Source organism: Streptomyces prunicolor NBRC 13075, from assembly GCF_000367365.1.
GTDB classification, from domain to species: Bacteria; Actinomycetota; Actinomycetes; order Streptomycetales; family Streptomycetaceae; genus Streptomyces; species Streptomyces prunicolor.
In genome coordinates this window covers 284117-341787 of the sequence record NZ_BARF01000025.1, presented here as the reverse complement: position 1 = coordinate 341787, position 57671 = coordinate 284117, and the positions used below count along the sequence as shown (strand labels likewise).

Here is a 57671-nt window from a genome sequence, read left to right as displayed (position 1 = left end):
GGGCACGACTGCGCCGCACGGCCGTACTCCTCCTGCTCGCCGCCGCCTTCCAGGCCGGACCCGCACACGCGCAATCCCAGGCACCGACACAGGTGAAGGCATTGAACAACCCGAAAGACGTCATCACCTGGGGAGCGAGCGCCGACCACCTGGGCGACGGCGTCGCCGACCGCAGCTACCGCCTGATCGTGCACACCAGTGTCGCGGGCGGCGATCTGCGGATCCGGCTCTCGAACGCCTTCGGTGACCGGCCGCTGACCTTCGACGACGTCTACGCCGGTGTGCAGCGGACGGGCGCCGCGCTCGTCCCCGGCTCCAACCGGCGGCTCACCTTCGACGGCGCGAAGTCGGTCACGATCCCCGCCGGCGCGGTCGCCTACAGCGACCCGCTCCCCGGCAAGGTGCCCGCCGCGACCAACCTGGTGGTCAGCATCCACTCCCCGGACGCGGCGGGCCCGGCGACCGGCCACGGGATGGCCATGCAGACGTCGTACGCCACCCAGGGCGACCACACCGGCGAGGAGAGCGCCACCGCCTGGACCGACACCACCGGCTCCTGGTACTACCTCGACGCCGTCTCCGTACGGCCGAGCGCGGGCATCGGCGCGGTGGTCACGCTCGGGGATTCCATCACGGACGGCTGGGCGTCGACGTCGGACCTCAACCGGCGCTGGCCCGACTACCTGGCCCGGCGACTCCAGAAGTCCGACACGACCGTCAAGGGCGTGGCCAACGAAGGGATATCCGGCAACAAGGTCCTCGCCGACGGCGCCGGACAGAGCGCGCTCAACCGGCTCCAGCGTGACGTCCTGTCCCAGCCCGGCGTCCGCACGGTGTTCCTGTTCGAGGGCGTCAACGACCTCAAGGCCCACTCCGGCGTCACCGCCCAGGACCTGATCGCCGGCTACCGCGAGATCATCGACCGGGCGCACGCGGCCGGGAAGTGTGTCGTCGGCGCCACGGTCGGCCCGTTCAAGGGCTGGCCCGAATGGGACCCGGCGGCCGAGGCGGTACGCCAGGAGGTCAACCAATTCATCAGGAGCAGCGGGGAGTTGGACGCCGTCACCGACTTCGACCACATCCTCCGCAGCCCCTACGACCAGGAGAGGATGCTTCCCTTCTTCGACGGCGGCGACCATATCCACCCCAACGACAAGGGGATGGCGGCCATGGCCGACGCGGTCGACCTGAAGAGCCTCGACTGCGCGAAGTGAGTTTCAGTGAAGTGAGGTTCAGTGACGTGAGGTTCAGCCGGACGCCGTGGCCTCCGGGGTGATCAGCCCCTGCCGGTAGGCGATCGCCACCGCCTCCGTACGACTCGCGGCGCCCAGCTTCGCGAGGATGTTGGAGACGTGGACGCTCGCCGTCTTGCCGGTGATGAACAGCTCCTCGCCGATCTGGCGGTTGCTGCGCCCGAGGGCGAGCAGCCGCAGGACCTCCCGCTCGCGGGCCGTCAGCGGCGAGGGGCGGTCCCCGGCGTCCCGCGCCTGCTCGCCCAGGCGGCCACGGCGGATCAGCGCGTCCAGCCGCGCGAGCAGGGGAGCGGCACCCAGCCGGGCGGCCGTCTCCCGTGCCGCGCGGGCCTGGGCGGCCGCCTCCTCACGGCGGTCGGCCGCCAACAGGGCCTCGGCGAACCGGAATTGGCACCGCGCCCGTTCGTAGACATCGCCGTAGTCGAACGCGGTCACCGCCTTCTCCCAGGCTTCCGCGTCCGGTCCGGTGGTCGCCCTTGTCCACTCGGCCTCGGCGCGGGCCAACCAGGCCTGCCCTTCCGGCCCTTGAGGTCGGGCGTCGCCACCTGCGGCGGCCACGGACCGGGCCAGCTCGACGAGTTCCGTCGCGGTGTCCGTCCAGCGGCGCACCCCCGCCTCGTCACCGGTGAGCCGTAGCGCGGTGGCCTTGTCGGCGACCGCGGCCAGGGCGAGGGCGGCGAGCCGCACCGCGAGGTCGGGACGCCGGCCGGAGTCGTCGGTGAGTGCCGTGACCGCGGCACGCATTCGCTCCACGGCCGCCTCCGGGTCGCCCTCGAAGGTGGCGGCGTCGATGAGCGCGGTGCCCGCCACCATCGCGGCCATCCAGTCGAACGGCCCGTCCAGCAGGGCACGGGCCCGCCCTGCCGCCCCCAAGTCACCGCGCGCGAGCGCCACATACAGCGCCGGTCCCATGGTGAAACCGCCCGCGTGCGGCAGCACGTCCGCGTCGCTCTCGGCGGCCTTCACACACTCGTCCCAGCGGCCCAGCGTGTACAGAACCAGAAGCTGGAGATAGCGCATCTCCAGCGGATACGGCGACGACAGCAGCCCGGCGCGACGGGCCCGGTCCAACCCCTCGGCGAGCCAGGGCAGCGACTCCTCCAGGTCCCCGGACTCGAAACTGCCGATGGCGAGATGGAACAGAGCACGCATCTCCACGGGCGCGTGCCCGGCCTGCCGGGCCAGCTCGCGTGCCTGCGCGAGCCGCTCCCGGCCCTCCCGGGTGCGCCGGCCGCCCTTTTCGAGCGTGGCCAGCGAGATCAGCAGATCGGCCCGGGCGTCGGTCAGTTGGAGCTCCTCGGCGATACGCAGGGCCTGGCGGGCGACCCGCAGCGCGATCCCGTCCTCACCCACCTGACGTGCCGTCAGCACATGGGTGGCCGCCGCCCACACCCAGGTCCGCGAGGGCGGTTCGGCGGGGATCATCGCCAACGCCTCACTGCTGTACGCGAACGCCGCCGTGAGGCTGTCGACGCCCATGAGATTGCCGGCCAGCGTGTAGCGGACCCGGGCGGCCAGCTCGGAGTCCGTGTCCTGGCCGATCCCGGCGAGCGCGGACCGGGTGAGGGAGACCGCGCGGTGCGCGTCCCCGGCGTGCGCGGCGGCGGCCGAGGCGCGCAGGGTGAGGGTCACGCTGTCGATGCCCTCGCCCGCGGGCCGGGCGGCCGGGTCGACCGACGACCACAGATCGAGGACGGTCTCCAGCTGCCGTAGCTCCTCGGCGGGTGCGCCCACCCGCTGGGCGTGGTCGGCGGCCTCCAGGGAGGCGGCCAGCGCCTCGGCCAGGTCGTGGCTCTCGCGGTAGTGGTGGGCACGCTCCGCCGCGCTCTCGGCGGGGTGGCCGCGTGAGGCGAGGAGGCGGGCGAACGCGCCGTGCTGGCGGGAGCGCTCACCGGGGAGCAGGTCGGCGTAGACCGCCTCGCGGGCGAGGGCGTGCCGGAAGGAGTACGTGTCACCGTGCCCGGGGACCAGGAGCTGCCGCTCGACCGCCTCCCTCAGTGCCGACTCCAGCTCGTCCTCGGGGAGTCGGACCGCGTCCCGCAGCAGGTCGTACTCGACCCGGCGTCCGGCGACGGCGGCGGTGCGGAGCACCTGCTGGGCGGTGTCGGAGAGTTGCTCGAAACGGATCAGCAGGACGTCGGCCAGACCGCTCGGCACCCCGCCCGCCTCCATGTCGCTCGCCGCGAGCAACTCCTCGGCGTAGAAGGCGTTTCCCTCGGCGCGCTCGACAATCCGGCGGACCGTGCCGTCCGGCACCGGGCCCGTGCGCAGCGCGCGCACCAGCCGGGCGACCTCCGCGTCTCCCATGGGCCGCAGCTCCAGGCGCTCCACGGCGGGCAGCCGCACCAGCTCGGCCAGCAGGGGCCGTAGGGGATGGCGGCGGTGGAGGTCGTCCGCGCGGTACGACGCGAAGGCCGCGAGGCGGTGGGTGGGCGCGCCCCCCGCCGGGCGCTGGAGGATGCCGCGGCTGAGCAGGAAGCGGAGCAGGTCTCGGGAGGACTGGTCGGCCCAGTGCAGGTCCTCCAGGACCAGGAGCAGGGGCGCGATGTCGGAGAGGTCGGCGAGCAGTCCGGCGATGCCCTCGAAGAGCCGCAGCCTGCCGCCCGCGTCCCGGGCCGCGTCCGAACCGGCGCCCAGGAGACGGTCGACCGCCGGATGCGCGGCCAGCGCGGCGGCGAAGCGTTCGTCGTCGGCGAGGACACCGAGGATCTCGGTGAAGGGGAGATACGGCAGACCCACGTCACCCAGGTCGACGCAGTGCCCGGTGAGCACGGTCATCCCCGCGCCCGCCGCCCGGACCGCCACCTCGTCCAGGACCCGGGTCTTGCCGACGCCCGCGTCCCCGGCGATCAGCACCGCCCCGGCCGTACCCGCGCGGGCGCGCTCCAGCACACCGGCGAGGCGGGCGAGTTCCTCGTCCCGGCCGATGAGGGGCGCTGCTGCTACGGAGTGCGACACGTTCCCATCCTGGCACGCGCCACTGACAACGCACCTGGCCACCGGGCAGGAGACGGCTCCCGCCCGGTGGCCAGCCGGTTCAGCGCAGTGTCTCGGCCCAGTTCGCCGGCACCCGTCCCGCCGGGCCCGGCACCGGCTGGTCCTTCGGGTGGCTCACCGGGGCGGTGAGTTCGGGACCGGAGTCGTAGAGCTCGGAGGTGGTGAAGTTCCAGAACCAGTCCTCGCCGGGTTCGTAGCTCTGGATGAACGGGTGCCCCGTGGACTGGTAGTGGGCCGTGGCGTGCTTGGCGGGGGAGTCGTCGCAACAGCCCACGTGACCGCACTGCGCGCACCGCCGGAGATGGAACCACCAGCCGTCCGCCGCGTCGCACTCCACGCAACCGGCGCCGCTCGGCGGGACGTTGGGGTCGATTCCGGCGATGTCGCTCATGCGGACTCCTCGGGCGTCTCGTTGTCGGCGGCGGTGAGGGGGAGCAGGACCTGGAAGCGGGTGTCGCCCGGCACCGACTCCACCTGGAGGGTGCCGTGGTGCTTGTTGACGACGATCCGCCAGGAGATGTCCAGACCGAGCCCCGTGCCCTCGCCCACCGGCTTGGTGGTGAAGAACGGATCGAAGATACGGCTGCGGATCTCCTGCGGCACACCGGGCCCCGTGTCGCGGAACTCGACCATCAGCTGGTCGCGCACCAGCGCCGTCCGTACCGTCAACGTGCCTTCTCCGCCTGTGCTGTTGATGGCGGAGACCGCGTTGTCGATCAGGTTGGTCCACACCTGGTTGAGCTCCGCCGGGTAGGCCGGGATCCTCGGGAGCGTACGGTCGTAGTCCTTGACGACCTTGATCCGGTCGCCGGTCTTCCCGCCGAGCATCAGCAGGGTGCTGTCGAGGAGTTCGTGCACATCGGCGACCTGGTAGGGCGCACGGTCCAGCTGCGAGTACTGCTTGGCGGCGCCGACCAGGTTCGAGATCCGGGTGGTGGAGTCCTCGATCTCCGTCATCAGCAGCTCGGTCTCGACCGTGTAGCTCAGCCAGCCGACCGCCGCCTGGAGGACGTCCTCGTCCACAGCCGCCGCGACCTGGTCAAGCCAGTCGATGTCGAGACCTGCCTGCACGAACGTGGGCGCGATCTGCCAGGCCTGCATGATGCCGTGGTCGTCGAGCCAGTCCGTGAGCGCGTCCTCGCGGTCGGAGGCCTCCAGGGGGCTCAACGACGGGGCTTTGGCGACCCGTTCGGCCGTGCGCTCCTGAATGTCGATGAGGTTGGCGAGGTCCTCCCGCGAGTACGGGCCGGAGGAGATGACGCGCAGCTTGTGCCGCATCTTCGCCACCCGCTCGCGCAGCGTGGAGGTGGCCCGGACGGCAGCGGCTGCGGGGTTGTTGAGCTCGTGCGTCAGCCCGGCCGACAACGAGCCCAGCGCCAGCAGCCGTTCACGCTGGCTGATCGCCAACTGGGTGCTCTTCGAACCGAAGAAGAGACCCTCCAGGAGGTGCACCGCCATCGGGAACCACTCGCTCATGATGGCCGCGAACGTCTCGGCGGGCAGCACGAAGAACCGCGTCGGCTCCGTCACCCGCATCGAGTTGAGGTACACCTGCTGCACCCGGTCCCCGATGTAGGCCTGCATCGCGCCCGTGTACACACCGCGCTGCGAGGTCCGGGAGACCTCCACATCGTCGCCGCCGACCCGCCGCGACAGCACGACGGTGCCCTCGATCATGACGTAGAAGCAGGTGGCCGGGTCACCCTCGGTGTAGACGGGACCGGCCTCGAACTGCTCCACCTGCCCGTCGCAGCACAGCCTGCCGAGCTGCTCCGGCGTCAGCTTCTCGAACAGGAACAGCGTGCCGATCTCCTGCGGGCTGCACGGCAGCACCTGCCCGCTCATGACTGCTCCAGGTAGCGGTGGACGAGCATCACGGCCATGGCTCCCTCTCCGACGGCGGACGCGACGCGTTTCGCGGACTCGGCGCGCGCGTCGCCCGCCACGAACACGCCGGGAATGTTGGTCTCCAGGTGGTACGGCGCCCGGTCCAACTCCCAGCTCGCGGGCGGCTTTCCGTCCGCACTGAGGTCCGGCCCGGACAGGATGAACCCGCGCTCGTCCCGCAGCACCGACCCGTCCAGCCAGTCGGTCAGCGGGGCCGCGCCGATGAACACGAACATCCATTGCGCGTCGACGAGTTCGGTCGTCCCGCTCTCGGTGTCGCGCAGGGTCAGCTGCTCCAGATGGTCGCTGCCGTGCGCGGCGTCGACCACGGTGCCGGTGCGCACGGAGATGTTCTCGGCCTCGTTGATCTGCTGGATCAGGTAGTACGACATCGACGCGGCCAGCGAGGGCCCGCGCACCAGCAGCGTCACCGACTTGGCGCCCCGGGCCAGGTACATCGCCGCCTGGCCCGCGGAGTTGGCGCCGCCGACGATGTACACGTCGTGCCCCTGGCAGGAGGCCGCCTCGGTCAGCGCCGAGCCGTAGTAGACCCCGCACCCGGTCAGATCGGGCGTGCCGGGCGCCTGCAACTGCCGGTACGACACACCGGTCGCCAGGATCACGGCGTGCGCGGCGACCGTCGAGCCGTCCGCGAAATGCACCACCCGCGCCGACCCGTTGGCCTCAAGCCCCGTGACCTCGCGGGCGGTCAGGATCTCGGCGCCGAACTTTCCGGCCTGCCGCCTTGCCCTGTCCGTGAGTTGGGCTCCGGACACCCCGTCCGGGAACCCGAGGTAGTTCTCGATGCGCGAACTCTGCCCGGCCTGCCCACCGGTCGCCGACCGCTCGACGAGAACCGTCCGCAGCCCTTCCGACGCCCCGTACACGGCCGCGCCGAGTCCGGCCGGGCCGCCGCCGATGACGACGAGATCGTAGAAGTCGGCCGTCGGTGTGGTCGCGAGCCCGACCTCGGCGGCCAGTTCGGTCGCCTCCGGCTCGACCAGCACGTTCCCCTCGGCGGTGATGACGAGCGGCAGCCGCTGCCCGTCCTGCCCGGCGGCGGACAGCAGCCGCAGCCCCTCCGGGGTGTCCGCCGAGTACCAGCGGTACGGCACCTGGTTGCGGGCCAGGAACTCCCGCACGTCCGAGGAGCGCGCCGACCAGCGGTGCCCGACCACCTTCGTGGCGGGCACGGGCCGGTAGTCGCTGTTCCGCCAGGCCTCCAGGAGGTCGTCCAGGACCGGGTAGAGCTTCTCCTCCGGCGGGTCCCAGGGCTTCAGCAGATAGTGGTCGAGGTCGACGACGTTGATCGCGTCGATCGCCGCGTCCGTGTCCGCGTACGCGGTCAGCAGCACCCGGCGCGCACCGGGATAGACGTCGAGGGCCTGCTCCAGGAACTCGATGCCGTTCATCTGCGGCATGCGGTAGTCGGCGAGGATCACGGCCACGAGATCCCCGCGCAGCTTCAGCTCGCGCAACGCGTCCAGCGCGGACTCGCCGGACTCCGCGCGGACGATGCGGTACGACTCGCCGTAGCGCCGCCGCAGGTCACGGGCGACGGCACGGGAGACTCCCGGATCGTCGTCCACGGTCATGATGACGGTCCGCGCGGCTTCGGCGGCCTGTGCCATACGTCTCCCACCCCGAGTGGTCGGCTTCACGGCACGGCGGCGCCGTTGTCACCGCGCCGGCTCCCCACCATCGTATGGTCGATCGCCGCGCGGCGCTCCGCTACACCCGAGACGGGGGCCTCAGGGGCGCCGGGAGCGCAACACGCAGAACTCGTTCCCCTCCGGGTCCATCAGCACCACCCACGACTCCTCGCCCTGCCCGACATCCGCGGTCCGCGCGCCCAGGGCGAGCAGTCGGATCACCTCGGCCTCCTGGTCGTCGGGGCGGAAGTCCAGATGCAGCCGGTTCTTGACCGTCTTGCCCTCGGGCACCGGCACGAACAGCAGCCCCGGGAGCCGTTCCGGCTCCGGTCTGATCTCGAACTCGTCCGACTCCTCGCCCACCACCACCCACCCGAGCGCCTCGGCCCACCAGCGTCCCAGCGCGACGGGGTCGGCCGCGTCCACCACTACCTGCTCCCACTCCAAGGTCATGCGGGCACCGTAGTGAAGACTGGGCCCGACGCACGTGACCGCACCACCGGGAGGCCACCGCATGACACGACCGATCACCGCAGGCGTCGACGGATCGGCGGAGAGTCTCGCCGCACTCGCCTGGGCGGGCCGGGAGGCCGTACGGCGGGGGCTGGCGCTGCGTGTCGTGCATGTCTGGCGGTACGAGGAGCACCAGGCCCTCGACGCGGGGGACCGGGACACCCAGGACCGCTGGGTGCGGGACGCGGCCGACGAGGCCGCCCGGGAGGTCGCCGAACGCCACCCCGGTCTGGACGTCACCACCGACGTCCTGGAGGGCGACCCCGTCGACACGCTGACCGCCGCCGCTGCCGACGCCGAACTCCTGGTTCTCGGCTCACGCGGCCACGGGCCCGTCGTCGGCTTCCTGCTCGGTTCCGTCGGGCAGCAGGTGATCGCCGACTCCGTACGACCCGTCGTGCTCGTGCGCGCCGGGGACGAGGCCGCCGGGGAGGCCGCCGGGCGCGAGATCGTCGTGGGTCAGCACGGGGACCCCGAGGACAGCGCCGCCGCCCTGGGCTTCGCCTTCGAGACGGCGGCGGCGCGGGGAGCGACGGTCCGGGCCGTTCGGGCGTGGACCCTGCCGCCGGTGTTCGCCTACAGCCCCGCCTCCATGAAGCTCCTCGACGACGCCGGAGGCCTGGAACCGTACGAGAAGAAGGGCCTTGCCGAGGCGCTGGAACCGTGGCGGAAGCGCTTCCCCGATGTGCCGGTGGTCGAGCACGTGGAGATCGGCAGCGCGGGGCAGGTGCTGCTGTCGGTCGCGGGGCGCGCCCAGTTGATGGTCGTAGGGCGGCGCGCCCACCGTACGGCGGTGGGCGCGCGGATCGGTTCGGTCGCGCACGGGGTGCTGCACCACGCGGAGTGCCCGGTGGCCGTGGTGCCGTCGCCGGAGGCTTCCTGAGGGTCAGGCGGCCCCGGCCGGGGTGAACGCGCTGCGGAAGCGGTCCAGGGCGCGTTCGCTCTCGCTCTCCGAGGCCCAGGCCTCCATCGCGACCGTGCCGTCGTAGCCGATGTCGGCGAGGGCGCGGGCGATCGCCGGGTAGTTGATCTCGCCGGTGCCGGGCTCCTGGCGGCCGGGTACGTCGGCCACCTGGATCTCGCCGATCAGGTCCAACTCGTGGGCCTTGCGGACGAGTTCGATGAGGTTTCCCTCGCCGATCTGCGCGTGGTACAGGTCCAGGTTCATGCGCAGGCCGGGCCGGTCCACCGCCTTGACCAGGGCCAGGGTGTCGGCGGCCGTCGCGAACGGTACGCCCGGGTGGTCGACCGCGGCGTTGAGGTTCTCGAGCGTGAAGGTGACTCCGGCGCTCTCGCCCAGCTCGGCGAGGCGGGTCAGGGTGCGGTGGGCGGCGATCCACATCGCGCCGGTGGGCTCACCGGTCACCGGAACCACCGGCAGGCCCTCGGAGTCCAGGCCGGTGCCGTGCAAGTTGAGCCGGGGGCAGCCCAGTTGGTCGGCGGCCTTGACCGACTCCTCGGCGGTGCGCAGGAGTTCGGCGGCGCCCGCCTCGTCGGTGAGGCTGCCCCGGATGTAGCCCGTCATCGACGAGAACTCGGCCGGGGTCCGCGTGAGCGCGTCCAGGTCGTGCCGGGTCCAGTCCCAGATCTCGACCTGGAAGCCGGCCTCGTGGATGCGCCGGGCCCGCTCGTGGATCGGCAGATCCCGGAAGACCATCTCGGCACAGACCGCCAACGTGTACATGACTGCTCGCCCTCTTCTAGAACGTTCTAGACGGCAGTAGTACGCCACTGCTGGATTCCCGTGTCAAGGCTTCGCCGGGCATGTTTCTAGAACGTTGCAGTACCGTCGGACCAGCACCTTTGGAGCGACTACCATCCCCGAACGGAACGACACCTCGACCGGAAGGACCACCGTGCCGACCACCCCCGCGGTCCCCGACGGCAAGCGGCCCACCCTGGCCCATGTCGCGGCCCGGGCGGGCGTGTCCGTCGCGCTGGTCTCCATCGTGATGCGCGGGGCCTACGGCGCGAGCGCGACCACCCGCGAGCGGGTGCTCAAGGCCGCCGAGGAGATCGGGTACCGGCCCGACACCCGGGCCAGGGTGCTGCGCAGCAACCGCTCACGCCTGCTCGGCGTGCAGTTCGGGCTGCGGCACCCCTTCCACACCGACCTGGTGGAGGGCATCTACGCCGCCGCCGAGCCCGCCGGCTACCAGGTCGCCCTCAGCGCGGTCGCCCCGACGCGCGGTGAGCGGCAGGCCGTGGAGGCACTGCTCGCCGACCGGTGCGAGGCCCTCGTCCTGCTCGGCCCCGAGGTCCCGGCCGCCCGGCTGGCGCACCTCGCGACCCAGGTCCCGGTCGTCTCGGTGGCCCGGCGGCTGCGGCCCGCCCCACCTGCCGTGGACGTCGTCCGCACCGCCGACGACGAGGGCGCCCGCCAGGCCGTCGACCACCTGGTCGCACTCGGCCACCGCGCCATCGCCCACATCGACGGCGGCAAGGCGCCAGGTGCCGCCGACCGCCGCCGCGGCTACCGCACCGCGATGCACCGCCACGGCCTCGACGACGACATCCGTGTGCTGCCCGGCGGGCTCACCGAGGAGGACGGCGCGCGGGCCGCCCGCACCCTGCTCGGTGAGGCCTCAACTTCCCGGCCCAGTGCGGTACTTGCCTTCAACGACCGCTGCGCGACAGGCGTCCTCGACACCCTCCTGCGGGCCGGGGTGTCCGTCCCCGGGGAGATCTCCGTGGTCGGCTTCGACGACACCAGCCTGTCCCGGCTCGCCCACATCGACCTCACCACCGTCGCCCAGGACGTTCCGCGCCTGGCGGAACTCGCCGTCGGCCGCTCCATCGCCCGCCTGGACGGCGAGGCCGTACCGGACGGGGAGCAGGTCGTCCCGCCCCGCCTCGTCGTCCGCGGCACCACAGCCCCGCCTGCCACAGGCTGATCCGGGTCACTCCGGTGTCGTCGGCTCCAGGGTCTCGCGGGCCTTCGGCAGGATGTTCTTGAGATAGTCGTCGACCGCCGTGTCCAGGCCGATGTCGTGCTGGGCGTGCTCGGACATGTACCAGCGGTGTTCGAGCAGCTCGTGGTAGATCTCGGCCGGGTCCATCGCGCCGCGCAGTTCGAGCGGTACGGCACGCACGGTGGGCCGGAACACGTCCCGCACCCACCGGTGCGCGAGCACCTCGGGCCGGGCGGCGAGGGGATCGCCCGGGGCGTAGTCGTCCTGGGTGGCCATCCAGGACTCCAGGTCGTTGAGGAGTCGCCGGGCCTGGTTCTCCTCGGCGTCCAGGCCGGTGAGGCGCAGGAGTTGACGCTGGTGGTGGCCCGCGTCGACGACCTTGGGGACGAACGTGACCGTGTCGCCGTTGGAGGAGTGCTCGATCTGCATCTCGGCGACGTCGAAGCCGAGTTCGTTCAGGCGCCGGATCCGGCGTTCGATGAAGTGGTACTTGCCCGCTGGGTACACCGAGACCCGGGTCAGTTCCTCCCACAGGCTCTGGTAGCGGGCGCAGATCTCCATGCCGAACTCGATCGGGTCGACGGACGGGTGCAGCGCCCCGGACGCCTCCAGGTCGAGCAGCTCGCCGCTGATGTTCACGCGGGCGAGGTCGAGGTCGTAGTCCCGCTGTCCGTTGCTCAGCGTGGGGTGCAGATCGCCGGTCTCCGCGTCCACCAGATATGCGGCGTAGGCGCCCGCGTCCCGCCGGAACAGCGTGTTGGACAGCGAGCAGTCGCCCCACGCGAACCCGGCCAGGTGCAGCCGCACCAGCAGCACCGCGAGCGCGTCCATCAGCCGGTGCATGGTGGCGGGCCGCAGTGTCGTCTCGAACATCGAGCGGTACGGCATCGAGCCGCCCAGGTGCCGGGTGATCAGCACCGGCTCCAGCGGCTCGCCGGCGGTGTCGACGCGTCCGGTGACCACCGCGAGGGGGTCGACCGCCGGGATGCCGAGCCGGTCCAGGTCGCGCAGCAGCTCGTACTCGCGCAGCGCGGGCCGTTCCGCCAGCTCCTTGACGGCTATGACCTCGCTGCCGGCGCGGGCATAGCGCACGACGTGGCGGGAGATGCCGCGCGGCAGCGGCACCAGGTACTCGTCGGGCCACTCCTCCAGGGGAACATCCCAGGGCAGTTCCAGCAGGAGGACCGGATGCTCCGGATTGGTCGCGTTGATCTGCAGTGCCATGAGGTGACCCTAAAGCGCGTGTTCGCGGGCGCGCTGCGCCGCCTCACGGACCGGACCGGTGTGCAGGGGGCCGTGGCCGGGCAGCAGGGTGTCGGCGTCGAGCGCTTCGAGGGCGTCCAGCGAGGCCACGGCACGGTCGCGCTCGTGATGGAACATGCCGGGCAGCAGCTGCGGTCCCTTGATCCGCGAGGTGGGGTGGCCGCTCACCAGGGCGTCCCCGGAGATCACGATCCCGCTGTCCGGGAGATGGAAGACGCAGTGCCCGCTCGTGTGGCCGGGGGTGTGCACGGGGACGGGCCGGCCGGGCAGGTCGAGCGGGCCGTCCGCCGCCGGGAACGCCTCGGCGGCGGCGACGGGATGCTGTTCGGTGCCGCCGACGCGGATCGTGTGCACCAGCCACGGCAGCACTCCGGGACGCCAGATGTTCTTCAGCACGTCCCCGACGGTCACCTGCTGGAGGAACTCCCGCCGTGCGTGCGGCACTTCGGCCTCGTGCAGGTACACCGGTGTGCCGTGCGTGTCGCGCAGGTACTCCGCCGAACCGAGGTGGTCGTTGTGGGCGTGGGTGATCAGCACCGCCGTGACGGCCTTCGCTGAACTCCCCACCTGCTCAAGGGAGTCGAGCACCAGATGCCGGTCCCCGGGGTACCCGGTGTCCACCAGCGTGACCGCGTCGCCGTCCGTGAGGATCACCCAGTTGGTGTTGCTGCCGTGCACCAGGTAGGTGCCGTCGGCGACTTGGCGTACATCTGCCCGCATGATCGTCCCTCGTGAGGTGGTGCACCGTAGGGGGACAGCCAACCAGACGCCGACGGCCTGGGCTCGCGCGGGGGAAGCCGCCTCCGGCGCCGTCCGCCGGGGGCGGCCCCCGCGTGCGTCCGAAGCGGCCGCCTCTCCGCCTCAGTGCACGCCGTGCGGGCGGAACTGCACGCTGATGCGCGGTCCCGCGGCTCGGGTGGTCTTGGGGACGCAGTGCTCCCAGGTCCGCTGACAGGAGCCGCCCATCACGATCAGGTCGCCGTGCCCGAGCGGGCGCCGCACCGACTCGCCCCCGCGCACGGGACGCAGCAGCAGATCACGGGGTGCGCCCACGGAGAGGATCGCCACCATCGTGTCCTCGCGGGCACCCCGCCCGATCCGGTCGCCGTGCCAGGCGACACTGTCCCGGCCGTCCCGGTAGTAGCAGAGCCCGGAGGTGGAGAACGGCTCGCCCAACTCCCGTGCGTAGTAAGCCGAGAGCGCGTCCCGGGCCTCGGCCAGTACCGGGTGGGGGAGCGTGTCGTCGGCGCCGTAGTAGGCGAGCAGTCGCGGTACGGCCACGACCTGGTCGTACATCTGACGGCGCTCGGCGCGCCACGGCACCTCGGCGGCCAGCTCCTCGAACAGGGCGTCGGCGCCGCCGAGCCAGCCGGGCAGCACGTCGATCCAGGCGCCGAGCCCCAGTGTCGTACGGCGCATCCCGTGGAGGGGGCCGAGGCGGAGCTGGTCGGTCTGGTCGAAGAGGGAGCCCTGGAGGTGGTGCGTGGTCATGGGGCCAGCGTACTCCTTATTCGAATATCTGTTCCCATTTGAACTCCGCTCTTTCGATACATCGGTGTATCGGATACATTCGCGTATCGAACATCGGGACGCGGAGGTCCGGGCATGGTGGCGGAGGCGACGGCCAAGCGTGTGACCAGGCGCCGGGTGCGCACGCGCGCCAATCTGTTGGACGCCGCGTTCGCCGTGTTCGCGGCGAAAGGGTTCGGGCGGGTCTCCATCGAGGAAGTCTGCGAGGCCGCCGGATACAGCCGGGGCGCGTTCTATTCGAACTTCGGCAGCCTGGACGAGCTGTTCTTCGCCCTCTACCGGGACCGCGCCGAGCTGATCGCCGACCAGGTGGCCGGTGCGCTCGCGCTCGACGAGCCCGACCTCGATGTGCCCGCCGCAGTGGACCGGGTCACCGACGTGCTGCTCCTCGACCTGGACTGGCTCCTGGTGAAGACCGACTTCCTGGTGCACGCGGCTCGGGACCCGGCCGTCGCCCAGACCCTCCTCGATCACCGGGCACGGCTGCGCGGCGCGATCGCCGACCGGCTCACCCGGGCGCGCGGACACACGCAACTCCCCGCCGTACTGGGCGACATCGACAGCGTGGCGCACGCGGTGATCGCCGCGTACGACGGAGTCACCACCCAACTGCTGCTCGACAAGGACGCCGAGCGGGCGCGCTCCTGGCTCAAGCAGTTGCTCACCGCGCTGCTGACCGACGGCAGCAACACCCCTGAATGACAACTCACTTGAGAAGGGCAACGTCGCCATGGATGCGGACGTCATCGTCGTCGGAGCCGGGCTGGCCGGTCTGGTCGCGGCCCATGAACTGACCAGCCGGGGACGGCGGGTCGCGCTCGTCGACCAGGAGAACGCCAACAACCTCGGCGGGCAGGCGTTCTGGTCCTTCGGCGGGCTGTTCCTCGTCGACTCGCCGGAACAGCGCCGCCTCGGCATCAAGGACTCCTTCGACCTCGCCTGGAACGACTGGCAGGGCAGCGCCGGCTTCGACCGCGTCGACGACGAGGACTCGTGGGCGGTGCGCTGGGCGCGCGCCTACGTCGAGTTCGCGGCCGGCGAGAAGCGGACCTGGCTCGACGGGCACGGCATCAAGCTGCTGCCCACGGTCGGCTGGGCGGAACGCGGCGATCTGCGCGCCCACGGCCACGGCAACTCCGTGCCGCGCTTCCACGTCACCTGGGGCACCGGCACCGGAGTCGTCGAACCCTTCGTGGACTACGCCAGGCAGGCCGCCCGCGACGGACTGCTCACCTTCTACTACCGCCACCAGGTCGACGAGTTGGTGGTCGAGGAGGGTGAGGCGCGCGGCGTCCGCGGCACGGTCCTGGCCGAGGACAACGCGGCCCGCGGGGTCTCCTCCAGCCGCGAGGCCATCGGCGCGTTCGAACTCACCGCGCAGGCCGTCGTCGTCACCACCGGCGGCATCGGCGCCAACCACGACATCGTCCGCGAGTACTGGCCCGAGCGCCTCGGCACCCCGCCCGCCGAGATGATCACCGGCGTACCGGCCTACGTCGACGGCCGCATGCTCGACATCAGCGCCGAGGCGGGCGCACGACTGGTCAACCGCGACCGCATGTGGCACTACACCGAGGGCCTGCAGAACTGGAACCCGGTCTGGCCCGGCCACGGCATCCGCATCCTGCCCGGCCCGTCGTCCCTGTGGTTCGACGCCCTCGGCCGCCGCCTGCCCGACCCGTGCCTGCCGGGCTACGACACCCTCAGCACCCTCAAGTACCTGCGTACCACTGAGGACTTGGCGGACCACGACCACTCCTGGTTCATCCTCACGCAGAAGATCATCGAGAAGGAGTTCGCGCTGTCGGGCTCCGAGCAGAACCCCGACATCACCGCCAAGGACAAGAAGGCGGTGCTGCGCGACCGGCTGCTCGGCAAGGGCGCCCCCGGTCCGGTGGACGCGTTCCTGCGCAAGGGCGCCGACTTCGTGACCGCCGGGAACCTGGAGCAACTGGTGGAGAAAATGAACCAGTTGACCGACAAGCCGCTCCTGGACGCGGCCGTGGTGCGCCGTCAGATCGAGGCCCGCGACCTCCAGATGGCCAACCCCTACAGCAAGGACTCCCAGATCCAGGGCATCCGCAACGCCCGCCGCTACATCGGCGACCGCCTCGGCCGGGTCGCCACCCCGCACCGCATCCTGGACCCGGCGGCCGGCCCTCTGATCGGCGTCAAGCTGCACGTCCTGACCCGCAAGACCCTCGGCGGCATCCAGACGGACCTGGACTCACGGGCGTTGGCCGCCGACGGAAAGCCGATCGGCGGGTTGTACGCGGCGGGCGAGGTCGCCGGCTTCGGCGGCGGTGGCGTGCACGGCTACAACGCCCTCGAAGGCACGTTCCTGGGTGGCTGCCTCTTCTCGGGCCGTGCGGCGGGACGCGCGGCGGCCAAGCAGACGGCCTAGCGGTACGTGATCGGCCCTGCGGCCCGTCTCCTCACCCCTCAAGGAGGCGGGCCAGCACCGAGGCGTGACTCTGCTCCGGCGACCTGACCGCCGTCACCAGGGTCACCGGTCCCATCCGGACCAAGTTCCGCAAGGTGTGCAGGAGTTGAGCCGCCTCGGGTTCGGCGAGCTCGGCTTCGTAGCGGCTGCTGAACTCGTCGTAGGAGCCCTCGCCCGCGTGGTACCAGCGGCGCAGTTCGGTCGACGGGGTGAGGGCCTTGGGCCACTCGTCGACCCGGGCCGCGTCCTTGGACAGGCCGCGCGGCCACAGCCGGTCGACCAGGACGCGCACACCGTCCTGCGGCTCGGGCGGATCGTAGACACGGCGCACTCGGACGGTCACGGGCGGGGCTCCCTCGGGTGGCGGTGGTGCGGTGAGCCTACGTCCGGGTGGGGAGCGGGGGAGGGGTGACGCGGCGTGCCCCGGCCTGGACGAGGGTGTCGGGCGACGCGGCCCGCGGCGCCGGGGCGTGCCCCTGCGGGCGAGCGTGCCGGTGCCTGGGTAGTGGCCGGTGCATGGGTAGTGTCCGCCCCGATGCACCGGGCCCGCGGCATCGCGGTCCGCGAGGAGGAGGATCACCATGGCCGATGGTCGGGACGGGGCAGCGGCGGAGGGAGCAGCCGCGTCGGGGCCGCCGGAGGCCCGTTCCGCGAGCGCGCGGGACGCGGTACGGCTCGCGGTCGTCATCGGTGCGCTGGGCGTGGTCTTCGGTGACATCGGGACCAGCCCGATCTACACCCTCCAGACCGTGTTCAGCCCGAGCGATCCGCACCCGGTCCCGGTCAGCACGCAGAACGTGTACGGGGTGGTGTCGCTGGTCCTCTGGTCGGTGATGGTCATCGTCACGGTCACCTACGTGCTGCTGGCGATGCGTGCCGACAACGAGGGTGAGGGCGGCATCATGGCGCTGATCACCCTGGTGCGGCGGTGGAGTTCGCAGGGAGGTGGGCGGACGGCCGTCGTGCTGACCGCGCTGGGCATCTTCGGCGCGTCGCTGTTCTTCGGCGACAGCATGATCACCCCGGCGATCTCGGTGCTGTCCGCGGTCGAGGGGCTCAAGGTCGTCGAGCCGTCGCTGGACGACGCGGTCGTGCCCGTCACCGCGGTGATCATCGTGCTGCTGTTCCTGGTGCAGCGCAGGGGAACTGCGGCGGTGGGCCGGGTGTTCGGGCCGGTCATGATCCTCTGGTTCGTGTCCATCGGCACGTGCGGCGTCGTAGGGATCGCCGATCACCCGGCCATCCTCCGGGCGCTGTGGCCGAGTTACGCGCTGGGCTTCCTCTTCGGCCACTTCGGCACCGCCTTCTTCGCGCTCGCCGCGGTCGTGCTCGCGGTCACCGGCGCGGAGGCGCTCTACGCGGACATGGGGCACTTCGGCCGCCGGGCCATCACGCGCGGCTGGCTGTTCCTCGTCTTCCCCGCCTGCGTCCTGAGCTACTTCGGCCAGGGCGCGCTGATCCTCGACGACCCGGCCAACATCAGCAGCCCGTTCTTCCTGCTCGTGCCCCACTGGGGACGGTGGCCGATGGTCCTGCTGGCCACGGCCGCCACGGTGATCGCCTCGCAGGCGGTGATCACCGGCGCGTACTCGGTCGCCTCCCAGGCGGCCCAGCTCGGCTACCTCCCGAGGCTGCGGATCGCGCACACCTCCGAGTCCACCATCGGCCAGATCTACGTCCCCTGGATCAACTGGCTGCTGATGGTCTCGGTCCTCACCCTGGTCTTCGCGTTCCGCAGCTCCGCCGCGCTGGCCTTCGCGTTCGGCATGGCGGTCACCGGCACCATCACCATCACCACGCTGCTGTTCTTCTACGTCGCCCGCGCGAAATGGGCCACGCCGGTGTGGCTGATCGCGACCGGCGCGACGCTTCTGCTCGCTGTGGATCTGCTGTTCGTGGCGGCCAACCTGACCAAGCTCGTGCACGGCGCGTGGCTGCCCCTGCTGATCGGTCTCACCGCGTTCACCGTGATGACGACCTGGCAGCGCGGCCGTGAGGTCGTCACCGCCGAACGAGCGGACCACGAGGGCTCGTTGCGCGAGTTCGTCGACGAACTCCGCAGCGGGGAGCGGCCGGTGCTCCAGGTCCCCGGCACGGCGGTGTTCCTCAACCGGGGCAAGCAGACGGCGCCGCTCGCCATGCGGGCCAACGTGGAACACAACCATGTGCGGCACGAGCAGGTCGTGATCCTCTCCATCGAGACCGAGCCGGTGCCCCGCGTACCGGCCGACCGGCGGATCGTCGTCGACGGCCTCGGGTACGCCGACGACGGGATCGTCCACGTCACCGCGCGGTTCGGCTACATGGAGACACCGGACGTGCCCGGCACGCTGGCGATGCTCGACCCTGCCGACACCGAGGGCCCGTTGCTGCTCGACCAGGCGTCCTACTTCCTGTCGACGATCGAGCTACGGCGCGGCCCGGCACCGACGATGGCTCCCTGGCGGAAACGGCTGTTCATCGCCACCTCCCACATCACGGCCGACGCCGCCGAGCACTTCGGCCTGCCGCGCGACCGGACGATCATCATGGGGTGGCACATCGAGGTGTAGACCCACCTGATGCATGGTGTCGAGGCGGACGCGGTGCGGTCGCTTCGGCCGGACAGGTCACTCGTTCGGCCCCGCCCTGCTGCGGGCGAGGGGTTCGCGGCCAAGGCTGGGGAGGCCGACCGCACGCCGGTGAGGCGCCCGCGCTTCCGCTCGGGCTGCCCATGGCCGCGGCGTGAAGGCAAGTAGGCGAGTCGGCAAGCGGGCGAGTAGGCATCAAGGCATCAAGGAGGGACGGCGTTCATGGCGAAGGCTTACCTGGTGGGAAGTGGTGTCGCGGCCTTGTCGGCGGCGGCGTTCCTGATCCGTGAGGGCGGGTTCGCGGGGTCGGACATCCTGGTGCTTGAGGAGCAGGACCGGAAGGGCGGGAGCCTCGACGCGGCCGGTTCGCCCGAGACCGGGTACACGATGCGCGGCGGCCGGATGTTCGAGATCCACTTCGACTGCACATACGACCTGCTGGGCTCGATCCCGTCCCTGGACGACCCGTCGAAGTCGGTGACCGAGGACACCTTCGCCTTCCACGAGGACTTCGCCTGGGACGACCACGCCCGGCTCGTCGACGCGGCGGGCAAGGTCGTCGACTCCCACTCGATGGGTTTCTCCGAGCGCGACCGGCTGGAACTGGTGAAGTGCGTGAGCACCCCGGAGAAGCTGCTCGACGGCAAGCGCATCACCGACTGCTTCAGCGAGGGCTTCTTCCGCACGAACTTCTGGTGGATGTGGTGCACGACGTTCGCCTTCGAGCCGTGGCACAGCGCGATCGAGTTCCGCCGCTACCTCAACCGCTTCGTCCACCTCTTCAAGACCTTCGACTCCATGTCGGGGATCTACCGGACTCGCTTCAACCAGTACGACTCCATCGTGCGCCCGCTGGTGAAGTGGCTGACCGAGCAGGGGGTGAGCATCCAACTCGGCACGCGGGTAACCGACTTGCGGCTGGCCGACGGGGACGCGCTCACCGTCGAGGCGCTCACCTGGACGCGGGAGGGCCGTAGAGAGGAGACGGAACTCCGCCCCGGTGATCTGGTGCTGGTCACCAACGGCTCGATGACGGCCGACTCGACGCTCGGTTCCACCGACACCGCGCCCGTGCTGGACACCTCCGGGGCCGCGGGATCCTGGCGGTTGTGGGAGACGCTCGCGGCGAAGCGGCCGGGTCGATTGGGCGATCCGTCGGTGTTCAACTCCTCCATCACGGACTCGACTTGGGCGTCCTTCACGGTGACGACGAAGGACCCGACCTTCTTCGAGCTGATGGAGAAGTTCAGCGGCAGCGAGGCCGGCAAGGGCGGGCTGATCACCTTCAAGGACTCCAACTGGCTGCTGACCATCGTCCTCAACCATCAGCCGCACTTCCGCGAGCAGCCCGAGGACACCTTCGTGTGGTGGGGCTACGGCCTCTTCCCGGACCGGGAGGGCGACTTCGTCCGCAAGCCGATGCGCGAGTGCACCGGCCGGGAGATCCTGGACGAGGTCCTGCACCACCTCCGCTTCGAGGAGGGCCCGCGGATTCTCGACCACTCGATCGTGATCCCGGCGCTGATGCCGTACATCACCAGCCAGTTCCTGGTGCGCAGTTCGGGAGACCGGCCGCAGGTCGTCCCCGAGGGCTCCACCAACCTGGCCTTCATCGGCCAGTACGCCGAGGTCCCCGACGACGTCGTCTTCACCGTCGAGTACTCGGTACGCACCGCCTGGACTGCCGTAGCCCAACTCCTGGGCCTGGACCGGCAACCGCCGCCGGTCTACAAGGGCGGCCACGATCCGAAGGTGTTGGTCGAGGCCTTGCAGACGATGCACCGCCGCTGACCTGTCGCGGGCGCGGACGGGTGCGCGGATGTGCTCCCTGGCATCGGAGTGCCAACTGGCCCTGGCATGCCGGGGTTTGAGCACCCGTACCTGTGCCCGCAACACCAGCGCCGCAGACGCGTGCGACCGGGGGATGCCGGTGGGAATCCGGCGCTGACCTGCAACCGTGTGCGGCCCGGCAGGGCCGCGAGTCGGGGCACCCGGCGTGCGTCGTGGCTCAGCGCTGTGCCGACGCCAGTGCCGCGCGGATCTCCGCGGCGGAGGCGGGAGCGGCCGGCTGGTTCCTGTACCGGTCGTCCTTGGTCACCGAGTAGGGCACGCAGAAGGCCGGAGTGCCCACTTGTGAGCGCCAACTCTCGCTGAGCGGACCCATGTCCACGGAGTCGTACCCGAGCAGCGAGAGCAACTCGGAAGCTTGCTTCTTCGCGTCCGGGTCGTTGCCGGCGATCGGTAGCGAGGTGCGGTCGGTCGCGTCGACGGGGCGTGGCAACGCCCTCAGGTGTTGGTAGTTGATGTTGTTGAACGCCTTCACGACGTGCGCCTCGGGCAGGTGCCGTTGGAGCAGTTCGCTGTCGGTGAGTTCATGCGTTTCGAGTTCTGGGATGGTGCCGTCACGCGGGGCGAAGTAGTTGCCGGTGTCGATGACCGTCTTGCCGACGAGGGGCTCCCGGGGAATCGCCCCCACCGCGCTGAGCGGGATCGTCACGACGACCCAGTCCGCATCTGCCGCCGTCTGTGCGGGAGTTGCCGCGCGGGCCCGCGGCCCCAGTTCGGCCACGAGGCCGTCGAGCGTCTGTGGCCCCCGCGAGTTGCTGAGTACGACGTCCAGGCCGGCGTCGACCGCCAGCCGGGCGAGCGTGCCGCCGATGTTGCCACTGCCGATGAGTCCAAGTGTCGTCATGCCTGGGACTACCTCCTGGTCGAGGTCGAGTGCCGACTCAGTGGTGATTGCTGAAAGTGGCTGCAGCCCGCCTCGCGGGTGCCGGGGGCGGGCTGCAGGTGCCGCCGAGCGATCAGTAGACGTACGGGATGTCGTGGATGACGTCCTGGTGGCTGATGCGCCAGACGCCGTCGGTGCGGCGGAAGGAGAAGCGGTAGTACCCGGACTCGATCGGCTTGATGGTGCCCTGGGCGCCGAAGGTGCCGGCGGGCCACCCGCCCTCGGGCTTCTTGATTCCGACGACGTCGAAGGTGATGAACTGGGTGTCGATGCCGGCCTGGTCGCCATCGACGGAGACCAGGTGGTCGTATGTGGTGTGGTGGCTCCAGCCCAGGGGCGGGTGCGGTGCCATGGCCGTGGACATGGCCGCCGCGATCTGCGCTCCGCCGGAGATCTTGCCCAGCAGCTCCGTCCCGTCGGGCCCGCGGTGGTAGTGGACCTCGACGACCGCGTCGGCCTCGTACAGCTGTGCCAGCGCCTCGCCGTCGCGCTGGTCCGCGGCCCGGGTGTATCGGGAAACGATCTGCCTGATCTCGGTCTCGGTGCTCATGGCGTTCTCCGGTTCTCCGTGTGGTGTGCCCGTCGGTTTCCGGGCTGGTGCGGCAGACGGGCAGGTGCCTCGGTCGGCCGCAATCTGCATGAGTGAAAAGTACATATCTCTCGACGGAAATGCAACAGTAAGAGTTGCTAATATGGGGGCGTCGGGAGTCACCCGACCGAGCGGCGGAAGAAAGAGGTACGAGCATGCTGGACGTGAGGTTCTCCAGCGCGCTGAAGGCCATGCTTCTGCTGGGTCATGCCGAGGAGCAGGGCAGTCCCGTCCTCAGCTCGACGCAGCTCGCCAGGAGTCTGGACACGAACCCGAGCCTGGTGCGCAAGCTGATGGTCCCGCTGGTGCAGGACTCTCTCGTCACGTCCATCAAGGGCCGCAGCGGGGGTGTACGCCTCGGCCGGCCGGCGGACCGGATCACGCTGGAGGAGATCTACCGCTCGGCCATCGGCGACAAGCCGCTGTGGGCCCCCCGGCCGGAGGGGCCTCGGGAGTGCCTGGTCACCAACCACTCCGCCGAATACTTCCTCAGGCTCACCGACGAGACCGAGGCGGCCGTTCTCCACGCGCTGGCGGGCCGCACCCTCGCCGACAGCCTCGACGAGCTGCGCGTCATCGACCGGGCAGGCGGAACTCCGGCTCCGGAACGGCCGGTGCCTGCGACGAGCCACTAGCCCGGCCTGTTGCTGTTGGGGTCCTCGCGCAGGGGTGACCCGCAAGGGGGTGATGGTGAGCATCGTGACGCGATCGACCAGGGCGTGAGACGAGTCGAATGCGGTGGAGTACGGAACCGACTCGGCTCCTGTGCCTGCTGGTTGAGACAGCGAACACTTCCCCTATCGTGGGTCGGCCTGCTCCAGGGTGTCTCCGTGGATGGTGTCCCGCCCCGCTCACTCCGGCTCTTCTGCTCCGCACAACGACGCCAGGTCCGAGGCGACCGACTCGGCTTCCTCCGATCCGATCTCGTGGAACAGCCGCACGGCGAGGGCCCAGCAGGTGGCTGCCCGTGCACGATCGCCGGTGGTCAGGGCAGCGCGCCCCAGCTTGCGGTGGCTCGTTGCCTCTTGATGAACGCTGCCCGCTGACCTGCTGTGATCCGCGGCCTCGCTGTGAGCCTCCAGAGCCCTGGACGCTTCCCCCATGCGCAGGCACATGATCCCGAGGCTGTTGAGAGCCTGCGCCGCTTCGAGATGGAGCCGCAGACGCCTTGAGATGTCTATCGCTTCCTTGAGGTGCGCGAGGGCGTCTGTGAACCGATGCAGATCTGTTTCCACGCTCGCCATGCTGCGCAGGGTGATGCAGATGTGTCGGCCGGCGTCGCTGCGCCGGTAGAAAGCGAGGGCCCTTTGCTGGTTGCTCAGTGCTTCGCCCAGGGCCCCGCGCCTGCGGAGAACCGACGCGAGGTTCGCCAACGCGCCTGCCCGACCGTGTTCGTCACCCAACTGGGTGAACAGCTCGTGAGCGCTTCTGTGCTGGGCCTCGGCCTCGGCGAGACGGCCGGTGAACACCAGCGCCATCCCCAGGTTGCTGCGGGTCAGCGCTTCGGCCTGGACGTCCCGAAGCCGGAGGGTCGCCTGCAGGGCTGCGTCATGCGTGGCCGCCCAAGCGTCCAGCCGCTTCGTGAAGTAGAAGTATCCGCGCAGAGCGTAGGCCAAGCGCCAACGCTGATCGTCGTGCTGTTCTCCGCCGGTGGTGCACAGGGCGACCAGGGTGGGGAGCGTGGCGTCCAGCCATGACAAGGCGGCCGGCAGGTCGGGCAGGAGGGGTTCGGGCCGTGGTGGCCTCGGTCGCGGGAGCCGGAACCGCATGGGGGAGACGATGTCGTCGGCCCGGTCGGCAACATCGGTGTAGAAGTCGTAGAGCCGGTTCAGAATGAGCTCTCTCTCCGGGGCGCAGAGCTCTCGGGCGTACTCACGCAGCAGGTCGTGCGTGCCGAACAGGCCGGGACCCGTCTCGGTGACGAGATGACCTCGCACGAGTGCGCGCAGGGCGCTGCCCGTCTCGTCGGCAGTGGCCTCGGTGGCGGCGATCAGAGCGTGCCGGTCGATTCCCGGACCGGGATGGGCTCCCAGGACTCGGAAGGCCAGTGACTCCTTCTCGGACAGCTCGCGGTAGGACCAGGAAAACACGGTGCGCAGTGCGGAGACGTCGTCTTCCCCGGCGTCCAGGAAGGTCAGTGATGGGCCCGTTGCCAGAGGCTCGCCGAAGTGCCCGAGGTCACCGGGGCCGCTCTCCGCCACCAGGGTTCCCGCGATGCGCAGGGCGAGCGGCAGTCCCGCGCAGTAGCGCGCCAGGGCGTAGGCGTTCTCCTGGACTGCGGCCGGGTGGCCGCCCAGTGCCTCGCCGAGAAGGCTCAGTCCGTCCGCCTCGCTCAAACGGTGCAGCTGGAAGGCTACGACCGGGTTGTGCACGGCGAGACCGGGCAGGCTGGTTCGGCTGGTGATGACCACCGCGCAGTCGCGACCGCCCGGGAGCAGCGGCCGAATCTGCGTCACCCGGCGCACGTTGTCCAGCACGACGAGGAGACGCCGGTCGGCACTCAGGCTGCGGAAGGCGGCTGCCCGTTCGGCGGTCGAGGTGATTTCGTCGGGCTGTGCGTGCCCGAGGGCCCGGAGGAAGCCCGCCAGGACGTCGTGGGCGTCCAGGGGCTCCGCAGGGCCGAATCCCTGGAGGTCCACATAGAGTTGCCCGTCCGGGAAACGGGCGCTCGCTCGGTGCGCCCAATGTACGGCGAGCGCTGTCTTCCCGATGCCGGCCATGCCCGTGATCACAGCGACGCCGTCGTGCGGCAACGAGGCGTCGAGCCTGGCGAGTTCGTCCGCTCGACCGAGGAGCGAGCCACCCGGCAGCGGGAGTTGACGAGGAGGCTGCCTCGGCGAGACCGCGGACCGCACATGGACATCGCCATGGATGACACCGGCCTGGACGACCGACCCGTGGGCGCCATCGATCCGGTTGTGGGTCCGTGAGAGGTGCGGGATCGGCGCGTCGTGCTCGCTCATCTGCGGCTCCGCGACTGGCGACGACCAGCGAGGGACGCCTTCAGTCTTCCCTGGCGGAATGTCTACGGAAACGCGCTTCCCACCTGCACCCTGACCTCCGCGTGATCCGGCAGGTCCTCATCGGCGATGAGCTGAAAGTTCTTGGGGCGGTGGGGATTCAGGTCGGAGACGATGCCCTGCGCGGAACCGAGGATCTGACCGGCATGGTCGTAGAACGTTGCTTCGAGGCTCATCAGAGTGATGGCGGACCCGGTGTTCGTCACTTCGCCGTAGACGACGGGATAGCCCAACGAGTTCCGTTTGACGGTGACCTTGTCGAACGTGATGGGGTCAGCGGCCTGATGCCGGTCCGGAGGGGTGCCGACCGGCGCGGGGTCCGGGGGGAGCCGTAGTTCGGTCGTCGGCGGAGTCAGGTTTCCTGCGGAGAGCCAGTCCGTGCCCTCGGTGTTGACGGCGCAGCCGACTGCCGTCAGCCGTCGGGCCAGCCGATGCCTGCTCTTGTCGGAGTCGCTCAGCCGGAGGGCGTACCGGCCGCCCAGATCGCTGAGTTGGCGGACCTTGCCGAATTCGACCAGGATCGTCTTCTCGGGAAAACGGCCGAAGGCCAGCCCCGCCTCGAAGAGTACGTTGGGACGCGCCTGCCCTTGCGGGCGGAGCTCGGGGTCATCGGGGTCGTTGGCATGCTCCGGCTTCAAGTGCACGACGTCGTCGGGCGTCATGAACACCACGATCGCCTGTGCCGAGGCCATGGCGGCGTCGAGTGCGTCGCCGATGTAGGGCGTGCCGTGCCCGGTGGTGCGGTCGAGGACCTCCGACCATTCGAGTGGGTGGAGATGGATCGCTCGCAGGAAGGCGAACAGTTCTGCTCGGGCCCTCCTGTCCCGCCCACTGAAGACGATGACTGTTCGGTCCTTCGGGTCCGGCAGTCTGGGAGGGGGGAGGTGTGCGTGCACCACTTGCCAGTTGTCGTCCTCTTCCGTGCCCTGGCCGGGTAGCCGGACGAAGGAGGCGGGCCCGAACGAGATCCTGTAGCGCTGTGGCTCCTTCATGGTCGCGGTGCGTTCCTGCCGAACGGCCAGACCTCGGACCAGAGTTGCGGTGACTTCGATCAGGACATCGGTGGTCGCCACCTCCTTGGGCCGTTGCAGAAGGCAGCCGAGCAGGTGGCCTTCGGGACGCAGTTCCTTCGTACCTTCGGGCGGTTCCAGCAGCCAGCTCACCTTGGGCAGTCCCATGCCCCGGATCGGCATCGTGGCGGGTGGCGCGAGCGGGACGGCGCCCACAAGCGGCTTCGCCGTAATCTCGGGACCGGTGAACGTGGCCGTGACCTCGACTCGCCGAAGGCTCCCGTGGCTGAGCGGCTCCAGGTGCAGAGGGAACACCACGTACGAGAAGCCCCAACTCTCGAAGTCGGCCAGATTCCCATAGCCGGCGAGCGAGTTGTCGTCGAGCCGGAAGACATCCGCTCGCCCGAAGACCACTCGCGTCTCCAGTTCAAGACGGCGGTCGTGCCCGGCGACCGGAACGCTGGAGTACAGCGTTTCGACTCCGGCGACGATCGGTTGGGGGCTGATCATACTGATCTCCTCGACTGCCGGCCCATTGAGGTCGCTGAGGCGCAAGAATACGTTCATGGCAGACATCTCCAGCCACTTGCGGGCAACCGCACACGGTGGCGATGCCTACCGGGGCGACATCACCCAGCACCGGTTGGCAACGGCTGTCCACGACGCGTGGCACGGCGATTCACTCGAAGGGCGAACAGCTCTGGCGGACTGCCCGCCACCCGGCGCGATCGCCCTGAGGAGCCGGTACCGCCACGTCATCGACTCCGTCAGCACGGGCGCCGTGCTGGCACCGGTGTCCCTGGAGGACTGGAACCGAGCGCTCATCGCCGAGACGGAGATCGACAACGCGGTACACACGGGGGACTACGCTCACGCCGCCCTGCTGTGCGGCGAACTCGCCGGCGACAGCGGCGACGAAGTGACCCTCACCAACGCGCTGATCGGATCGGGCGATGTTCATCGCGCCCTCGGCCAGGCCGAGGAGGCCGTCGACCATTACGAGACGGCGCTGGGTCACTCCGACTCCTGCGCCTACCGCTTCGGGCGCCTGCGGGCGCTGGTCGGTCTGGGACATCTGACCCTGACACACCACTCCGCGGTACGTGCGACGGAATTGTTCGAGGAGGCACTCACCCTCGCCGAACAGATCGGTGACCCGCTCTACGCGGCCAACGCCGTTTCGGGACTGGGCGAGAGCGCCGAACGGCGCCGCGAGTTGAACCAGGCCGCCGAGACGCACGAGCGGGCGTACACACGGTATGTGGAGGTGGCCAGCGTCACCGGCCAGGCCCACGCGGCACAGCGGGTCGGCGTCCTTCACCACCGCGCCGGGCGTCTTCAGGCCGCCGGGACCTGGCTCGTCGTCGCGGCCAGGGCGTTCGAGCGGTTCGACGATCCCGTCGGCACCGTCAACGTGCTGGAGAGCATGGGCGATCTACTGCTCGATGTGGACGACACGGACGAGGCCGAGGCCCGCTACCGCGAGGCGCACGCGCTGGCGGTCGCCCACCGCCTCGGGCCCGCCACGGCTCACGCGGAACAGAACCTCGGGCGGGTGGCGCAGGCCCGAGGTGACTGGGTCGAGGCGGTCGCCCGCTTCGAACAGGCGGAGCGAGCCTATCGAGCGCAAGGGGACCTGCTGGGCGTCTGCAACGCCCTCACCAGACTCGCGGACAGCCGGGAGCGGATGCCGGACAGGGACGGCCAGGCGGCGGCGCTGCGTGACCGCCTCTCCGCCGTGTTCGCGATCGAGGAGCACCGCGCGGCCCACAGCCGTGCCGACGCCCAACAGGAGTATCGAGAACGCTTCGGCAAGGTGTACGCGTCGGCTCTCCGCGCCGCGGTACAGGCCGGGTCTCCCGAGTCTTTCGTGGTCGTGGCCGACGGCCTGGCCGGACGACGGCTCGCCGGGCTCGCGACCCAGGACGTCCCGTCCACGGTGGCCGACCGGCTGACCCTGTTGCAGCATCTGCTGGTCAGCAGCGACCAGAGGTGGCTCGCTCAGCGTCGTCCGCCGGGCTCCGGAGGGTTGCGGTTCCCGGCGGGTATGGCCCGTCAGGAGCGACTGAACCTGCTTCTGGGCAGTACCGCGATCGGGGGCACTTTTCGGGAGCCCGCGCGGGAGGCGGTCGAGGATCTGTTGGCCGCGGTCTACCTGCCGCCCGTGAACGAAGGGGCGGCGCTGCTCGCAAGCCTGCCCGCTGCATGCCACACCTTGCAGTTGGTGGTCGATCCGCAGGATCCTCTGCTCCTGTACCGGATGTGGCGGGACGACCGAGGTGAAGTCCTCCTGGACAGCACGGCCCTGGAGTCGGCCGTCACCGCCGCCGAAACCGCAGGAGACGTCCAACTCATCGCCTCGGTCCTGGAGTTCCAGGGCCGCTACCTCGACAAGTACGACCCCGCGAGCGCGGTCGCCGTCTACGAACGCTCCCTCGCCCTGAACGAACAGGCCGGGCAGACCCGCGGCGCGGCGATCGCCGCGTTCTTCCTGGGCTGCGCGCTGGACGCCCGCGGCGATCACGTCGAGGCGCTGACCGCTCTGCACCGGGCCCATGACGCCCTGCTGGCCGACGCCGAACCGGACGTACGGATGGCGGCCCGGGCGCTGGCCGCCATCGGAGCCGTACACGATCGTCTCGGCGACACCGCGGCGGCGGACCGAGAGCTGCGGGAGGCGGTCGCGGTCCTGCGGGCGCGCGATGCGCTGCACTACGCGGCCGACCCCCTGGTGAGGCTCGCCGACATCGCGAGGCGGACCGGCGCCGACAAGAACGTGGTGCGCGGCTTCCTCACCGAGGCGCTCGCGATCTACGACGGCGAGGGCAACCCGGCGGCGGATGAACTGCGGCGCCGAATCGCGGAGTTGGAAGCCGACGACTGAGGCGCGCGGTCCTTCACCGGGCGTCCGGCCGGACCCGCAGGACGACATCCTCGGCAGGCCGGTCGCCCGTCCGGACCGTCACCGCGCGGTCGTCCAGCGGGAGGCCCGCGCGGAAACAGGCGTAGACGACAGCGGCCAGAAGCTGCGGATCACCGAGCGCCCCGGTGCCCGACGCCTCCACGACCGGTCCGTCCCGGAACCCCGCCAGACAGGTCCGCCCGCGTACGTCCGACACGGCCAGGAGACTGCCCGGCAGCCGGTCGAGCGTCTCCCGCACCCAGCGCAGCGCACCCGGCGTCGTCGATTCGGCCCCACGCCGGACGATGACCGAGGCACTCGCGGACACCCTCCCGTCGCGTTCGTCGTCCGTGCACATGAGATGGGAGAAGGACGTGGCGTCGTCAACCACGGAACCGCCGCTTCCGGCGACGGCCGCCGGAACGCGCGTCACGGTGACGGTCGGCCCGCCGTCCTCGTCGTGGACGTCGGTGGTCACCCGCCACGCGGTGACGGGCGTGGCGGCCGGCTGGGGGTGGGGTACGGCGAGCGGATACGGCGGCTCGGAGGCGGGCTCCGTCAGCCCGAGCAGGCGGTACAGGGCGGTGCGCAACTGGGCCAGCGCGTGGCCCGGTTCGGCGAAGGCCCGCGCGGCGACTTCCGCGTAGCGCTCCGGTTCGTGCTCCCGTACGACGTCCTCGATCCGGGTGCGCAGGTCTCCGCGCGCGTCCAGCCGGGGCGCCAGGTCCCCCAGCGCGTGAGCGGCCGTACCCGGAACGGCGTCGGCACCGAACGCGGCGAGCAGCAGCGGGGTACCCAGGGCCGCGCCGTACAGACTGACCGATCCGTGGTCGCCGATGAGGACGTCGGCCGCGACGAGGGCGGGGCGCCAGGCGTGCACCGCGGGCATCAGCAGGAGCCCCGAGTCCAGGGCCGCCGCCTGAAGGGTGCGGAGCGTCCAAGAGCCGTGTGCGGCCCAGACGTTGGGGTGGACGATCGCGCCGACTCGGTAGGTTTCGTAGGGGAGTTGGGCGAGGAGGCGGGCGGGAAGGTCCGGCTGGGTGCCCAGCAGGGAGGTCGGTCCCCAGGTGGAGCTGACCATGACCAGTCGCTGGTGTTCCGCGACGCCCAGTGCCTCGCGGTAGGCAGATCTCAACGGCGCGCTGTTCGTCAGTTCGTCGAAACACGGATCGCCCACCAGGAGAGTGCGCCCGGCGATCTTCGGATGGGTGGCGAGGAGTTGTTCCTCCTGCGAGGGATGCGAGATGGCCAGCCAGGCGCGGCCCGATTCGAGCAGCGCGTCCGGGACGACACCGGACAACCGCTCACCCGGCCCGCGCGAGTCGGGCACGAACTTCTGGAACCCCACGCCGTGCGGCAGCACGAGGACCGGACAGTCGCCCTCCGGTACGTCGATGTTCTCGCTGGCGGAGAGGATGAGATCCGGAGCGACGTCGTCCAACTGCTCCCAGGGCAGCACCCGGCACCCGGCATCGTGCAGGAGACCCAGGACACCGGAGTCGAAGGCCGAGGTCGGGTCGTGCGCGAAGACGACGGTGACACGGTGGTCGCCGCGCAGCAGTGCCGGGAGCGCTTCGAGGACACGGACGGTCGACGTGACCGTACGGGCGGCCACCACGAGGGTTCGCTCGCCGGAAATGGTGCTCCACCGATGGGCGTCCTGCCCCACCGGCACACGGAGTGGTGCCCTACCGGTCATGGCATCGCCCCTCGGCCGGCTCCCCGACACCGATCAGCTTGCGGCTTGCGGCTTGCGGCTTGCGGCTTGCGGCTTGCGGCTTGCGGCTTGCGGTAACGGTCACGTATCACACCTCAAGCCGCGTTTCCACCTTTCGCTTCGGGACGGTTCGCTTCGGGACGGTCTCGTCGGTCGCGAACGAATACAGGTTAACTACGGCGGCGGTCCTTACCGAAGCTCGGCGACCTCGCCCGACAAGTTTGCTTTAACAAGAGGGATTCCGAGGGAGCGGGCGGCCTAGTCTCTGAGACGGATGATCAACCCCCTCACCCCGTAGGAGCGCATGTGACGCACCTCAAACGGCAGTCCACAAGACGCACCGTTGTCCTCCGCCGCAGCGCCGTAGTCGCCACCGTCCCCGTCGCCCTCACGGCCCTGCTCGCGGCCGCCGCACCCGCCGGCGCCACGACGATCGGCTCGGCCGGCGTGGGCGACCCGTACTTCCCGCTCTCCGGGAACGGCGGCTACCACGTCGCCCACTACGACCTGACGCTCCGCTATGACCCGACGAGTCGCCATCTGGACGGCAAGGCGGTCCTCACCGCCCGCGCCACCGAGAAGCTCACCCGCTTCGACCTCGACTTCAAGGGCCTCAAGGTCACCGGCCTCACCGTCGACCACGCCAAGGCGGACTACCGCCGCGACGGACAGGAACTCGTCGTCATCCCGCGCCGGGCCGTCCGCAAGGGACAGAAGTTCCAGGTCACCGTCACCTACAACGGCGTCTCCGAGCAGGTCACCGACCCGGACGGCTCGGCGGACGGCTGGATCGCCACCGACGACGGCGCCTTCGTCGCCGGTGAGCCGCAGGGCGCGATGACGTGGTTCCCGGCGAACAGCCACCCCAAGGACAAGTCGTCGTACGACTTCACGATCACGGTCCCGCAGGGGCGCACCGCGGTCGCCAACGGCATTCTCCTGGGGCAGAAGACCACGCACGGGAAGACCACGTTCCGCTGGCACGCGCCGGAGCCGATGGCCGCCTACCTCGCCACCGCGATGGTCGGGAAGTTCAAGGTGGAGCAGTACACCACCCGCGACGGGATCAAGGTGTACAACGCCGTCGACCCCCGTGAAGTGGCCGCCGCCGCGCCCGTGTTGAAGAAGCTGCCCTCTGTCCTTGAGTGGGAGAGCAAGCTGTTCGGGCCGTACCCGTTCCGCTCGGCCGGGTCGATCGTCGACCACGCGCCGGACGTCGGATACGCGCTGGAGACGCAGGGGCGGCCGATCTACGACTCGGCGCCGGACCTCAGCACCCTCGTGCACGAGAACGCCCACCAGTGGTTCGGGGACTCCGTGTCGCTGACCTCCTGGAAGGACATCTGGCTCAACGAGGGCTTCGCCACCTACGCGGAGTGGCTGTACAGCGAGCAGCACGGCGGCAAGACCGCCCAGCAGACCTTCGACGCCCTGTACGCCCGCAAGGCGACCGACGGCCTGTGGGCGTTCCCGCCCGGTGACCCGGGCAGCGGCGCGAACATCTTCGGCACGCCCGTGTACGCCCGCGGAGCCATGGCCCTGCACGAACTGCGCCTGGCCGTGGGCGACAAGACCTTCTTCGCGATCCTGCGGGCCTGGGCGGGAGCACACCGCTACGGCCACGGAACCACCGCGCGGTTCGTCAGCCTGGCGGAGCGGAAATCGGGCACAAGCCTCGATGCCCTCTTCCACACCTGGCTCTACACGAAAGGCAAGCCGACCCAGCCGTAGGAGCTGACGAGTTCCTCACATGTGTCGGTCATCGTCGACTCATGATCACTCGTATTCCCTCGGTCGCACTCGTCGCCGCATCCGTTCTCCTCACGGGATGCGGCGGCGGTGCCCTGGCGGCGACGGACCACGCGTCCGCCCCCACTTCCGCCTCCTCGCCCGCGCCGTCGCCCTCGTCGGAGATATCCGCCGAGGCGGCACCCCGCCAACTCCCGGGCGTGGGGCCCAAGATGCTGGCCCGCATACCGGCGACCACCGAGCAGGTCGTCCTGGTGACCGGCCGGAGCGCGGACTCGCCCCTCTCCACCCTCGCCCTGTACGAGCGCACCGACGACGGCTGGGAGCAGACCGCGAGCTGGGCCGCGCACAACGCGCTCAAGGGCTGGTCCGACCACCACATGGCCGGAGACCTGCGCTCGCCGATCGGTGTCTATTCGCTCACCGACGCGGGCGGACTGCTCAAGGACCCCGGCACCAAGCTGACGTACGACCACGGGAGGGGGTTCGTCTCGCCCGGCACCGGCTTCGAGGGCGAACCCCTCGCCGGGTCCTTCGACTACGTGATCGCCATCAACTACAACCGGCAGCCCGGCACTTCACCCCTCGACTGGACCCGCCCCCTCGGCGCCTCGCGCGGCGGCGGCATCTGGATCCACGTCGACCACGGCGGCCCCACCCACGGCTGCGTCAGCATCGCCGAGGACCACATGAAGGAACTCCTGCGCACCCTGGACCCGGCCCGGCACCCCGTCGTCGTCATGGGCGACGCCGCCGCCCTCGACCACTGACCGCTTAGGATCCGCCAGGTGTGCGCACATGTGCTGGTCGCCGAGGACGACGAGATGCAGGCCGAGCTGATACGACGCTCCCTGCTGACGGAAGGCCACACCGCGACCGTGGTCCACGACGGGGCCGCCGCCATCGCGGCGGCCCGGAAACTGAGACCCGACCTCGTGGTGCTCGACCTCATGCTGCCGGTGATCGACGGCTTCGGGGTGTGCCGGGTGCTGCGCGGCGACGACGACATCCCCGTCCTGATGCTCACCGCCCGCTCCACCGAGGACGACGTCCTGCTCGGCCTCGAACTCGGCGCCGACGACTACATGACCAAGCCGTACAGCCCGCGCGAGCTGATGGCCCGCATCCGCACGGTCCTGCGGCGCAGCGGCCGGACCACCGAGGACCGGCCGGAGGACACCGTCGTACGGGCGGCGGGCCTGTCCGTCGACGCGGTACGGCACGAGGTGCGCTGCGACGGGGCGCCCGTCGACTGCACACCGGCCGAGTTCGAGATCCTCCTCGCCATGACCGCCGAGCCCGAACGGGTCTTCTCCCGGCGGCAGTTGCTCCAGTACACCCGGGGCCTGGACCGGGCGTCCACGGAGCGGGCCGTCGACGTCCACATCATGAACCTGCGCAAGAAGATAGAGGCCGACCCGCGCCGCCCGGTCCGGCTGCTGACCGTGTTCGGCGTCGGCTACAAGTTGCGCGGCGGTCGCGCGTGAGGCCCCGGATACCGCTGCGCAAGCGGCTGTTGGTCCGGCTGCTCGTCGCCACCGTGCTGATCGCCCTCTGCTCCGTCGGAGCGACGGCCTGGCTCGCGGTGGAGACCACTACCCGGGCCATCCGGGAGGAGCAGGGCCAGGACCTCGCGGACGACATGCGCATCCTCGCGCAGCTCAGCGGATACGCCGCGACGCACCCCGAGTGGAAGGGTGTCGAACCCTCTCTCCGCGCGCTGTCGAAGAAGATGGGTCGGCGCATCGCCCTCACGACCTCCGACCGCGCCCTCATCGCGGACTCCGCACCGCACGGCACCTCACTGCCGCCGCGCGCCGCCGCGAACGTCGACCCGCTGCACACCGACACGTACACGGAACCCGGCGCACAGCTCAGCGGCCTCGACCCCCGGGTCGTCGGCCCGTACCGGGTGACCGCGAAGGAGCGGGTCCGGCTGGCGAAGCTGGCGAAGGACCGCCAGGCGTGCTTCAAACAGAACGGCATCGACACGACCATCACGATGACGCCGAGCGGCCGCCCCGTCCTCAACGACGCGGACGGCAACAATGCCAACGGCGACGTGCCCGAGATGTGTGCCGACGGGAAGCTCAACACCCCGACCGCCACCGAGAGCAAGGCGTTGAAGAGCCTGATGGCGAGCGCCCAACCCTGCATGGTGCGGGGCGGCCTGAGCTTCAAGGCCCCGTTCTTCGCGGTCGACATCTCCGACAAGAGCCTCGGCTCCCGCTACCTCACCGGCGCGTACAACAAGCTGGGCGACGCGGCCGACGTACGCAAGGCGCAGGCCTGCACCGACAGCGCCCGGCGAACCCAACTCGACCCCTACGTAGCGCCGGTGGCCGAACTGTTCCTGGGCGGCGGGAACACCACCGCTCCCCGTTTCGCCGTCTCCCCGGCGAACAAGGCCAAGGTCGTCGGCGCGGCGGCGGCTGTCCTCGCGCTCACGGTCCTGGTGACGGCGGTCGTCGCCACCAGGCTCGTACGACCCCTGCGCGCACTGACCGAAGCGGCCCAGCAGCCACCGGAGTTGCACGTCCGGGTGCCGGTGAGGACCCGGGACGAGACCGGCATCCTGGCCGAGGCGTTCAACGACCTCACCGAACGCCGCGAACGCATGGAGGCCCAGCGCAAGGCCATGGTCAGCGACATCGCCCATGAACTGCGCAGCCCCCTCACCAACATCCGCGGCTGGCTGGAGGTCACCCGCGACGGCTTCGTCGAACCCGACCCGGCCCTGCTCGGCGCCCTGCACGAGGAGGCGATGGTCCTCCAGCGGGTCATCGACGACCTCCAGGACCTCGCCGCCGCCGACGCCGGTACCCTGCGCCTGCACCGCGAACCCGTGCGCGTCGAGGACCTCGTCGACCAGGTCGTCGCCGCCCACCGCGTCTCCGCCGACACGGCAGGGGTCGCCCTCACCGGCAAGACGGACAACTCCCTCTGGCTGGAGGCGGATCCGGTCCGTATGCGCCAGGTGCTCGGCAACCTCGTGTCCAACGCGCTGCGCCACACCCCGGCCGACGGCACCGTCACCGTGACCGCGTGGCGCGACGGCGAGGACATCGTCCTGACCGTCGCCGACACCGGCATCGGCATCGCGCCGGAGAACCTCCAGCACGTCTTCGAACGCTTCTGGCGCGCCGACCAGTCCCGCAGCCGCCGCACCGGAGGCAGCGGCCTGGGCCTGTCCATCGTCCGCGACCTGGTCGCCGCGCACAACGGCACGGTCGAGGCGGCGAGCGAGCCCGGCGCGGGGTCGGTGTTCACGCTACGGCTGCCCAACTCCGCGGCACCGGAAGGGGATTAGCGGCTGCTCGACTTGTGTTCGCTGGGCGGGAGTCGGTGACGGCTCGACTCGTGTTCGCTGGGCGGGGGTTGGTGACGGCTCGACCCACGTCCACCGGCCGGGAATCGGCGGTCGCCCAACTCGCGGCCGTTGGGCGGGGATTGATGGCCGATCAATTCTCGTCCACCGGACGGGGATTGGTGCCCGTCCAACTCCCGGCCACTGGGCTGGGATTGGCGACGCCTCAACTCCAGGCCCCCCCGATGGCGATTGACGCCCCCTCAACTCCCCACCGCCCCCGGCGATCGAGCGCGATCACTGCTCCCGCAGCCCCCACGGCGACCCGTACTCCGTCAACAGGTCCAGGAACGGACGGGCCGGGAACGCCTCCGGGCCCAGCACGCCCGAGCCGGTCCACGCGCCGGTGGCCAGCAACTCCAGGGCGATCACCGGGTTGATGGCCGTCTGCCAGACCACGGCCTGGGAGCCGTACTCCGCCATCGACCACTGGTTGTCGACCACGTGATAGAGGTACACCTCGCGCGGCGCCCCGTCCTTCGTGCCGCGCACCCACGTGCCCGCACACGTCTTGCCGTGCATACGGTCGCCCAGGGTCGCGGGGTCGGGCAGACACGCGGCGACAACATCACGCGGGGACACGGCAGTTGGCCCTGCGGCACTCGGTACGGTGACCGGCTCGGTTCGGTCAAGTCCCAGCAGGTGCAGGGTCTTCAGGGTCTCGATGAACTCATTGCCGAGCCCGTACTTGAAGGTGACCCGGCGCGCGTCGACCCAGCGCGGCACGAGCAGCACCTCCTCGTGCTCCACGTTCACACACTCCACCGGACCGATGCCCTCGGGGAAGTCGAACACCTCGGGCTCACTGAACGGTTCCGTGGTGAACCAGCCGCGGTCGGCCTCGTAGACCACCGGCGGGTTCAGGCATTCCTCGATCGTGGTCCAGATGCTGAAGGAGGGCGCGAAGTCATAGCCGTCGACGGTGAGGTTCGCGCCGTCGCGGATGCCGATCTCCTCGATCTCGTCGAAGAGTTCATCGGCCGCGTACCGCGTGAACACGTCCGACAGCCCAGGTTCCACTCCCATCCCGACGAGCGCCAGCGCACCCGCCTTCTCCCACTCCTCCGCCGCCGCGAACTGCGCGTCCCCGAGCTTGACCCCGCACTCCTCGTACGGCCGATCGGGATGCGGCCGGGACAACGACATGGCCATATCAAGGTAGTTGGCCCCGGCGGCTCGCGCCGCACGGAACAGCGGCAGGACGAAACGCGGGTCGGTCGCGTTGAGCAGCACGTCGCACTCGTGCGACCGCAGTGCCGCTACGACGGCGTCCTCGTCGCTAGCGTCCAGCCGCGCGGCGCGGAAGCGGGCGCCGGCGTCCCCGAGCGCGGCGACCGCGGCCTGCGCGCGCGACAGGTCGTAGTCGGCGACGACCATCGCGTCGAAGAACGGACGCCGGGCCGCGATCCGGGTGACCGCGGTACCTACACCACCGGCTCCCACGAGCAGTACACGCATGGCAAGAACTCCTTTTCTCTGCCGAGCTGCGAACGTCAGCGGGCCCTGCCGGAGATACAACGCCGGTCGCGCGGATAAGGTCAATGGCGTTGGCATAAGGACGTGCATGGACGCGCATGGATGCGTCCGGACGGGCAAGGAGGCCGCGATGCCGAAACCGGTGGTGTCCGAGGACAAGCGGCGCCGGCGCCGACCCACCAAGAACGGCACGGTCCTCTCCGAGCAGCTGATCGTCGACACGGCCCTGCGCATGCTGCGCGAACACGGCAGCGCGGGCCTCACCGCCCGCCGCCTGGGCCTCGCCCTGGACGCCGACCCCAGCACGCTCTACCGCTACTTCCGCGGCATGGACGAGCTGACCCTGGCCATCGGCGACGCCCTGGTCGGGCAGGCGCTGCGGGGCTGGGAGCCGACGGGGGAGTGGCGGGCCGACCTGCGCGCGATCGGCCTGCGCATCCACGCCGCGTACGTCGCCCACCCACAGGCCGCCCAACTGACGGCGAGCCGCGTCACCGGCCGCCCCAACGAACTGGCCGCCGACGAGGCCGTACTGGACGTCCTGCGCACCGCCGGCTTCCCCCTCCCCGACACCGTACGGATCTACCACGCCTTCATCGACCAGACCCTGGCCTTCGCCGCCCTCGACGCCGCGTCCCTGGCCCTGCCGAGCGCCGCGCTCCGCGCCGACGAGGCAATGTGGCGCTCGACCTACGCCCGCCTGCCCCGCACCACCCACCCCCGCATCGCCGAAGCGGCCCCGCTACTGGCGTCCCGCATGGTCGACAGCGCGTATCCGACGGCGTTGGAGATGCTGCTGGACAGCGCCGCCGCCCAGCTGAAGTCCGCGCGTCCCTGAGCAGCTCGTGCGAGGTCCACCGCGATGGGGCAGCGCCCTAGAGGGGGCGCGGGGCTGTGTCGATATGCGGCTCCGCCGCGTGGGCGCGACCAGCCACAACGGCGCCGCACCCGAACAACAGCACATAGCGCCCCCACGACGGAGCCGCACATCGCCCCGGTCGGCGGCCCACTCAGCCCTGCAACGCCACCGCCGCAGTCCCCACGACCGCTCCCGCCACCGCCGCCAACGCCGGCGAATCCAGCTTCCACTGCTGCCAGTACAGCGGGACATCGACCGACCCCGACGGCGCGAAGTTCACCAGCCGCCCGGCATCCAACAGCGGCAGCGCCTGCATCTCCGGGACCATGCCCCACCCCAGCCCGGCGGCGACGGCGGCCACGAAGCCCTCCGACGTCGGCACCAGATGCCGTACCGCACTCGCGCCGCCCTGCCCCCGCCGCAGCCGCCGTACGAAGGAGTCCTGGAAGTCGTCCCGTCGGTCGAAGGTGATCACCGGTGCCTCGGCCAGGGCGTCCCGCAGTGGACCGTTGCCCAGATACGTCTCCCTGAACTCCGGGCTCGCCACCGGGAGATAGCGCATCCGCCCGAGCGTACGTACCGAGCAGCCCGGGACGGCGTCCGGTGACGAGGTCACCGCCGCCATGACCAGGCCCTCGCGCAGCAGGGCCGCCGTATGGTCCTCGTCCTCGCGGCGGAGTTCGAAGCAGACCCGGAGTTCGCGTGGGACGCGGGTGAGGGCGTCCAGGAACCAGGTGGCGAGCGAGTCGGCGTTCACCGCGATCGATACGCGGGTCGGTTCGCCGGCCTCGCTCATGCCCAGCTCGGCGCGCGCGTCCCGTTCCAGGCGGGCCAGTTGGCGGGCGAAGCGTACGACCACCTCGCCGGACTCGGTCGTACGGACCGGTTTGGTGCGGAGCAGGAGGACCCGTCCCGTGCGCTGCTCCAGGGCCTTCACGCGCTGGCTGACCGCCGAGGGCGTCACATGCAGCGCGGAGGCCGCCGCGTCGAACGTGCCCTCGTCCACCACCGCCAGCAGCGTCCGTACCTGATCGAGGGGCAGCTCCGAAATCATCACGAGCGCTAATGTTACGTAAGAATCTTTAGCTGTACTCCTGATGCGGGCGTCCTTAGCGTCGAGGGCGTGACCAACGCACTCTCCGCCGCCGCCGCGGGATTCGGCACCGGCCTCTCGCTCATCGTCGCCATCGGCGCCCAGAACGCCTTCGTCCTGCGCCAGGGCATCCGCCGCGACGCCGTCCTCGCCGTCGTCGGCATCTGCGCCCTGTCCGACGCGCTCCTCATCGCGCTGGGCGTCGGCGGGGTCGGCGCGGTCGTGGTCGCCTGGCCGGGCGCGCTCAAGGCCGTCGGGCTCATCGGCGGCGCCTTCCTGCTCGGCTACGGCGTCCTCGCCGCCCGCCGGGTGTTCCGCCCCGCCGCCCTCCAGACCGAGGGTGAGTCGACCGGCTCGCGCCGCCGGGCCGTCCTGACCTGTCTGGCGATGACCTGGCTCAACCCGCACGTCTACCTGGACACCGTGTTCCTGCTCGGCACGATCGCCGCCGACCGCGGCGCACTGCGCTGGACCTTCGGACTCGGCGCCGTCTGCGCCAGCCTGTGCTGGTTCACCGCGCTCGGCTTCGGCGCCCGCCTGCTGAGCCGTTTCCTCGCCAAGCCCTCGGCCTGGCGAGTGCTGGACGGCCTGGTCGCCGCGACGATGATCGGGCTCGGCGCGACGCTCGCCGCCGGTGCGTGAGACGGCGGATTCGGCAGCCACGGCCGCTCCTGCGATAGTGAGCCCCGGCCGATTAGATGTAGCGAGCAATCAGGAAGCCAGTGGACACCAGCGAGAGCACCGACAGCGGCACCGAACCGGAGTCGGCGAAGGCCGAGGAACCCGCGTCAGGCCCCCGGCGCGGCTGGCGCCGCTGGGCGATGGACACCCGCCCCCTGCAGATCCCCGCCTACCGCCGCCTGTGGTCCTCGACCATCGTCACGGCTGTCGGCAGCCAGCTCACCGCCGTCGCCGTACCCAAGCAGATCTACGACATCACCGGCTCCTCCGCCTGGGTCGGCGCAGCCAGCATGGCGGGCCTGCTGCCGCTCATCGTGTTCGCGCTGTGGGGCGGCGCCATCGCCGACACCATGGACCGCCGCAAACTGCTGCTGATCACCAACAGCGGGATAGCCGTGACCTCGGTGCTGTTCTGGGTCCAGGCCGCCATCGGGCTCGACTCGGTGGCCGCGCTGATGGTGCTGCTCGCGATGCAGCAGGCGTTCTGGGGCCTCAACGCGCCCGCCCGCAACGCCTCCATCGCCCGCCTGGTCTCCGCCGAGCAGCTGCCCGCGGCCAACGCCCTCGGCTCGACCGTCATGCAGACGGGCCAGGTCGTCGGACCGCTCCTCGCGGGTGTCCTCATCCCGGTCATCGGCCTGCCCGAGCTGTATCTCATCGACGCGCTGGCCCTGTGCGTCACGCTCTGGGCGGTCGTGAAGCTGCCCTCGCTGCCGCCCCTGGAGTCCGCGACACCGCGCCGCGCGGGCTGGCGCGAGGTCGCCGCCGGCTTCCGCTACATCTCGCTGCACAAGGTGCTGCTGCTGTCCTTCCTCGCCGACATCATCGCGATGGTCTTCGGCATGCCCCGCGCCCTGTTCCCGCAGCTCGCCGCCCAGACCTACGCGCCCTACGGCGAGGGCCTCGCGCTCGGCATGCTGTTCGCGGCGATCCCCATCGGGGCGGTGGTCGGCGGTCTGTTCTCCGGCACGTTCTCGCGGGCGCGCCGGCACGGCTGGATGGTGATCGGCGCGGTCGTCGCCTGGGGCGTGGCCATCACCGGGTTCGGGCTGAGCAGCAATCTCTGGATCGGCGTGGTCTTCCTGGCCGCCGCCGGAGTCGCCGACATGGTCTCCATGGTGTTCCGCGGGGCGATCCTGCTGTCCGCCGCCACGGACGAGATGCGCGGCCGTATGCAGGGCGTCTTCACCGTCGTGGTGGCGGGCGGCCCGCGCCTCGCCGACGTCCTGCACGGCACGGCGGGCTCGGCCTTCGGCCCCCGTACGGCGGTCGCGGGCGGCGGCATCCTGGTCGTGGTCATCATGCTGACCCTGGCCGCCACCGTCCCGGCGCTGCGCCGCTACCGCATCTGAGGGCGCTCAGACGGGCCCATGGCTCGCGTAGTGCTCCATCAGCTTGCTCCGGGTCGTCGCCAGCCGGTGCGCGAGGATCTCCGCGACGATCCGGACCAGGGACAGCCCGAGCAGCGGATCCTCCACGCTCAGGGCGAGCACGGCCGCCGCGTCGAACTCGTAGGCCCGCACGGCACTGAACGCCTCCGCGCCGAAGTCCCACTTGTACGGCGGGAACAGCCACGACCAGCCGAGCAGGTCGCCCGCGCCGAGCGTGGCCACGGTGACCCGCTGCTGCGGGGTGACCTGCTGGTCGAGCGAGACGGCGCCGGAGCGGACCACCCAGAAGCGGTCGGCGGTGCCGCCCGCCTCGAAGATCCTGGAGTCCTCGGCGAACGAGACCTCCTGCGCGAGCTCCATGAGTCGTTCGCGCTGGGTCTGGGGCAGGGCGGTCAGCAGTTTTATCGCTTGGGTCATGGCACAGGGCTCCTCGCCGGCAGCGGATCCGGAATTCTCCCTACGCCCATTTCAGCCGCTGCCGCCGTCCCGGGCACCTCGGGGGACGGAATCGGGCATGAAAAAGCCCTGGCTGGACGGGGGAGACCAGCCAGGGCCGTAAGCGGTGGCTCGGGGGACGGTAGGGTCGACCCCGTATCCACGTATGAATGAACCGTAAACCATGTACGGGCATTTCGTACCCAGTTCAACCGGTCGCGTGACCGGTTTCACTTCGTGGCATGCCGTCCGGGGGCCACGATCTCGTCCAGCACCCGCAGGACCACCTCGTAGGCCACTTCCCTTACGGCGTCGCCCTGTTGCGACCATGTGTGCACCTCCTGGGCGGCGAAGGCCCGGGCCCGCTGGATGCGCCGCAACAGTTCGTCCGAGTCCACGACTTCACTCATAGCCGTCGCCTACCCAGACGCGCGGCGTTCACTTCACCGGCGTCGCGATCGGTACGTCGAGCGGCCGGGCCAGGCCGACCACGGCCTCGTCCAGGCGCTGCAGATGCCGCAGCACACGGTCGGTGACCCGCCCGTAGCGCGGGGTCCCCGGTGTCCCGGGCCGCAGCAGGGACGCGATGCTCGGCCCGGTCTCGATCTCGCCGACAGCGTCCCCGCCGGCGACATGGGCGCCGATCACCCCGATGTTGTGCACGATCCGGCGCCCCGCCTCCCTCAGCCGGGGATCGGCCGCGATCGACGGATGCGTGGGCAGCAGCTCGGCGGTCGCCGCCAGATACCGCGCGTGATAGGCACAGGTCTCCAGGAGCGCGACGACATACCGCGCCGTGTCCCGGCGTGCCCGCAACGGCGTGATCGGGTGCGTCAACGGCTGCGTGGACGCGCTCAGATCGGCCAGCGCCTGGTCCAAGTCCCGTGCCTTGTCGAGCAGTTCGGCCGCGGCCCCACCGCTGAGCTGGTCGACGGCGGCCTCGGTGACGTCGGTGAGCCGCTCCAGCACGGTGCCGAGCAGTTCGTTCGTACGGCGGTCCGTGTGCACCGGCAGCACCAGCGCCGCCGCGACCACCCCGCAGGCCGCGCCGAGCGCAGTCTCCTCGATCCGCAGCAGCAGCACCGACGCGCTGTAGGTGTGCAGCAGCGTGTAGAGCAGGCCCAGCATCGCGGTGACGAAGAAGGACATCAGGGTGTAGGAGAGCGGTGCCGTGTAGAACATCGCGAAGATGAACAGCAGCACCAGGGCGAACGCCGTCCAGGTGTGATGCCCGACCAGGCCCGCGAGACCGATACCGGCGACGACACCCAGGACCGTGCCCAGCAGCCGCCGGTAGCCCTTGACGAGGATCTCGCCGGTGGACGAGGTGTTGAGGAACACGATCCAGCAGGTCAGCACCGCCCAGTACCAGCGCTGACTGGACAGGAACTCCCCGCCGATGATCGCCAGCGAGGATCCGACGGCGACCTGCACGGCCGCCCGCGTCGTCGGCCGCCGCAGCCCCGTGCGCTCCGCGTCCTCCTGTTCGGCCTCCTCGCTGCCCGCGATGGCGATGTCCTCCGCGTCCAGCTCCTCGCGCGAGCGGGTCGTCGCGGGCGTGTCCTCCGACTCGTCCTGCGGCCCGTCCACCGCGATCCGCAGCCCCAGCACCGCACGCCCGGCCTCGCCGATGCCCCGGAACACGTCCTGGACGGCGTCCGAGGCGGGCGGCAGGTTCTCCTCCTCGCGATAGCCCAGCAGCCGGTTGCGCACATGCGCCAGCCCGGTGCCCGAGTCCTCGCCCACGGGCCGCAGGACCAGCAGCCGCAGCGCCTCCAGATCGCGGCGCAGCGTGTCGGTGGTCTCGTCCCGCTGGGGCAGCAGATCACCGGCGGGCACGGGCGCGCCCGGCAGATGCAGGGTCAGCGTGTGACCCCGCTCGGCGCTGCGCGCGGTCAGCAGCAGCAGCCCGAGCCGCTCGGCGGCGACCTCGGCATCCGCGATACGCCGCTGCACGAGCCGCGCCACCGTCTCGTCGGAGGTCCCGTCCTCCAGTCGTCCCTGGATCAGCAAGGCCGTCTCGTGCAGCCGCGCGGTGCCCTCCCGTACGTCGTCGAGGGCCTTCTCCATGTCGTCGGGACCCGCGTCGAGCAACGCGAGCTGTGCGGTGACGAGTTGGGCGAACCGCGCCCGGAACGCCCGCCGTAGCCGGTCCAGCGTCCCGGCCGGTGTCTCCGGCACCAGCGCGAACCGCACCAGCGCGCTGCACGCGAAGGCCACGCCGAGCACGCCGTACAGCCGCGGCAGCGCGGAGACGGTCGCGCCGACGAACAGGGACAGGAAGTAGATCTGGAAGCCGATCAGACCCAGCGCCGTGCCGCGGTCGCCGAAGCGGCGGCTGTAGACCGCGCCGAAGATCAGCAGGACGAAGAAGACGTCACCGGCGACCACCCGCGAGTTCAGCAGCGCGCTCAGCGACACCGAGGCCAGCGCCACCGGCAGCCCCAGCGCGAGCGTCACCGCCTGCTGCCCGCGCTGCTTCTCCCGGATGGCGAACGTGGAGACCATCGCCGCCATCGCCCCGGCGACGAGATGCGGGACCGAGGCCTGCGCCAGGGAGAGCACGGTCAGCGTGAGGGCGATCGAGGCCACCGTCCGCAGCCCGGCCGTCAGCCGCAGCAGTCCGGGATCGGACGCCGCGACGCGATACCGCACCCGTGCCCACGCCGCCCGTCCCGCTGCCCTCACGCCGCCGTACTCTCCCCAGGTTCACCTCAAGATCCGTGACGCCGATGCTACGGCTCCTGGGTGCCGGACCCTTCGATGCGGTCCCGTACCTGCTCCGGCGAGAGGTACGAGTCGGTGTACTCGAAGTCCTTCAGCGTGGCCGGTTTGCGGGCCTGGAAGCCGGTGCGCACGAAGTCGTCGCCGGCCAGCGCGTTCAGCGTCCAGTTCGTCGCCACGCGGACCTTGGCGACGCCGGTGCGCAGCGCCGACCAGTGGTAGCCGCGGGCGACGACCTGGGCGGGCAGACCGCGCAGTTCGATGCCGAGCGGCTTGGACACCGCGTCCTTGCCGCCGAGGTCCACGACGAGCCCGAGGTCCTTGTGCACGTACGGCTTCAGCGGCTGGTTGCGCAGCGTGGCGATCACGTTGTCGGCGACCACCTTGCCCTGCCGCATGGCGTGCTGCGCGGTCGGCGGGCAGATCGCGCCGTCCCCCTCCTTGGCCTCGTCCGGCACCGCGCCGGCGTCACCGAGCGCGAACACGCCGTCCTGGCCCGGGAGGTTCATGGCGGAGGTGACCGCGAGCCGCCCCCGCACCGTCTCCGCGCCCAGCGTGGCGATCAGCGGACTGGCGACCACACCGGCCGTCCAGATCAGCGTCCGGGTCGGCACCACACGCCCGTCCGTGAAGGTGACCTCCTCCGGCCCCGCCTTGGCGATGGACACCCCCAGGGAGATGTCGATACCGCGCTTGGTGAGGATCTCCTGCGCGCTCCTGCCGAGCTTGTCGCCCAGCTCGGGCATCAGCTTCGGCGCGATGTCGATCAGGTGCCACTTGATCAGACCCGGGTCGATCCGGGGGTAGCGCTTGACCGCGGCGTGCGTCAGCTTCTGCAGACAGGCGGCCGTCTCCGTGCCGGCGTAACCACCGCCGACCACCACGAACTGGAGCCGCGACGCCTTCTCCGCCGGGTCGTCGCTCGCGTCCGCGAGGTCCAGCTGGGTGATGACGTGGTCGCGGATGTAGGCGGCCTCCGCGAGGGTCTTCATCCCGAAGGCGTGATCGGTCAGCCCGGGGATGTCGAAGGTGCGGGTGATGCTGCCGGGGGAGAGCACGATGTAGTCGTAGGGCTCGTTCACGATCTCGTCGTTGATCGTGCGGATCACACAGACCTTGGCCTTGATGTCCACACCGATCGCGCCGCCCGGGATGATCCGCGTGCGGTACTTCTTGCTGCGGCGCAGCGAGACGGCGATCGACTGCGGGGTCAGGACGCCGGAGGCGACCTGCGGCAGCAGGGGCAGATAGAGCTGGTAGGAGAACGGCGTCACCAGGGTGACGTCCGCCTCGTCGGTGTTCAGTTTCCTCTCCAGACGGCGGACGCACTCCACTCCTGCGAAGCCTGCGCCAACCACCAGGATCCTCGGTCGTGTCACGGTGTTCATCCCTTCTGCGGCTCCAGGCGGTCTGCCTCGACGCCGTACGCCTGCCCCTGGATCGCTGCCTCGCACCACATCGATCCCACCGTGCCGGGAGCCGTTCCGCCAGCTGAGCGCGGCAGGCAGACGAACGCGTGGGCACCAGCATGCCCCGCCGACGCCGTCCGTACGCCGCGGACGCGTGAACAAATGGCGTACCTGAATGACCTTTGACCGATCACTCGGCGATCGCCGCGGACCGTAGAGTGCACGCCATGTCGCACACTCAGCCCGAGCCGGGGTCAGGCTTCCGCACCCAGAACATCGACACCGGCAACGTGACGCGGCTGGTGGCCGCGCTCGACATCCAGGAAGCCAATCCAGGCGTACGACGACTGCGCGCATGGGCGCACGAGGCACTCGCCCCGGGCAGCGGGGAACGCGCCCTCGACATCGGGGCGGGGACAGGTTCCACGACCCGTGAACTGGCCGCGGCGGTCGGTGCCAACGGGTCGGCGCTCGGCGTCGAACCCAACCCCGGACTGCGCGCGGTCGCCGAGGAGCGAGCCGCGTCGGCAGGCAGCCCGGCCCGCTTCACGGACGGCGACGCGCTGTCCCTGCCCGTGCCCGACGCCTCCGTGGACGTCGTCTGGTGCGAACGGGTGCTCCAGCACCTCGCGGAACCGGACAAGGCCGTCGCCGAGATGGCCCGCGTGCTGCGCCCCGGCGGACGCGTGGCCCTCCTCGACACCGACTGGGCGACCACGATCCTGCACCCGGGCGACCCCGAGGTCACGGCCGCGTTCACCTCCGGCGCCCTCACCAGCGCGGCCAACCCCTACTCGGGGCGCCGACTCGTCGGCCAGCTCAGCGCCGCCGGACTCGTCGTCGACGACCGCGGCTCGCAGGCGTTGCACCAGGACCACCGGTCGGTGGCCTGGCCGCTGATCCGCATGCTCGGCGAGTCCGCGGTACGCCGCGGCGCACTGACCGAGGCCCAGCGCGACCGCGCCTACGCCGACCTCACCGAGGCCGCCGAGCGCGGCGCGCTGCACATGTCCGTGACGATGTTCGCGGTCGTCGCCCACCGCCCGGAGTGACCTCCGGCCGGACCGGCCCCTAGCGGAACACGTTGTCCGCGTCGTCCCAGCCCGCGAGCTGCTCCTCCGCCGACTGCTGCGGGACACGCGCGCGTGCCTGGTACATCGCGTCGATCTCGAACGCGTAGTGCCGCACGATCGCGTCCCTGCGCAGCTTCATCGACGGCGTCAGCAGCCCGCCCGCGACGTCGAACGGCTGCGGGAGCACCCGGAACACCCGGATCGACTCGGCGCGCCCCACGGGACTGTTGGCGGCGGCGACGGCCCGGGTGATCTCCTCCCGCAGCGCGTTCTCCTCCCGCGCCTCCCGGCCCCGCGCGTCGCTCTGCAGCGCGAGACCGGCCCGCCAGTGCGCCACGAACTCCGGGTCCAGGGTGAGCAGCGCCCCCACACAGGGACGGTCGTCGCCGACGACCACCGCCTGATGGATCAGGGGATGCATCCGCAGCCGGTTCTCCAGCGCGGCCGGCGCGACGCTCTTGCCGCTGCTGGTGATGAGGATGTCCTTCTTGCGGCCGGTGATCGTCAGATACCCCTCGGTGTCCAGCCGCCCGATGTCCCCGGTGGCCAGCCAGCCCGCGTGCAGCACGGCCCGGGTCGCCCGCTCGTCGTTGATGTAGCCCTGGAACACCGAAGGGCCGTGCACCAGGATCTCGCCGTCCTCCGCGACCCGGATCTCCGTGCCCGGCAGCGCCTGCCCCACCGTGCCGATCTTCTCCCGCCCCAGCGGCTGCATCGTGATCCCGCCGGCCGTCTCCGTGAGCCCGTAGCCGTCGTGCACGAGGATGCCGATACCCGAGTAGAACAAGGACAGTTCACGGTTCAGGGGCGAACCGCCCGACGTCGCGCGGACCACCCGGCCGCCCAGCGCCGAGCGCAGCTTGCGGTACACCGTCCGCTCGAACACGGCGTGTTGGAGCCGCAGATCGAAGGCGGGACCCGAGCCCCGGCCGAGTCTCTGTCTCTCCTCGGCCGCGGCGAACTCCCGCGCGGTCGACGCGGCACGCTCGAACAGGGCGCCCCGGCCGGTCTGTTGGGCCGTACGGAGAAAGTTCTTGTAGATCTTCTCGAAGATCGACGGCACGGCGTACAGATAGGTCGGCCGGAACGTGCGCAGCGCCGACACCAGCGCCGCCTCGGTCATCTCCGGCTCGTGGGCCATCAGCCAGCCGCCGCGCATGCACAGCCCCTGGATCATCAGTCCGTACACGTGCGAGAAGGGCAGGAAGGCCAGCACGGCCGCCTGTTCCCCCGGCGGCGCCACCGTGTGCGACCAGCCCGCGAGCAGCGTGTCGCAGGGGCTGGCGAGACTGCGGTGGCTCAGCGCGCAGCCCATGGGGCGGCCCGAGGTGCCCGAGGTGTAGGCGACGACCGCGGTCGAGTCCGGCATCACGATCCGGCGCAGCGAGTCCACCGTGGTCTGCGGTATGTACGTGCCCCGCTCGGCGAGTTGGGCCAGCGCCCCGGTGTCCAACTGCCAGACGTGCCGCAGCCGCGGCAACGCGGCACACACCGTGCCGACCGTCATGATGCCCTGCTCGTCCTCCACGACCACGGCCACACAGTTGGCGTCCCGCAGGATCCATTCGACCTGCTCGCGCGAGGACGTCGGATGCACCGGCACGACCTCGGCGCCGACCGCCCACAGGGCGTGGCTGAACACGGTCCACTCGTAACGGGTACGGGCCATGATCGCGACCCGGCTGCCCGGCGAGATCCCGGAGGCGATCAACCCCTTTGCCAGATCGACGACTTCGTCCCGCAGCTCTACCGCCGTCACCTCCTCCCACTCGGTGGAGGTCGGGTCGGGCCTGCGGGCGACCAGCGGAAGGGTGGGATGAAGGACCGCGGTCTCGAAGATGCTGTCGGCGAGGCCGCCGTTGATGGTGGTGGAGGTGGGGGGTGGAGCGACGGCGAAGTCGCGCATGCGCTGCTCCTGGGTTGTACGGGGCGTGACTCTGCCGATCATTGCTGTTATCGACGGTGCTCGAATGTAGCCCAGGTGTGAGCGTTTGGTGAGGGGAACCGTGAAGTGCCCTTACCGACTTTGGCTACGATTCACCTGTCACTCCGGTGTCAGCCACACCGTCGCGAGCGGCGGGAGCGTGAGCCGGATGTGGCCGTCCTCCGGTTTGACCGGGTAGGGGTTGGTTACACCGCTGCCACCGAAGGCGGCGGCGTCGGTGTTGAGGACTTCGTGCCACGCGGGGATCTCGTCCGGGACACCGAGCCGGTAGTCGTGGCGCACGACCGGAGAGAAGTTGCTGACGGCCAGGAGCGGGGAGCCGTCGGCGGCGAACCTCAAGAACGCGAAGACGTTGTCCTCGGCCGCGTCGCCCATCACCCAACGGAAACCGGCGGGTTGGGTGTCCAGTTGCCAGAGGGCGGGGGTCGCGCGGTACACCGTGTTCAGGTCGCGGACGAGGTGCTGGACGCCCCGGTGATCGGGTGCGGCGTCGTAGGCGGGGTCCAGGAGCCACCAGTCCGGGCCGTGGGACTCGGACCACTCGTCGCCCTGGGCGAACTCCTGGCCCATGAAGAGGAGTTGCTTGCCGGGGTGGGCCCACATGAATCCCAGATACGCCCGGTGGTCGGCGCGCTGCTGCCACCAGTCGCCCGGCATCTTCGACACCAACGACCGCTTCCCGTGGACGACTTCGTCGTGCGAGATCGGGAGCACGTAGTTCTCGCTGTAGGCGTACACCATGGAGAAGGTCATCTCATGGTGGTGGAATTTCCGGTGCACGGGCTCGTGCGACATGTAGTCGAGCGAGTCGTGCATCCAGCCCATGTTCCACTTGAACCCGAAACCCAGCCCGCCGGTGTCGGTCGGCCGGGTCACCCCGTCCCAGGCGGTGGACTCCTCGGCGATCGTCACGACTCCCGGCACCCTGCGGTACACGGTCGCGTTCATCTCCTGGAGGAAGGCCATCGCGTCCAAGTCCTCGCGCCCGCCATGGACGTTCGGGCTCCACTGGCCCGAGTCGCGTGAGTAGTCGAGGTAGAGCATCGAGGCGACCGCGTCCACGCGCAGGCCGTCGATGTGGAACTCCTGGCACCAGTAGACGGCGTTCGCCACGAGGAAGTTGCGCACCTCGGTCCGCCCGAGGTCGAACTCGTACGTCCCCCAGTCCGGATGCTCGGCCCGCCGCGCGTCCCCGGGCTCGTACAGCGGCTCCCCGTCGAACCGGGCCAACGCCCAGTCGTCCTTGGGGAAATGCGCCGGAACCCAGTCCATGATCACGCCGATACCGGCCTGGTGCAGGGCGTCGACGAGGAACTTGAAGTCGTCGGGGGTGCCCAGGCGGGAGGTCGGCGCGTAGAAGCCGGTGACCTGGTAGCCCCACGAGCCGCCGAAGGGGTGCTCGGTCACCGGCATGAACTCGACGTGGGTGAAGCCGAGTTCGTTCACGTAGGCGGGGAGTTCGAGAGCGAGCTGACGGTACGTCAATCCTGGTCGCCAGGAGGCGAGATGCACCTCGTAGACGGAGAATGGCGCCTCGTGGACGGAGGTTTCCGTCCTCCGCGCGAGCCAGTTCGCATCGCCCCACTCGTAGTGCGAGGCGGTCACGATGGACGCCGTGGCGGGCGGCACCTCCGTACGGCGGGCCATCGGGTCGGCCTTGAGGAAGCGCTCGCCACTCCGGGAAGTGATCTCGAACTTGTAGCGCGCGTCCTCGCCCACACCCGGCAGGAACAGCTCCCACACCCCGGACGAACCGAGCGACCGCATCGGGAACGCCGTACCGTCCCAGGAGCTGAACTCCCCGGCGACACGCACCCCTTGGGCGTTCGGCGCCCACACGGTGAACCGGGTGCCCGCCACTCCGCCGTGCGTCATCGGCTCGGCGCCGAGCGCCTTCCACAGCTCCTCGTGCCGCCCCTCCTTGATGAGGTGCAGGTCGAGTTCACCGAGCGCGGGGAGGAAGCCGTACGGGTCGTGGACCTCGTGCTCGTCGCCCTCCGCGTACGACACCAGCAGCGTGTACGCAGGGATCGCGTCGAGCGGGAGCACGCCGGAGAAGAGGCCGCCGCCCTCCGAGGTGAGCGGAGTGCGCGTCCCGTCGATCACGACGCTCACGGCACGGGCGTACGGACGCAGCGCCCGGAAGGTGATCCCGCCCGGTACCGGATGCGCGCCGAGCAGCGCGTGCGGGTCGTGATGGGCGCCCGCGAGCAGGCGATCGCGGTCTGCCGGGTCCAGCGCGGAGGATGCCGTGGGCGGGCCGCTCGTCCCCGGTGTCTCGCTCGGGGTCCGGCCGCCGGTCTCCGGTGCGCCAGGCGTGGCCGGGCCCCCGGCCCCCGGCGCGGCGGGCTCGGTCGATTCGCCCGTGTCCGGGTCGGCGGTCGTGGACGGACCGCCCGCCTCCTGAGGTGAAGTGTCGCGCAGGGCCACGGAGTTCAGCCTCCTCGGACGGCGAGACGCTCGATCGCCGCCATGGGTACGGGAAGCCAGTCCGGACGGTGTCTGGCCTCGTACAGCACTTCATACACAGCGCGGTCCGTCTCGTACGCGCGAAGCAGAGCGTGCTGGATGCGGGGATCCCAGCCGGCCCGGGCCGCATAGCCCGCGCAGAAGGCCTCGCGGCAGCGACGCGCCCACTCCGGGCGCCAGGGGCGGCGCTGCCGGGCCGCGTAGTCGAAGGAGCGCAGCATGCCCGCGATGTCCCGCACCGGGGACTGCGCGCTGCGCCGCTCGGCCAGCGGCTTGGACGGTTCGCCCTCGAAGTCGATGACGAACCAGTCGCGTCCGGCCCGCAGCACCTGCCCGAGATGCAGATCGCCGTGGATGCGCTGGGCTGGCGGCCAGGTTTCCCGGCCGACCAGCGCGCCGAACGCGGTCCGCAGCCCCGGCACGAACGGCCGCAGCGCGGGCACGGCGTGCGCGGCGGCCTCCAGTCGTTCGGTCATCGCGGTCGCCGTGTGTTCGTTTCCGGTACCGCTCCCGGACGGAAAAGCCGCGGCCAGGGCGAGATGGACATCGGCGGTGGCCTGCCCCAACTCATGGGCCTGGGTGGTGAATTCGGCACCGTCGGCGAGTGCGCGCAGCGCGAGCGCCCAGCCGTCGGAGGCGTCCGGCAGGAACGGCTGGAGCACACCGAGCGTCGCGGCCCGCGGCTCGGCCGTCCGGAACCACGCCACCGGCGCGGGCACCCGCGTACAGCCCTGCGCGGCCAGCGCGCCCGGCAGTTCCAGGTCCGGATTGACGCCGGGCTGGATGCGCCGGAACACCTTCAGAATGAACCGGTCGCCGTACACCAGCGAGGAGTTGGACTGCTCCGCGCCCAGCAGCCGAGGCGTCAGCCCGGCGGGCACGGACACCGACGGGTCCGCCTCGAAGTGCAGAGGACCCGTCGTACCGGGATGCCGCAGCCGCTCCAACAGCAGCTCCGCCGACCGAGGATCCTGGAGGGCGTCGTAGACCGCGAGACCGGCCAACGGACCTTCCTGCACACGCCCGATGTAGGCCCGGGCGAGACGCGGTGAGACGTACTCCCTTACGCCGAGCAGGAGTTGGTAGCAGTCGCCGGGCGGGGGAGTGCCGACCGGCGCGGGGACCCCGGTGTGGGAGGCGCGGACCAGCAGATGAAGGCAGCCGGGGAACAGCTCCGTCGTGGACAGCACATCGAGGTCGGCCACCGGCCGGTCCTTGCCGGCGAACCAGCGCTGCCCGGGCAGCCATTCGCGCAGCAGCCCGGCGAGCGTGGCCGGAGGCCTGTCGACGCCGGGGCTGCTCAGTCGGAGGGGTGCGGTCTTCGGCATGATGACGCGTCCTTTCGCCGGCACATCCTCAAAGTCGTCGGCCGATGCGGGGAGCGGCTCGCGAGAGCCGGAACCAGTAGAAGCCGTGCCCCGCGAGCGTCAGCAGATACGGCAGTTCACCGATGGCGGGGAAACGCACCCCGCCGATCAGCTCCACGGGATGCCGGCCGTCGAACTCCCGCAGATCGAGCATGGTGGGCTGCGCGAACCGCGAGAAGTTGTGCACGCACAGCACGAGATCGTCCTCGTACTCGCGCAGGAACGCGATCACCGCCGGGTTCGACGACTGGAGCTCGGTGTACGACCCCAGCCCGAACGCCGGGTTCTGCTTGCGGATCTCGATCATGCGGCGGGTCCAGTGCAGCAGCGAGGAGGGCGACGACATCGACGCCTCGACGTTGGTGACCTGGTAGCCGTAGACGGGGTCCATGATCGTCGGCAGGAAGAGCCGGCCGGGGTCGCAGGTGGAGAAGCCCGCGTTGCGGTCGGGTGTCCACTGCATGGGGGTGCGTACGGCGTCGCGGTCGCCGAGCCAGATGTTGTCGCCCATGCCGATCTCGTCGCCGTAGTAGAGGATCGGCGAGCCGGGGAGGGAAAGCAGCAGGGCGGTGAAGAGTTCGATCTGGTTGCGGTCGTTGTCCAGCAAGGTCGCGAGGCGCCTGCGGATGCCGATGTTGGCGCGCATGCGGGGGTCCTTGGCGTATTCCGCCCACATGTAGTCGCGTTCCTCGTCGGTGACCATCTCCAGGGTCAGCTCGTCGTGGTTGCGCAGGAAGATGCCCCACTGGCAACCGGTGGGAATGGCCGGGGTCTTGGCGAGGATCTCCGAGACCGGATACCTCGACTCCCGGCGGACCGCCATGAAGATCCGTGGCATGACCGGGAAGTGGAACGCCATGTGGCATTCGTCCCCGCCGCTCTGGTAGTCGCCGAAGTAGTCGACGACGTCCTCGGGCCATTGATTCGCTTCCGCCAGCAGCACCGTGTCCGGATACATCGCGTCGATCTCTCGGCGGACGCGCTTCAGGAACTCGTGACTGGCGGGCAGGTTCTCGCAGTTGGTGCCTTCGGCCGCATAGAGATAGGGCACGGCATCGAGGCGGAAGCCGTCGATCCCGAGGTCGAGCCAGAAGCGGAGGGCGGCCAGGATCTCTTCCTGCACGGCCGGGTTCTCGTAGTTCAGGTCCGGCTGGTGGGAGAAGAAGCGGTGCCAGAAGTACTGCTTGCGGACGGGGTCGAAGGTCCAGTTGGAGGCTTCGGTGTCGACGAAGATGATGCGGGCGTCGGGGTACTGCTTGTCGTCGTCGGCCCACATGTAGTAGTCGCCGTACGGCCCGTCGGGGTCTTTGCGGGACTCCTGGAACCACGGGTGCTGGTCGCTGGTGTGGTTCATGACGAAGTCGATGATGACGCGCATGCCGCGTTGGTGGGCGGAGTCCACGAACTCCACGAAGTCCGCGAGGTCGCCGAACTCGGGGAGTACGGCGGTGTAGTCCGAGACGTCGTAACCGCCGTCTCGGAGTGGGGATTTGAAGAAGGGGGGTAGCCAGAGGCAGTCGACGCCGAGCCACTGGAGGTAGTCGAGTTTGGCGGTGATGCCCTTCAGATCACCGATGCCGTCGCCGTTGCTGTCCTGGAAGGAGCGGACCAGGACCTCGTAGAAGACGGCACGTTTGAACCACTCGGGGTCCCGGTCCTTGGCGGGAGTGTCCTCGAAGGTGTCGTGGACCGGTTCGTTGACAGTCATGAAGCTCTTGACCCTCCGCTCTGAGTGGACCGCCGGACGTGGAGCACGTGCGCGGGAGCCCGGCCGGGTTCGAGACGCACATAGTTGGTCCTGCCCCACTGATAGGACTCACCCGTCAGTTCGTCGTACACCGACATGGATTCGTTTGATTCCAGGCCGAGTTGCGGCATGTCCAACGAGACCGTGGCCTCCTGGGTGTGGTGCGGGTCGAGGTTGACGACCACCAGAACCGTGTCCACACCCGTGGTCTTGCTGTACGCGATCAGCGCGTCGTTGTCCGTCCGGTGGAAGCGGAGATTCCTGAGCCGGTGCAGCGACGGGTGACGGCGCCGGATGTCGTTGAGCCTGCCCAGCAACGGCGCGATGCCACGTCCGTCCCGCTCGGCGGACTCCCAGTCGCGCGGGCGGAGTTGGTACTTCTCCGAGTCGAGATACTCCTCGCTCCCCGGCCGGAGAGGGGCGTTCTCGCACAGTTCGTAGCCACTGTAGACACCCCAGGTGGGAGAGAGGGTCGCCGCCAGTACCGCGCGCAGTTCGAAGGCGGGTCGACCGCCCTCCTGGAGGAACTCGTGGAGGATGTCCGGGGTGTTCACGAACAGGTTCGGCCGCATGTAGGCGGCGGCTTCACCGGACAACTCGCTGAGGTATTCGGTGAGTTCGTCCTTGGTGTTGCGCCAGGTGAAGTAGGTGTACGACTGCTGGAACCCGATCTGCGCGAGGGTGGCCATCATCGCGGGACGGGTGAAGGCCTCGGCCAGGAAGATGATGTCCGGGTCGGTGCCGTTGATCTCGGCGATGACCCGGTCCCAGAACACGACCGGCTTGGTGTGCGGGTTGTCCACGCGGAAGATCCGCACCCCGTGGTCCATCCAGTGCCGCAGCACCCGCACGGTCTCCGCGATCAGGCCGTCCATGTCCCGGTCGAAGGCGATCGGGTAGATGTCCTGGTACTTCTTCGGCGGGTTCTCCGCGTACGCGATCGTCCCGTCGGGACGGTGGTGGAACCACTCCGGGTGCTTCTCCACCCAGGGATGGTCCGGCGAGCACTGCAGCGCGAAGTCCAGCGCGATCTCCATGCCCAGCTCGGCGGCCCGCGCGACGAACGCGTCGAAGTCCTCCAGCGTGCCCAGCTGCGGATGGATCGCGTCGTGCCCGCCCTCCGGCGAGCCGATCGCCCACGGGACACCGACGTCCTCACGCCCCGCTGAGAGGGTGTTGTTCGGGCCCTTGCGGAAGGTGCTCCCGATCGGGTGGATCGGCGGCAGGTAGACGACGTCGAAGCCCATCGCCGCGATGCCGTCCAGCCGTTTCGCCGCCGTACGGAACGTGCCGTGGGGCTGGGCCGGAGTGCCCTCGGAGCGGGGGAAGAACTCGTACCAGGCGCCGTACAACGCCCGCTCCCGCTCCACCAGCAACACGCGGGGCTCGGAAACCGTCACCAACTCCCGTAGCGGACAAGCCTCCAGCACCCCCTCCACGCCCGGAGTCAACGCGGCCACGAACCGCGTCCCCACCGCCAGCGTGTCGTCGCGCAGCGCGTCCGCCGCGGCCAGCACCGTGGCGCGGGCCGGTCCCTCGGGTACCCCGGTGGCGGCTCGGGCGTGCAGTTCCGCGCCCTCCTCCAGCATCAGGCCGACGTCGATGCCGGCCGGGATCTTGATGCGGGCGGCCCGGCGCCACGTGGCGATGGGGTCGCCCCAGGCCTCCACGACGTAGGACCAACGGCCGGTCGCGTCCGGCGTGACCTCGGCGCCCCAGCGGTCGCTGCCGGGGGCGAGTTCGCGCATCGGGGTCCATGGACCCGGGCGGCCGTCGGGGTCGTAGAGGACGACGTTGGCGCCGATCGTGTCGTGGCCCTCGCGGAAGACGGTGGCGGTGACCTGGAACGTCTCGCCGACCACCGCCTTGGCCGGGCGCGCGCCGCTGTCCACGGACGGGCGTACGTCACGTACCGGAATGCGGCCGATGGCTGCCGGGGTCGCGCTCATGGGTCTCACCTCCGTCGTGCCGGAGGCCGGGCTGTTCACCCGGCCGTGGATGCCAACTGCGCCGGAAGGGGGACTACCTTCCCGCCGGGGAACGCTGATCGACGGCGACCGGCGGCCCGCGGTGCACGACGGCCGTCGTACGGGGGCGGGCGTTCTGTTCCTGTTGGTACGTGCTCTGGCTGCCGCGCAGATAGCGTTCGGCGGCTTCCGCGGCCTCGCGCGCGCAGCGCTTCCCCAGCAGCACGCACAAGGTGTAGCCCGAGTCCTCGAAGGTGGCCCGTACCGTCCGGTCGCCCGGCGATGCGAGCATCACGCGTTCCCACGCCCGATAGCGCCGCAGGTGGCGGGCGACTTCGGCCTTGGCGGGTAGCAGCATGGCGCTGTTCACCTTTCGCCTCGGCGGACCGCGGTTCCCGACCGTCGGGTGGCGGCCGTGCGCGGAGGGTCATGGCTCCGTCACGGCAGTCGAGGCTTTCACTCATGGTGCACAGGTGATGACCCAGCGTCTTGTTGGTTCTTCAACTACCTCACCCGTCGCTCGTGTTGCACGAATGGCCTAGCGCTCGCACTCTGGATCTGACTCAGAAGCGATCATTGCTCACGCTTCGTGTTCGGGGCCCCGGCCCCGCAGGGCGAGGGGAAGCGTGAGCTTCGCCGGTAGGGAGCCAACGACGATGAAGACCGCAGTGCCCTGCTACTACCACCTCGATGTGGACGTCAGTCCGGAACGGGTCGGGCAGGTCAGGCGCATCCTGGCCGCCCATCTCCGCCTCTGGGACCTGGAGATCCTCGTGAATCCCGTCTGTCGCGGCGCCGAGCTGCTGCTGCGGGCGATCGACGAGCACGCCACGGACAAGCACACGTCGATAGAGCTGTGGTGGAACGGCCAGCACCTGATCACCGCCATCGGCGACAACGACCGCGATCTCCGTCCGGACCAGGACCTGC

45 protein-coding genes (2 of these 45 running past the window's edge) are annotated in these 57671 nt (G+C 70.4%); 18 read left to right on the top strand and 27 right to left on the bottom strand.

Annotation, left to right across the window (positions count from 1 at the left end):
• Positions 1 to 1214, top strand: partial view of an SGNH/GDSL hydrolase family protein gene (locus tag SPR02S_RS11320; RefSeq protein ID WP_019057073.1) — the 3' portion only. The gene continues 13 nt to the left of window position 1, outside the view; 1214 of the gene's 1227 nt are visible here — the last part of the coding sequence; its start codon lies beyond the left edge, outside the window; its stop codon occupies positions 1212 to 1214.
• Between the two features lie 33 nt (positions 1215 to 1247).
• Here the strand turns inward: SPR02S_RS11320 and SPR02S_RS11315 are convergent, their stop codons facing one another.
• From SPR02S_RS11315 to SPR02S_RS11295, 5 genes are all read right to left on the bottom strand, one after another.
• Positions 1248 to 4211 (bottom strand): helix-turn-helix transcriptional regulator, encoded by a 2964-nt coding sequence (locus tag SPR02S_RS11315; protein ID WP_019057072.1) that lies wholly within the window; start codon positions 4209 to 4211, stop codon positions 1248 to 1250.
• A gap of 79 nt (positions 4212 to 4290) precedes the next feature.
• Positions 4291 to 4641, bottom strand: coding sequence for a UBP-type zinc finger domain-containing protein (locus tag SPR02S_RS11310; RefSeq protein WP_019057071.1), 351 nt, complete (start codon positions 4639 to 4641; stop codon positions 4291 to 4293).
• On the bottom strand, positions 4638 to 6095 hold the full coding sequence (locus SPR02S_RS11305) for an ATP-binding protein (protein WP_019057070.1): 1458 nt from the start codon (positions 6093 to 6095) through the stop codon (positions 4638 to 4640). Before SPR02S_RS11305 ends, SPR02S_RS11310 begins: the two co-directional genes overlap by 4 nt.
• A complete protein-coding gene (locus tag SPR02S_RS11300; RefSeq protein ID WP_019057069.1) occupies positions 6092 to 7768 on the bottom strand; it encodes an NAD(P)/FAD-dependent oxidoreductase in 1677 nt (558 codons plus the stop codon). The genes SPR02S_RS11305 and SPR02S_RS11300 overlap by 4 nt, the downstream gene beginning before the upstream one ends.
• 120 nt (positions 7769 to 7888) lie before the next feature.
• Positions 7889 to 8242 carry a VOC family protein gene (locus SPR02S_RS11295; RefSeq protein WP_019057068.1) on the bottom strand — a complete coding sequence of 118 codons (354 nt, stop codon included), beginning with the start codon at positions 8240 to 8242 and terminating at the stop codon, positions 7889 to 7891.
• A 61-nt stretch (positions 8243 to 8303) separates the two neighbouring features.
• Here SPR02S_RS11295 and SPR02S_RS11290 point away from each other — a divergent pair, with 61 nt between their 5' ends.
• Positions 8304 to 9185 carry a universal stress protein gene (locus SPR02S_RS11290; protein WP_019057067.1) on the top strand — a complete coding sequence of 294 codons (882 nt, stop codon included), beginning with the start codon at positions 8304 to 8306 and terminating at the stop codon, positions 9183 to 9185.
• Positions 9186 to 9188: 3 nt separating this feature from the next.
• Here SPR02S_RS11290 and SPR02S_RS11285 read toward each other — a convergent pair whose 3' ends face one another.
• Complete coding sequence (locus tag SPR02S_RS11285; protein ID WP_019057066.1) at positions 9189 to 9986, bottom strand: TIM barrel protein; 798 nt, start codon at positions 9984 to 9986, stop codon at positions 9189 to 9191.
• 172 nt (positions 9987 to 10158) lie between these two features.
• Between SPR02S_RS11285 and SPR02S_RS11280 the strand changes: the two genes are divergently transcribed.
• Positions 10159 to 11196 carry a LacI family DNA-binding transcriptional regulator gene (locus SPR02S_RS11280; protein WP_019057065.1) on the top strand — a complete coding sequence of 346 codons (1038 nt, stop codon included), beginning with the start codon at positions 10159 to 10161 and terminating at the stop codon, positions 11194 to 11196.
• 6 nt (positions 11197 to 11202) lie between these two features.
• Here SPR02S_RS11280 and SPR02S_RS11275 read toward each other — a convergent pair whose 3' ends face one another.
• The 3 genes from SPR02S_RS11275 to SPR02S_RS11265 form a co-directional block, all read right to left on the bottom strand.
• On the bottom strand, positions 11203 to 12438 hold the full coding sequence (locus tag SPR02S_RS11275) for a DUF4032 domain-containing protein (protein WP_019057064.1): 1236 nt from the start codon (positions 12436 to 12438) through the stop codon (positions 11203 to 11205).
• Between the two features lie 9 nt (positions 12439 to 12447).
• Positions 12448 to 13197 carry an MBL fold metallo-hydrolase gene (locus tag SPR02S_RS11270; RefSeq protein ID WP_019057063.1) on the bottom strand — a complete coding sequence of 250 codons (750 nt, stop codon included), beginning with the start codon at positions 13195 to 13197 and terminating at the stop codon, positions 12448 to 12450.
• 141 nt (positions 13198 to 13338) lie between these two features.
• Positions 13339 to 13968: an alpha-ketoglutarate-dependent dioxygenase AlkB gene (locus tag SPR02S_RS11265; protein WP_019057062.1), complete on the bottom strand. Its 630-nt coding sequence runs from the start codon at positions 13966 to 13968 to the stop codon at positions 13339 to 13341.
• Positions 13969 to 14082: 114 nt separating this feature from the next.
• On the opposite strand from SPR02S_RS11265, the gene SPR02S_RS11260 reads away from it, so the two are divergent.
• A complete protein-coding gene (locus tag SPR02S_RS11260; RefSeq protein ID WP_019057061.1) occupies positions 14083 to 14709 on the top strand; it encodes a TetR/AcrR family transcriptional regulator in 627 nt (208 codons plus the stop codon).
• Between the two features lie 28 nt (positions 14710 to 14737).
• Entirely contained in the window at positions 14738 to 16411 is a 1674-nt protein-coding gene (locus tag SPR02S_RS11255) for an FAD-binding dehydrogenase (protein WP_019057060.1), read from the top strand.
• Positions 16412 to 16442: 31 nt separating this feature from the next.
• Here the strand turns inward: SPR02S_RS11255 and SPR02S_RS11250 are convergent, their stop codons facing one another.
• Positions 16443 to 16793 (bottom strand): DUF488 domain-containing protein, encoded by a 351-nt coding sequence (locus SPR02S_RS11250; protein ID WP_019057059.1) that lies wholly within the window; start codon positions 16791 to 16793, stop codon positions 16443 to 16445.
• Between the two features lie 238 nt (positions 16794 to 17031).
• On the opposite strand from SPR02S_RS11250, the gene SPR02S_RS11245 reads away from it, so the two are divergent.
• Positions 17032 to 19002: a potassium transporter Kup gene (locus tag SPR02S_RS11245; RefSeq protein WP_019057058.1), complete on the top strand. Its 1971-nt coding sequence runs from the start codon at positions 17032 to 17034 to the stop codon at positions 19000 to 19002.
• A 240-nt stretch (positions 19003 to 19242) separates the two neighbouring features.
• A complete protein-coding gene (locus tag SPR02S_RS11240; RefSeq protein WP_019057057.1) occupies positions 19243 to 20811 on the top strand; it encodes an oleate hydratase in 1569 nt (522 codons plus the stop codon).
• A 217-nt stretch (positions 20812 to 21028) separates the two neighbouring features.
• Here SPR02S_RS11240 and SPR02S_RS11235 read toward each other — a convergent pair whose 3' ends face one another.
• Positions 21029 to 21712 carry an NADPH-dependent F420 reductase gene (locus SPR02S_RS11235; protein ID WP_019057056.1) on the bottom strand — a complete coding sequence of 228 codons (684 nt, stop codon included), beginning with the start codon at positions 21710 to 21712 and terminating at the stop codon, positions 21029 to 21031.
• A 112-nt stretch (positions 21713 to 21824) separates the two neighbouring features.
• On the bottom strand, positions 21825 to 22301 hold the full coding sequence (locus SPR02S_RS11230; RefSeq protein ID WP_019057055.1) for a nuclear transport factor 2 family protein: 477 nt from the start codon (positions 22299 to 22301) through the stop codon (positions 21825 to 21827).
• Positions 22302 to 22495: 194 nt separating this feature from the next.
• On the opposite strand from SPR02S_RS11230, the gene SPR02S_RS11225 reads away from it, so the two are divergent.
• Complete coding sequence (locus tag SPR02S_RS11225) at positions 22496 to 22975, top strand: RrF2 family transcriptional regulator (RefSeq protein ID WP_019057054.1); 480 nt, start codon at positions 22496 to 22498, stop codon at positions 22973 to 22975.
• A gap of 216 nt (positions 22976 to 23191) precedes the next feature.
• On the opposite strand, the gene SPR02S_RS58920 is transcribed toward SPR02S_RS11225, so the two are convergent.
• A complete protein-coding gene (locus SPR02S_RS58920) occupies positions 23192 to 25303 on the bottom strand; it encodes a tetratricopeptide repeat protein (RefSeq protein ID WP_019057053.1) in 2112 nt (703 codons plus the stop codon).
• Positions 25304 to 25365: 62 nt separating this feature from the next.
• Positions 25366 to 26880 carry a TIR domain-containing protein gene (locus tag SPR02S_RS58915; protein ID WP_158697804.1) on the bottom strand — a complete coding sequence of 505 codons (1515 nt, stop codon included), beginning with the start codon at positions 26878 to 26880 and terminating at the stop codon, positions 25366 to 25368.
• Positions 26881 to 26935: 55 nt separating this feature from the next.
• Between SPR02S_RS58915 and SPR02S_RS11210 the strand changes: the two genes are divergently transcribed.
• A complete protein-coding gene (locus tag SPR02S_RS11210) occupies positions 26936 to 29254 on the top strand; it encodes a tetratricopeptide repeat protein (RefSeq protein WP_019057051.1) in 2319 nt (772 codons plus the stop codon).
• A 13-nt stretch (positions 29255 to 29267) separates the two neighbouring features.
• Here the strand turns inward: SPR02S_RS11210 and SPR02S_RS11205 are convergent, their stop codons facing one another.
• The gene (locus SPR02S_RS11205; RefSeq protein WP_043258193.1) at positions 29268 to 30971 is read right to left on the bottom strand and encodes a hypothetical protein; all 1704 of its coding nucleotides are present in this window, start codon (positions 30969 to 30971) and stop codon (positions 29268 to 29270) included.
• A 324-nt stretch (positions 30972 to 31295) separates the two neighbouring features.
• Between SPR02S_RS11205 and SPR02S_RS11200 the strand changes: the two genes are divergently transcribed.
• From SPR02S_RS11200 to SPR02S_RS11185, 4 genes are read left to right on the top strand one after another with little or no spacing between them, the layout of a single operon-like run.
• Entirely contained in the window at positions 31296 to 32720 is a 1425-nt protein-coding gene (locus SPR02S_RS11200) for a M1 family metallopeptidase (RefSeq protein ID WP_019057049.1), read from the top strand.
• Between the two features lie 41 nt (positions 32721 to 32761).
• The gene (locus tag SPR02S_RS11195; RefSeq protein WP_019057048.1) at positions 32762 to 33508 is read left to right on the top strand and encodes a L,D-transpeptidase family protein; all 747 of its coding nucleotides are present in this window, start codon (positions 32762 to 32764) and stop codon (positions 33506 to 33508) included.
• A gap of 18 nt (positions 33509 to 33526) precedes the next feature.
• Positions 33527 to 34225: a response regulator gene (locus tag SPR02S_RS11190; protein ID WP_026150426.1), complete on the top strand. Its 699-nt coding sequence runs from the start codon at positions 33527 to 33529 to the stop codon at positions 34223 to 34225.
• A complete protein-coding gene (locus SPR02S_RS11185) occupies positions 34222 to 36048 on the top strand; it encodes a sensor histidine kinase (protein ID WP_026150425.1) in 1827 nt (608 codons plus the stop codon). Before SPR02S_RS11190 ends, SPR02S_RS11185 begins: the two co-directional genes overlap by 4 nt.
• Before the next feature lie 294 nt (positions 36049 to 36342).
• Here the strand turns inward: SPR02S_RS11185 and SPR02S_RS11180 are convergent, their stop codons facing one another.
• On the bottom strand, positions 36343 to 37563 hold the full coding sequence (locus SPR02S_RS11180; RefSeq protein WP_019057045.1) for a saccharopine dehydrogenase family protein: 1221 nt from the start codon (positions 37561 to 37563) through the stop codon (positions 36343 to 36345).
• Between the two features lie 148 nt (positions 37564 to 37711).
• On the opposite strand from SPR02S_RS11180, the gene SPR02S_RS11175 reads away from it, so the two are divergent.
• On the top strand, positions 37712 to 38419 hold the full coding sequence (locus SPR02S_RS11175; protein WP_026150424.1) for a TetR/AcrR family transcriptional regulator: 708 nt from the start codon (positions 37712 to 37714) through the stop codon (positions 38417 to 38419).
• A gap of 172 nt (positions 38420 to 38591) precedes the next feature.
• On the opposite strand, the gene SPR02S_RS11170 is transcribed toward SPR02S_RS11175, so the two are convergent.
• The gene (locus SPR02S_RS11170) at positions 38592 to 39494 is read right to left on the bottom strand and encodes a LysR family transcriptional regulator ArgP (protein ID WP_026150423.1); all 903 of its coding nucleotides are present in this window, start codon (positions 39492 to 39494) and stop codon (positions 38592 to 38594) included.
• A 69-nt stretch (positions 39495 to 39563) separates the two neighbouring features.
• On the opposite strand from SPR02S_RS11170, the gene SPR02S_RS11165 reads away from it, so the two are divergent.
• Positions 39564 to 40175, top strand: coding sequence for a LysE/ArgO family amino acid transporter (locus tag SPR02S_RS11165; protein WP_019057042.1), 612 nt, complete (start codon positions 39564 to 39566; stop codon positions 40173 to 40175).
• Positions 40176 to 40255: 80 nt separating this feature from the next.
• On the top strand, positions 40256 to 41566 hold the full coding sequence (locus tag SPR02S_RS11160) for an MFS transporter (RefSeq protein ID WP_019057041.1): 1311 nt from the start codon (positions 40256 to 40258) through the stop codon (positions 41564 to 41566).
• A 6-nt stretch (positions 41567 to 41572) separates the two neighbouring features.
• Here SPR02S_RS11160 and SPR02S_RS11155 read toward each other — a convergent pair whose 3' ends face one another.
• The 4 genes from SPR02S_RS11155 to SPR02S_RS11140 form a co-directional block, all read right to left on the bottom strand.
• A complete protein-coding gene (locus SPR02S_RS11155; protein ID WP_019057040.1) occupies positions 41573 to 42022 on the bottom strand; it encodes a cyclic nucleotide-binding domain-containing protein in 450 nt (149 codons plus the stop codon).
• Positions 42023 to 42270: 248 nt separating this feature from the next.
• Positions 42271 to 42450 carry a hypothetical protein gene (locus tag SPR02S_RS11150; RefSeq protein ID WP_026150422.1) on the bottom strand — a complete coding sequence of 60 codons (180 nt, stop codon included), beginning with the start codon at positions 42448 to 42450 and terminating at the stop codon, positions 42271 to 42273.
• A 28-nt stretch (positions 42451 to 42478) separates the two neighbouring features.
• Entirely contained in the window at positions 42479 to 44728 is a 2250-nt protein-coding gene (locus SPR02S_RS11145) for an FUSC family protein (protein ID WP_174447534.1), read from the bottom strand.
• A 47-nt stretch (positions 44729 to 44775) separates the two neighbouring features.
• Complete coding sequence (locus SPR02S_RS11140; RefSeq protein WP_026150421.1) at positions 44776 to 46152, bottom strand: NAD(P)/FAD-dependent oxidoreductase; 1377 nt, start codon at positions 46150 to 46152, stop codon at positions 44776 to 44778.
• Between the two features lie 248 nt (positions 46153 to 46400).
• Here SPR02S_RS11140 and SPR02S_RS11135 point away from each other — a divergent pair, with 248 nt between their 5' ends.
• The gene (locus SPR02S_RS11135; RefSeq protein WP_026150420.1) at positions 46401 to 47225 is read left to right on the top strand and encodes a methyltransferase domain-containing protein; all 825 of its coding nucleotides are present in this window, start codon (positions 46401 to 46403) and stop codon (positions 47223 to 47225) included.
• A 19-nt stretch (positions 47226 to 47244) separates the two neighbouring features.
• On the opposite strand, the gene SPR02S_RS11130 is transcribed toward SPR02S_RS11135, so the two are convergent.
• The 6 genes from SPR02S_RS11130 to SPR02S_RS11105 all read right to left on the bottom strand — a co-directional run bounded on the left by SPR02S_RS11130 (position 47245) and on the right by SPR02S_RS11105 (position 57099).
• Complete coding sequence (locus SPR02S_RS11130) at positions 47245 to 49152, bottom strand: AMP-dependent synthetase/ligase (RefSeq protein WP_019057035.1); 1908 nt, start codon at positions 49150 to 49152, stop codon at positions 47245 to 47247.
• Positions 49153 to 49290: 138 nt separating this feature from the next.
• Positions 49291 to 51621: a 1,4-alpha-glucan branching enzyme gene (glgB, locus tag SPR02S_RS11125; RefSeq protein ID WP_019057034.1), complete on the bottom strand. Its 2331-nt coding sequence runs from the start codon at positions 51619 to 51621 to the stop codon at positions 49291 to 49293.
• A gap of 5 nt (positions 51622 to 51626) precedes the next feature.
• Positions 51627 to 52988, bottom strand: a complete 1362-nt coding sequence (locus SPR02S_RS11120) for a maltokinase N-terminal cap-like domain-containing protein (RefSeq protein ID WP_019057033.1) — start codon at positions 52986 to 52988, stop codon at positions 51627 to 51629.
• A gap of 28 nt (positions 52989 to 53016) precedes the next feature.
• Positions 53017 to 54735 (bottom strand): maltose alpha-D-glucosyltransferase, encoded by a 1719-nt coding sequence (gene treS / locus SPR02S_RS11115; RefSeq protein ID WP_019057032.1) that lies wholly within the window; start codon positions 54733 to 54735, stop codon positions 53017 to 53019.
• Positions 54732 to 56723: an alpha-1,4-glucan--maltose-1-phosphate maltosyltransferase gene (locus SPR02S_RS11110; RefSeq protein ID WP_019057031.1), complete on the bottom strand. Its 1992-nt coding sequence runs from the start codon at positions 56721 to 56723 to the stop codon at positions 54732 to 54734. The genes treS and SPR02S_RS11110 overlap by 4 nt, the downstream gene beginning before the upstream one ends.
• Before the next feature lie 73 nt (positions 56724 to 56796).
• Entirely contained in the window at positions 56797 to 57099 is a 303-nt protein-coding gene (locus tag SPR02S_RS11105; protein ID WP_019057030.1) for a DUF5133 domain-containing protein, read from the bottom strand.
• A gap of 298 nt (positions 57100 to 57397) precedes the next feature.
• Here SPR02S_RS11105 and SPR02S_RS11100 point away from each other — a divergent pair, with 298 nt between their 5' ends.
• On the top strand, positions 57398 to 57671 hold the 5' portion of the coding sequence (locus tag SPR02S_RS11100) for a hypothetical protein (protein WP_019057029.1). It continues 230 nt past the right edge of the window; only the first 274 of its 504 coding nucleotides appear in the window; its start codon is at positions 57398 to 57400; its stop codon lies beyond the right edge, outside the window.

Coding starts and splice junctions, on each gene's coding strand:
- SPR02S_RS11130 (WP_019057035.1), bottom strand. CDS start 49,152: ATGCGCGACTTCGCCGTCGCTCCACCCCCCACCTCCACCACCATCAAC.
- SPR02S_RS11195 (WP_019057048.1), top strand. CDS start 32,762: ATGATCACTCGTATTCCCTCGGTCGCACTCGTCGCCGCATCCGTTCTC.
- SPR02S_RS11205 (WP_043258193.1), bottom strand. CDS start 30,971: ATGACCGGTAGGGCACCACTCCGTGTGCCGGTGGGGCAGGACGCCCAT.
- SPR02S_RS58915 (WP_158697804.1), bottom strand. CDS start 26,880: ATGATCAGCCCCCAACCGATCGTCGCCGGAGTCGAAACGCTGTACTCC.
- SPR02S_RS11230 (WP_019057055.1), bottom strand. CDS start 22,301: ATGAGCACCGAGACCGAGATCAGGCAGATCGTTTCCCGATACACCCGG.
- SPR02S_RS11260 (WP_019057061.1), top strand. CDS start 14,083: ATGGTGGCGGAGGCGACGGCCAAGCGTGTGACCAGGCGCCGGGTGCGC.
- SPR02S_RS11175 (WP_026150424.1), top strand. CDS start 37,712: ATGCCGAAACCGGTGGTGTCCGAGGACAAGCGGCGCCGGCGCCGACCC.
- treS (WP_019057032.1), bottom strand. CDS start 54,735: ATGACTGTCAACGAACCGGTCCACGACACCTTCGAGGACACTCCCGCC.
- SPR02S_RS11300 (WP_019057069.1), bottom strand. CDS start 7,768: ATGGCACAGGCCGCCGAAGCCGCGCGGACCGTCATCATGACCGTGGAC.
- SPR02S_RS58920 (WP_019057053.1), bottom strand. CDS start 25,303: ATGAGCGAGCACGACGCGCCGATCCCGCACCTCTCACGGACCCACAAC.
- SPR02S_RS11120 (WP_019057033.1), bottom strand. CDS start 52,988: ATGCCGAAGACCGCACCCCTCCGACTGAGCAGCCCCGGCGTCGACAGG.
- SPR02S_RS11155 (WP_019057040.1), bottom strand. CDS start 42,022: ATGACCCAAGCGATAAAACTGCTGACCGCCCTGCCCCAGACCCAGCGC.
- SPR02S_RS11310 (WP_019057071.1), bottom strand. CDS start 4,641: ATGAGCGACATCGCCGGAATCGACCCCAACGTCCCGCCGAGCGGCGCC.
- SPR02S_RS11225 (WP_019057054.1), top strand. CDS start 22,496: ATGCTGGACGTGAGGTTCTCCAGCGCGCTGAAGGCCATGCTTCTGCTG.
- SPR02S_RS11265 (WP_019057062.1), bottom strand. CDS start 13,968: ATGACCACGCACCACCTCCAGGGCTCCCTCTTCGACCAGACCGACCAG.
- SPR02S_RS11135 (WP_026150420.1), top strand. CDS start 46,401: ATGTCGCACACTCAGCCCGAGCCGGGGTCAGGCTTCCGCACCCAGAAC.
- SPR02S_RS11105 (WP_019057030.1), bottom strand. CDS start 57,099: ATGCTGCTACCCGCCAAGGCCGAAGTCGCCCGCCACCTGCGGCGCTAT.
- SPR02S_RS11210 (WP_019057051.1), top strand. CDS start 26,936: ATGGCAGACATCTCCAGCCACTTGCGGGCAACCGCACACGGTGGCGAT.
- SPR02S_RS11295 (WP_019057068.1), bottom strand. CDS start 8,242: ATGACCTTGGAGTGGGAGCAGGTAGTGGTGGACGCGGCCGACCCCGTC.
- SPR02S_RS11150 (WP_026150422.1), bottom strand. CDS start 42,450: ATGAGTGAAGTCGTGGACTCGGACGAACTGTTGCGGCGCATCCAGCGG.
- SPR02S_RS11235 (WP_019057056.1), bottom strand. CDS start 21,712: ATGACGACACTTGGACTCATCGGCAGTGGCAACATCGGCGGCACGCTC.
- SPR02S_RS11110 (WP_019057031.1), bottom strand. CDS start 56,723: ATGAGCGCGACCCCGGCAGCCATCGGCCGCATTCCGGTACGTGACGTA.
- SPR02S_RS11305 (WP_019057070.1), bottom strand. CDS start 6,095: ATGAGCGGGCAGGTGCTGCCGTGCAGCCCGCAGGAGATCGGCACGCTG.
- SPR02S_RS11170 (WP_026150423.1), bottom strand. CDS start 39,494: ATGATTTCGGAGCTGCCCCTCGATCAGGTACGGACGCTGCTGGCGGTG.
- SPR02S_RS11240 (WP_019057057.1), top strand. CDS start 19,243: ATGGCGAAGGCTTACCTGGTGGGAAGTGGTGTCGCGGCCTTGTCGGCG.
- SPR02S_RS11140 (WP_026150421.1), bottom strand. CDS start 46,152: ATGAACACCGTGACACGACCGAGGATCCTGGTGGTTGGCGCAGGCTTC.
- SPR02S_RS11270 (WP_019057063.1), bottom strand. CDS start 13,197: ATGCGGGCAGATGTACGCCAAGTCGCCGACGGCACCTACCTGGTGCAC.
- SPR02S_RS11285 (WP_019057066.1), bottom strand. CDS start 9,986: ATGTACACGTTGGCGGTCTGTGCCGAGATGGTCTTCCGGGATCTGCCG.
- SPR02S_RS11255 (WP_019057060.1), top strand. CDS start 14,738: ATGGATGCGGACGTCATCGTCGTCGGAGCCGGGCTGGCCGGTCTGGTC.
- SPR02S_RS11180 (WP_019057045.1), bottom strand. CDS start 37,563: ATGCGTGTACTGCTCGTGGGAGCCGGTGGTGTAGGTACCGCGGTCACC.
- SPR02S_RS11290 (WP_019057067.1), top strand. CDS start 8,304: ATGACACGACCGATCACCGCAGGCGTCGACGGATCGGCGGAGAGTCTC.
- SPR02S_RS11245 (WP_019057058.1), top strand. CDS start 17,032: ATGGCCGATGGTCGGGACGGGGCAGCGGCGGAGGGAGCAGCCGCGTCG.
- SPR02S_RS11275 (WP_019057064.1), bottom strand. CDS start 12,438: ATGGCACTGCAGATCAACGCGACCAATCCGGAGCATCCGGTCCTCCTG.